This window comes from Streptomyces sp. NPDC033966, assembly GCF_055575955.1.
In genome coordinates this window covers 1-54,879 of sequence record NZ_JBVIRQ010000010.1, presented here as the reverse complement: position 1 = coordinate 54,879, position 54,879 = coordinate 1, and the positions used below count along the sequence as shown (strand labels likewise).

General features: G+C 71.8%; 57 protein-coding genes and 1 rRNA gene (1 of these 58 only partly in view). 22 read left to right on the top strand and 36 right to left on the bottom strand.

The genetic code is table 11. From position 1 onward, the window contains the following. The 6 genes from ccsB to hemL form a co-directional block, all read right to left on the bottom strand. Positions 1-624, bottom strand: the 5' portion of a protein-coding gene (gene ccsB, locus ACZ518_RS26565; protein WP_469115512.1) for a c-type cytochrome biogenesis protein CcsB. 468 nt of this gene lie to the left of the window's left edge; only the first 624 of its 1,092 coding nucleotides appear in the window; its start codon is at positions 622-624; its stop codon lies off the left edge, out of view. Next, positions 621-2,330, bottom strand: a complete 1,710-nt coding sequence (gene resB, locus ACZ518_RS26560; RefSeq protein WP_469115511.1) for a cytochrome c biogenesis protein ResB — start codon at positions 2,328-2,330, stop codon at positions 621-623. The genes ccsB and resB overlap by 4 nt, the downstream gene beginning before the upstream one ends. Before the next feature lie 13 nt (positions 2,331-2,343). Further along, positions 2,344-3,123 (bottom strand): cytochrome c biogenesis CcdA family protein, encoded by a 780-nt coding sequence (locus tag ACZ518_RS26555; RefSeq protein ID WP_469115510.1) that lies wholly within the window; start codon positions 3,121-3,123, stop codon positions 2,344-2,346. A gap of 4 nt (positions 3,124-3,127) precedes the next feature. Further along, positions 3,128-3,772, bottom strand: a complete 645-nt coding sequence (locus ACZ518_RS26550) for a TlpA family protein disulfide reductase (RefSeq protein ID WP_469115509.1) — start codon at positions 3,770-3,772, stop codon at positions 3,128-3,130. A gap of 136 nt (positions 3,773-3,908) precedes the next feature. Then, a complete protein-coding gene (locus ACZ518_RS26545; protein ID WP_469115508.1) occupies positions 3,909-4,583 on the bottom strand; it encodes a histidine phosphatase family protein in 675 nt (224 codons plus the stop codon). Next, positions 4,580-5,902 (bottom strand): glutamate-1-semialdehyde 2,1-aminomutase, encoded by a 1,323-nt coding sequence (gene hemL / locus ACZ518_RS26540; RefSeq protein ID WP_469115507.1) that lies wholly within the window; start codon positions 5,900-5,902, stop codon positions 4,580-4,582. Before hemL ends, ACZ518_RS26545 begins: the two co-directional genes overlap by 4 nt. A gap of 337 nt (positions 5,903-6,239) precedes the next feature. On the opposite strand from hemL, the gene ACZ518_RS26535 reads away from it, so the two are divergent. Then, a complete protein-coding gene (locus ACZ518_RS26535; RefSeq protein WP_007264729.1) occupies positions 6,240-6,677 on the top strand; it encodes a hypothetical protein in 438 nt (145 codons plus the stop codon). A 694-nt stretch (positions 6,678-7,371) separates the two neighbouring features. Beyond that, positions 7,372-9,135 (top strand): ice-binding family protein, encoded by a 1,764-nt coding sequence (locus tag ACZ518_RS26530; protein ID WP_469115506.1) that lies wholly within the window; start codon positions 7,372-7,374, stop codon positions 9,133-9,135. 128 nt (positions 9,136-9,263) lie between these two features. On the opposite strand, the gene ACZ518_RS26525 is transcribed toward ACZ518_RS26530, so the two are convergent. Both ACZ518_RS26525 and ACZ518_RS26520 read right to left on the bottom strand, forming a co-directional pair. After that, entirely contained in the window at positions 9,264-10,166 is a 903-nt protein-coding gene (locus ACZ518_RS26525) for a helix-turn-helix domain-containing protein (protein ID WP_469115505.1), read from the bottom strand. 221 nt (positions 10,167-10,387) lie between these two features. After that, positions 10,388-10,990 (bottom strand): DUF2867 domain-containing protein, encoded by a 603-nt coding sequence (locus ACZ518_RS26520; RefSeq protein ID WP_469115504.1) that lies wholly within the window; start codon positions 10,988-10,990, stop codon positions 10,388-10,390. A 95-nt stretch (positions 10,991-11,085) separates the two neighbouring features. On the opposite strand from ACZ518_RS26520, the gene ACZ518_RS26515 reads away from it, so the two are divergent. Then, on the top strand, positions 11,086-11,661 hold the full coding sequence (locus tag ACZ518_RS26515) for a TetR/AcrR family transcriptional regulator (protein ID WP_469115503.1): 576 nt from the start codon (positions 11,086-11,088) through the stop codon (positions 11,659-11,661). 53 nt (positions 11,662-11,714) lie between these two features. Here ACZ518_RS26515 and ACZ518_RS26510 read toward each other — a convergent pair whose 3' ends face one another. Beyond that, positions 11,715-12,617 carry an NADP-dependent oxidoreductase gene (locus tag ACZ518_RS26510; RefSeq protein ID WP_469115746.1) on the bottom strand — a complete coding sequence of 301 codons (903 nt, stop codon included), beginning with the start codon at positions 12,615-12,617 and terminating at the stop codon, positions 11,715-11,717. A 168-nt stretch (positions 12,618-12,785) separates the two neighbouring features. Between ACZ518_RS26510 and ACZ518_RS26505 the strand changes: the two genes are divergently transcribed. Continuing rightward, on the top strand, positions 12,786-13,202 hold the full coding sequence (locus ACZ518_RS26505) for a winged helix-turn-helix transcriptional regulator (RefSeq protein ID WP_469115502.1): 417 nt from the start codon (positions 12,786-12,788) through the stop codon (positions 13,200-13,202). A gap of 50 nt (positions 13,203-13,252) precedes the next feature. Beyond that, positions 13,253-13,990 carry a Mut7-C RNAse domain-containing protein gene (locus ACZ518_RS26500; protein WP_469115501.1) on the top strand — a complete coding sequence of 246 codons (738 nt, stop codon included), beginning with the start codon at positions 13,253-13,255 and terminating at the stop codon, positions 13,988-13,990. A gap of 11 nt (positions 13,991-14,001) precedes the next feature. Here the strand turns inward: ACZ518_RS26500 and ACZ518_RS26495 are convergent, their stop codons facing one another. Then, positions 14,002-14,484: a hypothetical protein gene (locus tag ACZ518_RS26495; protein WP_469115500.1), complete on the bottom strand. Its 483-nt coding sequence runs from the start codon at positions 14,482-14,484 to the stop codon at positions 14,002-14,004. 130 nt (positions 14,485-14,614) lie between these two features. On the opposite strand from ACZ518_RS26495, the gene ACZ518_RS26490 reads away from it, so the two are divergent. Then, positions 14,615-14,947, top strand: a complete 333-nt coding sequence (locus tag ACZ518_RS26490) for a YnfA family protein (protein WP_468167459.1) — start codon at positions 14,615-14,617, stop codon at positions 14,945-14,947. A 91-nt stretch (positions 14,948-15,038) separates the two neighbouring features. Further along, on the top strand, positions 15,039-15,806 hold the full coding sequence (locus tag ACZ518_RS26485; RefSeq protein WP_469115499.1) for an SDR family NAD(P)-dependent oxidoreductase: 768 nt from the start codon (positions 15,039-15,041) through the stop codon (positions 15,804-15,806). Between the two features lie 6 nt (positions 15,807-15,812). On the opposite strand, the gene ACZ518_RS26480 is transcribed toward ACZ518_RS26485, so the two are convergent. Beyond that, positions 15,813-16,487, bottom strand: a complete 675-nt coding sequence (locus ACZ518_RS26480) for a polysaccharide deacetylase family protein (protein WP_469115498.1) — start codon at positions 16,485-16,487, stop codon at positions 15,813-15,815. 162 nt (positions 16,488-16,649) lie between these two features. Here ACZ518_RS26480 and ACZ518_RS26475 point away from each other — a divergent pair, with 162 nt between their 5' ends. Together ACZ518_RS26475 and ACZ518_RS26470 are read left to right on the top strand one after the other, a co-directional pair. After that, positions 16,650-17,234 (top strand): Uma2 family endonuclease, encoded by a 585-nt coding sequence (locus tag ACZ518_RS26475; protein WP_469115497.1) that lies wholly within the window; start codon positions 16,650-16,652, stop codon positions 17,232-17,234. 177 nt (positions 17,235-17,411) lie between these two features. Beyond that, positions 17,412-18,236, top strand: coding sequence for a hypothetical protein (locus ACZ518_RS26470; protein WP_469115496.1), 825 nt, complete (start codon positions 17,412-17,414; stop codon positions 18,234-18,236). Positions 18,237-18,314: 78 nt separating this feature from the next. Here ACZ518_RS26470 and ACZ518_RS26465 read toward each other — a convergent pair whose 3' ends face one another. Further along, the gene (locus ACZ518_RS26465) at positions 18,315-19,508 is read right to left on the bottom strand and encodes an RtcB family protein (RefSeq protein ID WP_469115495.1); all 1,194 of its coding nucleotides are present in this window, start codon (positions 19,506-19,508) and stop codon (positions 18,315-18,317) included. Between the two features lie 207 nt (positions 19,509-19,715). On the opposite strand from ACZ518_RS26465, the gene ACZ518_RS26460 reads away from it, so the two are divergent. From ACZ518_RS26460 to ACZ518_RS26450, 3 genes are all read left to right on the top strand, one after another. Next, the gene (locus tag ACZ518_RS26460) at positions 19,716-20,597 is read left to right on the top strand and encodes a DUF3558 domain-containing protein (RefSeq protein ID WP_469115494.1); all 882 of its coding nucleotides are present in this window, start codon (positions 19,716-19,718) and stop codon (positions 20,595-20,597) included. 134 nt (positions 20,598-20,731) lie between these two features. Then, a complete protein-coding gene (locus ACZ518_RS26455; protein ID WP_469115493.1) occupies positions 20,732-21,520 on the top strand; it encodes a DUF3558 family protein in 789 nt (262 codons plus the stop codon). Positions 21,521-21,618: 98 nt separating this feature from the next. After that, complete coding sequence (locus tag ACZ518_RS26450; RefSeq protein WP_469115492.1) at positions 21,619-22,977, top strand: DUF2637 domain-containing protein; 1,359 nt, start codon at positions 21,619-21,621, stop codon at positions 22,975-22,977. Positions 22,978-23,042: 65 nt separating this feature from the next. Here the strand turns inward: ACZ518_RS26450 and lysS are convergent, their stop codons facing one another. Further along, complete coding sequence (lysS, locus tag ACZ518_RS26445) at positions 23,043-24,785, bottom strand: lysine--tRNA ligase (protein ID WP_469115491.1); 1,743 nt, start codon at positions 24,783-24,785, stop codon at positions 23,043-23,045. A 191-nt stretch (positions 24,786-24,976) separates the two neighbouring features. On the opposite strand from lysS, the gene argS reads away from it, so the two are divergent. The 3 genes from argS (at position 24,977) to ACZ518_RS26430 (ending at position 28,270) form a co-directional block, all read left to right on the top strand. Then, the gene (argS, locus tag ACZ518_RS26440) at positions 24,977-26,752 is read left to right on the top strand and encodes an arginine--tRNA ligase (protein ID WP_469115490.1); all 1,776 of its coding nucleotides are present in this window, start codon (positions 24,977-24,979) and stop codon (positions 26,750-26,752) included. A 141-nt stretch (positions 26,753-26,893) separates the two neighbouring features. Further along, positions 26,894-27,334: a DUF3995 domain-containing protein gene (locus ACZ518_RS26435; RefSeq protein ID WP_469115489.1), complete on the top strand. Its 441-nt coding sequence runs from the start codon at positions 26,894-26,896 to the stop codon at positions 27,332-27,334. Between the two features lie 138 nt (positions 27,335-27,472). After that, positions 27,473-28,270: a VOC family protein gene (locus ACZ518_RS26430; RefSeq protein ID WP_469115745.1), complete on the top strand. Its 798-nt coding sequence runs from the start codon at positions 27,473-27,475 to the stop codon at positions 28,268-28,270. 63 nt (positions 28,271-28,333) lie between these two features. Here the strand turns inward: ACZ518_RS26430 and ACZ518_RS26425 are convergent, their stop codons facing one another. Genes ACZ518_RS26425 through ACZ518_RS26405 form a run of 5 tightly spaced genes read right to left on the bottom strand, consistent with a single transcriptional unit; the run spans position 28,334 to position 32,090 of the window. Then, on the bottom strand, positions 28,334-28,588 hold the full coding sequence (locus tag ACZ518_RS26425; RefSeq protein WP_469115488.1) for a Txe/YoeB family addiction module toxin: 255 nt from the start codon (positions 28,586-28,588) through the stop codon (positions 28,334-28,336). Next, positions 28,585-28,860, bottom strand: coding sequence for a type II toxin-antitoxin system Phd/YefM family antitoxin (locus ACZ518_RS26420; RefSeq protein WP_469115487.1), 276 nt, complete (start codon positions 28,858-28,860; stop codon positions 28,585-28,587). The genes ACZ518_RS26425 and ACZ518_RS26420 overlap by 4 nt, the downstream gene beginning before the upstream one ends. Before the next feature lie 44 nt (positions 28,861-28,904). Next, positions 28,905-31,322 (bottom strand): ATP-binding protein, encoded by a 2,418-nt coding sequence (locus ACZ518_RS26415; protein ID WP_469115486.1) that lies wholly within the window; start codon positions 31,320-31,322, stop codon positions 28,905-28,907. Further along, positions 31,319-31,684, bottom strand: a complete 366-nt coding sequence (locus ACZ518_RS26410; protein ID WP_469115485.1) for a hypothetical protein — start codon at positions 31,682-31,684, stop codon at positions 31,319-31,321. The genes ACZ518_RS26415 and ACZ518_RS26410 overlap by 4 nt, the downstream gene beginning before the upstream one ends. 37 nt (positions 31,685-31,721) lie before the next feature. Continuing rightward, a complete protein-coding gene (locus ACZ518_RS26405) occupies positions 31,722-32,090 on the bottom strand; it encodes an ATP-binding protein (protein ID WP_469115484.1) in 369 nt (122 codons plus the stop codon). Positions 32,091-32,230: 140 nt separating this feature from the next. On the opposite strand from ACZ518_RS26405, the gene ACZ518_RS26400 reads away from it, so the two are divergent. Together ACZ518_RS26400 and ACZ518_RS26395 are read left to right on the top strand one after the other, a co-directional pair. Continuing rightward, a complete protein-coding gene (locus ACZ518_RS26400) occupies positions 32,231-33,055 on the top strand; it encodes a helix-turn-helix domain-containing protein (RefSeq protein WP_469115483.1) in 825 nt (274 codons plus the stop codon). Then, complete coding sequence (locus tag ACZ518_RS26395) at positions 33,052-33,231, top strand: DUF397 domain-containing protein (protein WP_469115482.1); 180 nt, start codon at positions 33,052-33,054, stop codon at positions 33,229-33,231. Before ACZ518_RS26400 ends, ACZ518_RS26395 begins: the two co-directional genes overlap by 4 nt. A 16-nt stretch (positions 33,232-33,247) precedes the next feature. Here ACZ518_RS26395 and ACZ518_RS26390 read toward each other — a convergent pair whose 3' ends face one another. Then, positions 33,248-33,520 (bottom strand): DUF1876 domain-containing protein, encoded by a 273-nt coding sequence (locus ACZ518_RS26390; protein WP_469115744.1) that lies wholly within the window; start codon positions 33,518-33,520, stop codon positions 33,248-33,250. A gap of 48 nt (positions 33,521-33,568) precedes the next feature. Next, positions 33,569-34,354: a TetR/AcrR family transcriptional regulator gene (locus ACZ518_RS26385; protein ID WP_469115481.1), complete on the bottom strand. Its 786-nt coding sequence runs from the start codon at positions 34,352-34,354 to the stop codon at positions 33,569-33,571. Positions 34,355-34,449: 95 nt separating this feature from the next. On the opposite strand from ACZ518_RS26385, the gene ACZ518_RS26380 reads away from it, so the two are divergent. Continuing rightward, a complete protein-coding gene (locus tag ACZ518_RS26380) occupies positions 34,450-35,370 on the top strand; it encodes an ATP-binding cassette domain-containing protein (protein ID WP_469115480.1) in 921 nt (306 codons plus the stop codon). Beyond that, a complete protein-coding gene (locus tag ACZ518_RS26375) occupies positions 35,367-36,116 on the top strand; it encodes an ABC transporter permease (RefSeq protein WP_469115479.1) in 750 nt (249 codons plus the stop codon). Before ACZ518_RS26380 ends, ACZ518_RS26375 begins: the two co-directional genes overlap by 4 nt. A 237-nt stretch (positions 36,117-36,353) precedes the next feature. On the opposite strand, the gene ACZ518_RS26370 is transcribed toward ACZ518_RS26375, so the two are convergent. The 7 genes from ACZ518_RS26370 to ACZ518_RS26340 all read right to left on the bottom strand — a co-directional run bounded on the left by ACZ518_RS26370 (position 36,354) and on the right by ACZ518_RS26340 (position 44,170). Then, entirely contained in the window at positions 36,354-36,944 is a 591-nt protein-coding gene (locus ACZ518_RS26370; RefSeq protein ID WP_469115478.1) for a TetR/AcrR family transcriptional regulator, read from the bottom strand. A 96-nt stretch (positions 36,945-37,040) separates the two neighbouring features. Further along, entirely contained in the window at positions 37,041-38,042 is a 1,002-nt protein-coding gene (gene hemB / locus ACZ518_RS26365; protein ID WP_469115477.1) for a porphobilinogen synthase, read from the bottom strand. Positions 38,043-38,398: 356 nt separating this feature from the next. Further along, positions 38,399-40,084 carry a bifunctional uroporphyrinogen-III C-methyltransferase/uroporphyrinogen-III synthase gene (locus tag ACZ518_RS26360; protein ID WP_469115476.1) on the bottom strand — a complete coding sequence of 562 codons (1,686 nt, stop codon included), beginning with the start codon at positions 40,082-40,084 and terminating at the stop codon, positions 38,399-38,401. Beyond that, on the bottom strand, positions 40,081-41,049 hold the full coding sequence (gene hemC, locus ACZ518_RS26355) for a hydroxymethylbilane synthase (protein ID WP_469115475.1): 969 nt from the start codon (positions 41,047-41,049) through the stop codon (positions 40,081-40,083). The genes ACZ518_RS26360 and hemC overlap by 4 nt, the downstream gene beginning before the upstream one ends. After that, positions 41,046-42,791 carry a glutamyl-tRNA reductase gene (locus ACZ518_RS26350; protein WP_469115474.1) on the bottom strand — a complete coding sequence of 582 codons (1,746 nt, stop codon included), beginning with the start codon at positions 42,789-42,791 and terminating at the stop codon, positions 41,046-41,048. The genes hemC and ACZ518_RS26350 overlap by 4 nt, the downstream gene beginning before the upstream one ends. Then, positions 42,788-43,618, bottom strand: coding sequence for a redox-sensing transcriptional repressor Rex (locus ACZ518_RS26345; RefSeq protein WP_469115473.1), 831 nt, complete (start codon positions 43,616-43,618; stop codon positions 42,788-42,790). The genes ACZ518_RS26350 and ACZ518_RS26345 overlap by 4 nt, the downstream gene beginning before the upstream one ends. A 273-nt stretch (positions 43,619-43,891) precedes the next feature. Continuing rightward, positions 43,892-44,170: a glutaredoxin family protein gene (locus ACZ518_RS26340; RefSeq protein ID WP_469115472.1), complete on the bottom strand. Its 279-nt coding sequence runs from the start codon at positions 44,168-44,170 to the stop codon at positions 43,892-43,894. A gap of 99 nt (positions 44,171-44,269) precedes the next feature. Here ACZ518_RS26340 and ACZ518_RS26335 point away from each other — a divergent pair, with 99 nt between their 5' ends. The 3 genes from ACZ518_RS26335 (at position 44,270) to ACZ518_RS26325 (ending at position 47,874) form a co-directional block, all read left to right on the top strand. Then, positions 44,270-45,289 carry an HAD family hydrolase gene (locus ACZ518_RS26335; RefSeq protein WP_469115471.1) on the top strand — a complete coding sequence of 340 codons (1,020 nt, stop codon included), beginning with the start codon at positions 44,270-44,272 and terminating at the stop codon, positions 45,287-45,289. Between the two features lie 340 nt (positions 45,290-45,629). Next, entirely contained in the window at positions 45,630-46,433 is an 804-nt protein-coding gene (locus tag ACZ518_RS26330) for an ECF subfamily RNA polymerase sigma factor, BldN family (protein WP_469115470.1), read from the top strand. 232 nt (positions 46,434-46,665) lie between these two features. After that, on the top strand, positions 46,666-47,874 hold the full coding sequence (locus tag ACZ518_RS26325) for a DUF5667 domain-containing protein (protein ID WP_469115469.1): 1,209 nt from the start codon (positions 46,666-46,668) through the stop codon (positions 47,872-47,874). 135 nt (positions 47,875-48,009) lie between these two features. Here the strand turns inward: ACZ518_RS26325 and ACZ518_RS26320 are convergent, their stop codons facing one another. The 9 genes from ACZ518_RS26320 to rrf form a co-directional block, all read right to left on the bottom strand. Then, on the bottom strand, positions 48,010-48,999 hold the full coding sequence (locus tag ACZ518_RS26320; protein WP_469115468.1) for a lysophospholipid acyltransferase family protein: 990 nt from the start codon (positions 48,997-48,999) through the stop codon (positions 48,010-48,012). Then, the gene (locus ACZ518_RS26315) at positions 48,999-50,060 is read right to left on the bottom strand and encodes an NAD-dependent epimerase/dehydratase family protein (RefSeq protein ID WP_469115467.1); all 1,062 of its coding nucleotides are present in this window, start codon (positions 50,058-50,060) and stop codon (positions 48,999-49,001) included. The genes ACZ518_RS26320 and ACZ518_RS26315 overlap by 1 nt, the downstream gene beginning before the upstream one ends. A 95-nt stretch (positions 50,061-50,155) precedes the next feature. Continuing rightward, positions 50,156-50,254 (bottom strand): 30S ribosomal protein bS22, encoded by a 99-nt coding sequence (locus ACZ518_RS26310; protein ID WP_003948845.1) that lies wholly within the window; start codon positions 50,252-50,254, stop codon positions 50,156-50,158. Between the two features lie 144 nt (positions 50,255-50,398). Beyond that, a complete protein-coding gene (locus ACZ518_RS26305) occupies positions 50,399-50,608 on the bottom strand; it encodes a helix-turn-helix domain-containing protein (protein ID WP_042803574.1) in 210 nt (69 codons plus the stop codon). A gap of 115 nt (positions 50,609-50,723) precedes the next feature. Next, complete coding sequence (locus tag ACZ518_RS26300; protein ID WP_469115466.1) at positions 50,724-51,554, bottom strand: phosphatase; 831 nt, start codon at positions 51,552-51,554, stop codon at positions 50,724-50,726. Between the two features lie 91 nt (positions 51,555-51,645). Then, positions 51,646-52,815 carry an acetoin utilization protein AcuC gene (locus ACZ518_RS26295; protein ID WP_469115465.1) on the bottom strand — a complete coding sequence of 390 codons (1,170 nt, stop codon included), beginning with the start codon at positions 52,813-52,815 and terminating at the stop codon, positions 51,646-51,648. Next, complete coding sequence (locus ACZ518_RS26290; protein ID WP_469115464.1) at positions 52,766-53,980, bottom strand: MFS transporter; 1,215 nt, start codon at positions 53,978-53,980, stop codon at positions 52,766-52,768. Before ACZ518_RS26290 ends, ACZ518_RS26295 begins: the two co-directional genes overlap by 50 nt. A 43-nt stretch (positions 53,981-54,023) precedes the next feature. Next, positions 54,024-54,677 (bottom strand): HAD family hydrolase, encoded by a 654-nt coding sequence (locus tag ACZ518_RS26285; protein ID WP_469115463.1) that lies wholly within the window; start codon positions 54,675-54,677, stop codon positions 54,024-54,026. Between the two features lie 132 nt (positions 54,678-54,809). Next, positions 54,810-54,879: ribosomal RNA gene (gene rrf, locus ACZ518_RS26280) — 5S ribosomal RNA — on the bottom strand; the annotation flags it as partial.

Here is a 54,879-nt window from a genome sequence, read left to right as displayed (position 1 = left end):
CAGCCAGTACGAGTGCAGGGCCGGGACCAGCTGGTCGCTGTCGGTGTACAGCCAGGTGGTGGCGATGCCGAGGTCCAGCAGGACCGTCGTGACCAGGATCAGGCCGAGCCAGCGGACGTTCTTCTTCAGCGCCAGGAGCAGCAGGTACGCGCCGACCGCGACCGTGGAGAAGGTCACCGAGAACTCGTACATGTTGCCCCAGGGGGCCCGCTCCACCGACATCGCGCGGGAGACCACGCCGGCCGCCTCGATGAGGAAGCCGAGCACGGTCAGCGAGACCGCGATCCGCCCGTACAGGTCACCCTGCTCGGTGCCGCCCGCCGCACCCGGGCCGTCCGGGACGTCCCGGGTGCCCGACGCGGAGCGGGTGACGACCTCCGGCTTGTCGAGGACGGCCGTTCCCCCGCCCTTCTGGCGGACCTGGACGGCGAGCGCCGCACCGGCCGCCGCCTTCGGCGCCGTCAGCGCGGCGGCCGTACGGCCCACCTTGCTGCGGCTGCCGAAGACCCACTCGGTGATGTGCGCGAGGAAGGCGAGCGTGTAGACCGCCATCGACGCGTACACCAGCTTGTTGCTGAGATCGGCGAGGCTCTCGTTCGTCGCCGCCGCGAGCAGCGTCGTCATGCGCGCTCCCCTTCTTCTTCCTCTGTGGTTACCACTTCGGCCGGGCTCGGCGCCCGTTCGTACAGGGCGGCGCAGAGCACCGACAGCTCCTCCGGCAGCTTCGCCGACTCGCTGCGGCCCAGGCCCGCCAGCTCGACGACGGTCAGACCGTCCTCGCCCCGGACCGCGCGGACCCAGATCCGGCGGCGCTGGATGAACAGGGAGGCGGCGAGGCCGCCGATGGCGACGAGCGCGCCGGCGAGGGCCAGCCCGTTGGCGGGCTGCTGGGTGACCGAGAAGGTCGCCCAGCGCTCGATGCCCTCGAACTTCACGGTGCCCGCGCCGTCGGGCAGGTTCATCGTCTCGCCCGGCAGCAGCCGCTGCTTGAAGAGCTGCCCCTCGGGGTTCTTGAACTCCTGCATCTTGGAGGTGTTCAGCTGGTACACGTTCTGCGGCAGGCCCGCGTCGACGCCGAGGCTGCCGTGGTAGGCGCTGAGGGCGAGGACGGGGAAGTCCAGGGCCGGGAACTGCGAGAGCATCGTGCCCTTGCCCTCGCCCGCGAAGGTCGGCACGAACATGGCGTTGAAGCCGAGCTGTTCCTTGTCGCCGTTCTTGTTGCGGTAGCCGTCCGGGACCTTGACGGCGCCCGAGGAGCTGAGGTTGGCGTCGAAGGGCAGCATCGGCACGGCGTCCTTGTAGACCACCTTGCCGGTGGGGTCGGTCACCGAGATGACCGGAGCGTAGCCGTGGCCCAGCAGGAAGATCTTGGAGCCGTCGATCTCCAGCGGCTTGTTGACCTCGATCTCGGCCTTCTTCGGCTCCCCGTGCGCGCCCTCGCTGTAGGTGACGTACGCCTTGAAGTCGCGCGGGGTGCCCTTCTGCGGGCCGGTCTTCTCGTAAGTCGCGTCGAACTTGTCCAGGGTGAACGAGAACGGCGGCAGGTCGTCGGAGGAGAAGAGGCTGCCGGACTTGAAGTCGTCGTACTGGGTGAGCGTGTTCGCGAAGCCCTTGCCGCGCAGGACGAGCTTGCCGCCCTCGGACTTGAGGAGCTGGCCGCACGCGAAGGCCACCAGCATCACGATCAGGGCGATGTGGAAGGCCAGGTTCCCGGCCTCGCGGAGGTAGCCCTTCTCGGCGGCGACGGCGTCGCCGACGGGCTCCGTACGGAAGCCCCGCTTGCGGAGCAGCACCTTCCCCTCGGCCAGCACCTCGGCCGGGGAGGCCTCCGTACGCCACGTCGCGTACGCCGGCAGCCGCTTCAGGTGGCGCGGCGCGCCGGGCGGACGGCCGCTGAGCTGGCCGACGAACTGCCAGGTGCGCGGGACGATGCAGCCGATCAGCGACACGAACAGCAGGATGTAGATCGCGGAGAACCACACCGAGCTGTAGACGTCGAAGAGCTGGAGCTTCTCGGCGACCGGCACCCAGAACTCGTGCTTCTGCTTCCAGTCGGCGACCTTCATCGGGTCCACCTGCGTCTGGGGGACGAGGGAGCCCGGGATGGAGCCGAGGGAGAGCAGGAACAGCAGGATCAGCGCCACGCGCATGGAGGTGAGCTGACGCCAGAACCAGCGGGCCCAGCCGACCACCCCGATCCCGACGGGGGCGGCCGCGCTGTCCTCGACGGGGGCGGTGGAGAGCTGCGCTCCGGCGGCGGCGTCGGCGGAATCGCCGTCCGTGGACGCCTCGTGCGACACCTCGGCGGGTGCCTTGTCGGTCGTACTCATGTCCGTGTAGTCCTCAGATCCCCACCGTGAAGCCTTGGGTCCAGCTCTGCATCTCGTTCACGATGCCGGCCCACATCCCCGTGACGAGCAGCAGGCCGGTCAGGATCAGCATGCCGCCGCCGATCCGCATCACCCATGCATAGTGCTTCTTCACCCAGCCGAAAGCACCGAGCGCCTTGCGGAAGGCGATCGCGGCGAGGATGAAGGGCAGGCCGAGGCCGAGGCAGTAGACGGCGGTCAGCAGCGCGCCGCGCCCGGCGGTGGCCTGGTCGATGGAGAGCGTGTTGACGGCGGCGAGGGTCGGGCCCATGCACGGCGTCCAGCCGACGCCGAAGAGCACGCCCAGCAGGGGCGCGCCGATCAGGCCCGCCGTCGGCTTCTTGTGGAAGCGGAACTCCCGCATGGTCAGGCCCGGGATCGCGCCCATGAAGAAGAGGCCGAGGACGATCACCAGGCCGCCCATCACCCGGGTGATGATCTCCTTGTTCTCGCCCTGGAAGACGTCGCCGAACTGCCCGAAGAGCGCGCCCGTCGAGACGAACACGGCGGTGAAGCCGAGGACGAACAGGCTCGCGCCGGCCAGCATCCGGCCGCGCCGGGCTTCGGCGAGGTCGGCGCCGCTGACACCGGTGACGTAGGAGAGGTAGCCGGGGACGAGCGGGAGCACGCACGGGGAGAAGAAGGAGATCAGCCCGGCGAACAGGGCGATCGGCAGGGCCAGCACCAGCGCGCCGTTCAGGACCGTGGTGTTCGCGCCGGTCGCCTCGGCGGCCAGCAGGAGGTGCGGGGTCACCAGGTCACTGCTCCGCGAGGAGCGGGTCGATCATCGAGCGCAGCTGCTCCTCGTTGACCGCGACGAGGGTGCGGGCGGCGATCTTGCCCTGCTTGTCGAGGACGATCGTCGAGGGGATGGACTGCGCGTTGAGCGTGCCCTTGGGGAAGCGGAGCATCAGCTTGCCGTCCGGGTCGTAGAGGCTCGGGTAGCCGATCCCGAAGTTCTGCTCGAAGGCGGCGGCGTTCTGCTTGCTGTTGTCGCGGGTGTTGATGCCGACGAACGCGACGTCCTTGCCGCCGTCGGCCAGGTCCTTGGAGACCTTCGCGAAGTACGGGGCCTCGGCGCGGCAGGGCGGGCACCAGGAGCCCCAGACGTTGAGGACGACGACCTTGCCCTTGAGGGTGGTCGTGTCGAGCGTCTTGCCCTCGACGGTCTCCCCGTCGAGCTTGGGGGCGTCGGCACGGTCAGCCCTGGCGACGGTGGAGATACCGCTGGGGCCGGTCACGTAGTTGCCGCCGGCGGACCCGGCCGACTTGCCGCCGCCGTCCGAATCGCCGCACGCGGACAGGGTCAGGGCGCTCGCGAGGGTGATCGCGGTCAGCAGGACGGCGCGGCCGCTGGTCGAGCGGCGGCTGGTTCGAGGTGAACGCGCGCGGCTAAGGCTCATGTGAAAAGTTTCGCATGACCGATTTGCGGATCTTCCGCACCCCCCGACGGGGTGTTAAGGCCCTGGTCAGGGACCGGCGGAAAGGTTCCGCCAGTCCCCGGGGGCGGGCCGAGGCCTGGCCGGGGGGCGCGGACCCCTAGGCCCCGAAGGCCTTCGACTTGCCCTTGACCGGCTTCGCCCCCGCGAGGAGGTGCACGGGAACGAGGTCCCGCGCCGGCTCGCTGTACCCGACCGACACCAGCTTGTCGTCCTGGTACGTGAACGACGTCAGCGAAGCGAGCGTGCACTGCCGCCGCCGCGGGTCGTGCCACAGCCGCCGCCGCTCCGCGAAGCTCCGTACGATCCAGATCGGCAGCTGGTGGCTGACGGCCACCGCCTCGTGCCCGCGCGCCGCGTCCCGCGCCGCCTCGATCGCGCTCATCATCCGCACGACCTGCTCGACGTACGGCTCGCCCCACGACGGCTTGAACGGGTTCGTCAGGTGCTTCCAGTTGCCCGGCTTGCGCAGCGCGCCGTCGCCGACGCCGAAGGTCTTGCCCTCGAAGACGTTGCCCGCCTCGATCAGCCGGCCGTCGGTGGCCAGCTCCAGGCCGTGCACCTTCGCGATCGGCGCGGCCGTCTCCTGCGCCCGCTCCAGCGGCGAGGCCACCACGTAGGTGACGTCCCGGTCCTGGAGGTGCTCGGCGACCCGGTCGGCCATCTGCCGGCCCAGCTCGGAGAGGTGGTAGCCGGCCCGGCGGCCGTACAGGACGCCCTCCGGGTTGTGCACCTCTCCGTGCCGCACCACGTGGACGACGGTGATGTCGCTCATGCCGTCGCCTCCGCGGCGGCGCGCGCGGCGGCCGGCAGCGCGGCCGCGATCCGCTCGACCGCCCGCTCGTCGTGGGCCGTGGACACGAACCACGACTCGAACGCCGACGGCGGCAGGTACACGCCCTGCGACAGCATCGAGTGGAAGAACGCGTTGAAGCGGAACCCTTCCTGCGTCTTCGCCTCGTCGTAGTTGCGGACCGGGTCCGCGGTGAAGAACACCGAGAACATGTTCGACGCCGTCTGGAGCCGGTGCGCCACGCCCTCCTTCGCCAGCGCCGCCGTCACCAGGCCCTGGATCTCCTTGGAGACCGCGTCGACCTTCTCGTACGCCGCCGCGTCCAGCAGCCGCAGCTGCGCGAGGCCGGCGGCGGTGGCGACCGGGTTACCGGAGAGCGTGCCCGCCTGGTAGACCGGGCCGGCCGGGGCCAGGTGCCCCATGACGTCCGCGCGGCCACCGAAGGCCGCCGCCGGGAAGCCGCCGCCCATGACCTTGCCGAAGGTCATCAGGTCGGGCTTGACCCCGTCCACCCCGTACCAGCCGGCGCGGGAGGTGCGGAAACCGGTCATCACCTCGTCGGAGATGTACAGCGCGCCGTTCTCGCGGCACAGGTCGGCGAGGCCCTGGTTGAAGCCCTCGGCCGGGGTGACGACGCCCATGTTGCCGGGCGCGGCCTCGGTGATCACACAGGCGATCTCGCCCGGGTGCGCGGCGAAGGCGGCCCGGACCGCTTCGAGGTCGTTGTACGGCAGCACGATCGTGTCGCCGGCCTGCGCGCCCGTGACACCGGGGGTGTCGGGCAGGGCGAAGGTGGCCAGCCCGGAACCGGCGGCGGCCAGCAGCGCGTCCACGTGACCGTGGTAGCAGCCGGCGAACTTGACGACCTTGGCGCGCCCGGTGAAGCCGCGGGCCAGCCGGATCGCCGACATGGTCGCCTCGGTGCCGGAGGACACCAGGCGCACCTGCTCGACGGGCTCGATACGGGCGACGATCTCCTCGGCGAGGGCGACCTCGCCCTCGCCGGGGGTGCCGAAGGAGGTGCCGCGGGCGACCGCCGCCTGCACCGCCTCGATCACCTGGGGGTGGGAGTGGCCGAGGATCATCGGCCCCCACGAGCAGACCAGGTCGACGTACTCACGCCCGTCGGCATCGGTCAGGTAGGGACCGGTACCGGACACCATGAACCGGGGCGTACCGCCCACGGCACGGAAGGCGCGCACGGGAGAGTTCACGCCGCCGGGGGTCACGAGGGACGCGCGCTCGAAGAGCGTCTGCGAAACTGGGGCTTCATACGGGTACGGGTAGCTCACACCAGCCATGGTCTCAGAGGCCGCGACAGACTTGCGGAGGGGCGTTTCACCGCGCCGCCGCGGGGGAGGTCACTGCCATGATGATCAGGCTGCGTGGCGGGGGCCGCGGGGCCGGGGCAGGCAATACGTGTCGGGTGGAGATATGCAACGCGGTGGTGGACCGGGCGAGGGTACCGACGGCCTCGACCCGCAGCGCGCCCGCGAAGCCCGCCGCCGCGGCAAGCACCGTCGGCGCGCGGCCGAGGCCGCCGATCCCGCACCGGTCCAGGGTCCGGGCCGGGCGTCCGGCACCGAGGACGAGGCGGACGACGCGGAAGACACCGGCGGCCTGCCCAAGGGCCGCGGCATGGGAGTGACGTACAAGTACTTCGGCGCCCCCGACGGCGCCACGGCCGCGCGGGTACCGCAGACGATGCGGCCGGAGGAGCTGGGCGGCGACGAGCTCGGCATGGGCGGCATGTTCACCAAGATCAAGCCGGAGACCATGGCCGCGATGGTCCTGACCGGCATCGAGGGCATACCCCTGCACAAGGTGCCCCCGCTGGAGCTCGTCGTCCTGCACCCCGACTACGCGGTGGTCAAGCTGCCCATGACGGTGGTGGACCCGCTGCGCGGGGTCGGCGAGGAGTCGGTCGGCGCGGCCGCCTTCATCTGGTCGACGGTCCCCGACCGGGGCGGCCCGCGCGACGCCTTCAACGTCTACCAGCTGCTGCACGAGTGGCAGGACTTCTCCCACCGCCTCCACGAGAACGGCCACCAGGCCTACTGCCTCGTCTGGCCCTGACCCGGGATCTCATCCACGGTGGGCGGCCTTCCGCGTGGGCGGCCCGCCCCGGACCGGAAGCCGCCCGTCAGGCGGTCGGGGCCACCCTTCTTGGGCAGCAGGCGGTCGTCGAGTGAGCGCAGCTCGCGCCGTCCGAGGCGGGCGGTGATGTGGTTGCGGACCGTGGCCTCGCACCGGAGAGCGGTCGTCGGGCCGGCGGAATTCGCGTCCAGCCATTTCTGCGCGTAGCCGGCGCGGCATCTCCTCGGTCGCGCTGAGGACGACGTACGGGCCGTGCCGCAGCTCGGCGTCGACCTCGGCGGCCCGGCTGCCGGCCGCCGCCCCGGTCCCGAAGTTCTCCTTGCGCTGCTGCCCGTCGAGGTAGCGGCGGCGGGCCTCTCGGACACGTCCGACGCGCTCCGCTCTGACGACCCAACAGATTTGCATGGCCGTTCAACGCACACGGGTTCCTGACGTCGCGTCACTCATGCAGACCATTTTTTCCGATTTGCGGTCTATTGCTGGGAAATATGCGTAAATACTCTCACGTGACGGCGCATCACATCTCTGGAAGGGACGGTCTGCGGCTCCCGCTCGGGGTGAGCCTTCGCACCGGCGCCGATAGGGGGCCTGCGGCCCTCAGCAGCCATCGTCGCGGGCGCTCGGGATCCTCCTACGGGGGACTGAGACCCGAAGCAACAAGAAAGGTCCTGCCATGGCATTGGACGCCATCCGGTCGGCTCCACCCGACACAAGCCCCCACCGCAAACTGCTCAAACGGGGGGCCTTCGCCCTGCTCCCCACAGCGCTCCTAGCGGCCACCCTGATCCCGACCGTCGCCCACGCCGCAGAAGCCCCCGTGCTGCTGGGGACCACCGCCAGTTACGGGGTCCTGGCCGGCTCTACGGTCACCAACACGAACGACACGGTCATCAACGGTGACCTGGGGCTCTATCCGGGCACGTCGGTGACCGGCTTCCCTCCCGGCATCGTCAACGGAGTGATTCGCGTCGCCCCCAACGCCGCCGCCGCTCAGGCGAAGTCCGACCTCGTCGTCGCCTACGACGACGCGGCGGGCCGGGGGCCCGGGACCGTGCTCGCATCGTCCGAGATCGGCGGACTGACGCTGGCGCCCGGCGTCTACACGGCCCCGTCGTTCATCCAGCTCACCGGGACGGTCACGCTCGACGGCAAGAACGACCCCAACTCCGTCTTCATCTTCCGGATCCCCTCGACCCTGACCACGGCTTCCTCAAGTGCCGTGGAGTTCATCAACGGAGCAAATGCCTGCAACGTGTTCTGGCAGGTGGGCAGCTCCGCCACCCTCGGCACGACCACCCAGTTCAAGGGCACCATCCTGGCCCTGCAGTCCATCACGCTGAACAACAGCGCCGTGATCGAAGGCCGCGCCCTGGCGCGTGAGGCCGCGGTCACGATGGACAACAACACCATTACGAGGCCGACCTGCGCCGCCGGCCCGCCCGGACCTTCCGGCCCGCCCGGACCTCCCGGCCCCACCGGCAGCCCCGGCCCCACCGGGTCTCCCGGCCCGACCGGCCCGGCCGGGCCGCCCGGACCGACGGGCTCGCCCGGTCCCACCGGCAGCCCCGGCGCACCCGGACCCGACGGCGCACCCGGACCCGACGGCGCACCCGGACCCTCCGGACCTGCCGGACCTGCCGGACCTGCCGGACCTGCCGGACCCACCGGTAGCCCCGGCGCACCCGGACCCGACGGTGCACCCGGACCCGACGGCGCACCCGGACCCGCCGGACCTGCCGGACCCACCGGTTCTGCCGGACCCGCCGGACCCGCCGGACCCACCGGTTCTGCCGGACCCGCCGGACCCGCCGGACCCACCGGTTCTGCCGGACCCACCGGACCCGCCGGACCCACCGGTTCTGCCGGACCCACCGGACCCGCCGGACCCACCGGACCCACCGGACCCGCAGGACCCAAGGGCCCTCGCGGCGACAAGGGCGAGAAGGGTGACTCTGGCGATCACGACCACGGCCATCACGGCCACCACGACGGCGGCGACGAGGGCGAACATGGTCGCGACGACTACGACCACGACCACGACGATGAGGGTGAGGGCGAGCAGGGTCACGGTCCCGACGACCACGACCAGGGCAAGCCCGGCCACGGTCCCGACGACCACGACCAGGGCAAGCCCGGCCACGGTCCCGACGACCACGACCAGGGCAAGCCCCCGTGGGCCGACTTCCTGCCGGGCGGCCTGGACGACGCCCTGGGCCACATGCTTCCCGGCCAGGCGGCCAAGAACGTCAACTTCGCCCACGTGAGCGCCGCCACGGCCCGGCAGCCGAAGCCGGCGTCGCCCGGCCTCGCCACTACCAGCACGAGCAGCGGGACCGGCGTCATGGCCGCTTCCGCAGCCGCCCTGGTATTCGTCGGAGGCTCGGCGGTCTTCGCGATGAAGAGAACCCGCCGAGGTACGGCTCGTCGACAGCACTAGCCGGCACGAGGCCGGTGTGACAGCCTCGCGCCTCTGACCGATCGGTCTCGACAGTGCCCGAAGCCGAGCCCCTGGACACGTCGTCCAGGGGCTCGGTCCTCTGTCTCAGGACGCGTACCGCACGACGCTCACGGCTTCGGCGGGGAGGGCGTGCGGGCGTCTCCCCAGGATTCCGTGGCGACATACAGCTTGATGGCTTCGTCGATGAAGTGACGGGTACTGTCCGGGCTCAGTGCCTGGGCCTGCAGGTGGGCATACATATCGCTGTAGATCCTGACGTCGGATCGTTTCTCCAAATAGAGATCGCTGGTGAACCTTTCCAAATACACCACGCTCACGTCGGTAGCGTCGGCGAACTCCAGCAGCGCGAACTGTCCGGAGACACCGGGATGCGCCCCCGCGTCGTGGGGGAGGACCTGCACGGTGATGTGCGGCTGGGCTCCGAGGTGGGTCAGATGCTCCAGTTGCTCGCGCATGACCTCGCGGCTGCCTACGAGGCGCCGCAGTGCCGACTCGTCCAGCACGGCCCATAAGCGCAGCGGATTCTCCGGGACGCCCAGTCGGCGCTGGCGCCGCAGCCGCACCTGGAGACGCATGGCGGCCTGTTCGGCGGTGGCCTGAGGGATCGTTCCTGCGATGACCGCCCGAGCGTAGGCGGGGGTCTGCAGCAGGCCGGGGATCACCAGGGGCTCGAAGCACCGGATCGCTGCGGCCTCGGCCTCCAGGCCGATGTAGGCGCCGTACGGGATATCGCCGTAGGAATTCCACCAGCCCTGCTGCCCCGATTCCCTGGCCAGCCGCATCAACTGGTCTACAATCCGCTGGTCCTGGACTCCGTACAGCCCGCAGAGATCGCGCACGTCTCGCGGCTTGATGAGGCGACGGCCGTTCTCCATGAGACTGATCTTGGGCTGGGAGATCAGCAGGCTCTCCGCCACCTGCGGCGTCGTCATGCCCTTCATCTCCCGGAGCCGACGGAGCTCCGATCCCAGTCTGCGCCTGCTGACGGTGGGATTGACATTGACACCCACGGGCCGTGTACCTCCGCTCGAAACCCTTGCGCTGGCAAGCAGATTGCCATGGCCAGGGCACGTGGATCCGCCTTGACCACGTGTCGTTCAATTGGTTCGCGCCGGGCGCAGAGCGGCCTGAATTTCGTAAATTCCCATCCATACGAATTGCAGACCGCGCAGCAACCGCGACGAGCCCCGTTCCGATGAATTTCTGCGCAATATGCCGCCCCCCGGGACCTTCAGGCCTCGCCGCGCGCGGCAGCGTTCTCCTGCCACGTGCGGCCGATCGCCTTGACCAGCGCCGGGTACACCCCGATGTACCGGAAGGGCTTGATCGCGGCCATGTACGCGGCGCCGAACAGGCCGTTGGGCTTGACCAGGACGGCCATCTGGCCGCGGTAGCCGCCGAGGCCGTCCGGGACCCAGCCGATGTGCATCACCCCGTGCACGGTCTTGTTGCCCATCTCCGCGGCCCACTCGTCGTGCGTCAGGTAGACGGAGGTGAAGGGGTGGCCCTCCAGGTCGGGCCCCCGCAGGCCCTCGGCGAGGTCGGCCGGCAGCCGCTTCCGCAGCGAGTCCACCCGGCCTCCGACGCCGCCGCCCGGCTCGTCCCAGCCCAGCAGCGCGCCGAGCTTCCAGCGGATGGCGAAGAGGATCCGGTACAGCGGGGAGGAGATGCCGGACGCCTCGCCCCGGCCCTCGGCGAACTGGGCCACCAGCCACGCGAGGTCGTCCGGGCCGCCCGGTGTCGGCAGTGCCCAGACGTCCTCCAGCTGGAAGTCACCGGCGATCTCGTGGATGCGCCAGGGCCGGGAGGTGTGGGCGGTGCTGGGGAGTTTCATGCGAGTGCCCCTCATCTATACGATGCCGTACAGATAAGGCTAGGCCTGTTTATACGGATGCGTATAGATCACCGGCGCGTGACGGGAGACACACCATGGCCACCGCCCGCACCCCCCGCGGCAAGTGGATCGAAGAGGGCCTGCGCGCCCTCGCCGCCGGCGGCCCGGAGGCCGTACGGATCGAAGGGCTCGCCCAGGCCCTCGGCGTCAGCAAGGGCGGCTTCTACGGGTACTTCCGCAACCGGGACGCGCTGCTGGAGGAGATGCTCGACACGTGGGAGCACGAGGTCGCGGACGCGGTGATCGAGCGGATCGAGAGCGGCGGCGGCGACGCGCGCGCCAGGCTGGACCGGCTGTTCACCTTCGTCGCCGAGTCGGCCGACGGCCCGGTGCGGGGCACCACCGTCGACCTGGCCGTCCGCGACTGGGCCCGCCGCGACCCGGCCGTCGCGGCGCGGCTGCGCCGCGTCGACAACCGCCGGATGGACTACCTGCGCGGGCTGTTCGGGGCGTTCTGCCCCGACCCGGACGACGTCGAGGTCCGCTGCCTGATGATGTTCTCGCTGCGGATCGGCGCACAGTTCATGGCCGTCGACCACGGCGGCCGCAGTCCCGCCGAGATGGCGGCACTCACCCGCCACTGGCTCCTGCGCCCGCCTTCCCCTTCTTGACGCGCCGCTCGCGCGGTGCGGCGCTGGGGCGCGTCAAGAAGGGGCGCGGCGCGTCAGGAACGGACGGCCAGGACCACGCGGCCCCGGGTGCCCGGGACGGCCAGGGCTTCGTGGGCCTTCGCGGCCTCCGCGAGGGGGAAGGAGTCCGCCACGCGGAGCGTCAGCGCGCCCGCGTCCACCAGGGCGGACAGCCGGCCCAGCAGCGCGCCGTCAGGGGCGACCTCCTGCTCCGCCACCCGGATCCCCCGCTCCGCGGCCGGCGCCGCACCCGGGATGAGGCCGACGTACGCGCCGCCGTCGCGGACGAAGGCCAGCGCCGGAGCGCCCAGCACCGCCGTGTCCAGCACCCCGTCCACCGGACCGGCCGGCGCCGAACCCCGGGCCGTGAACTCCGCCGCGCCGAGCGAGCGCACGAACTCCTCGTCCCCCGCGCCCGCCAGCGCCGTCACCACCAGCCCCGCCCGCGCCGCCAGCTGCACCGCGAGGCCGCCGACCACGCCGGCCGCGCCGGTGATCAGCACCGAGTCGCCCGGGGCGAGCCCCAGCAGGTCCACGGCCCGGGCCGCCGTCAGGCCGCTCAGCGGCAACACCGCCGCGGCCGCGTCGTCCACCGACTCCGGGGCCGCCGCCACCGCCGAGGCGTCGAGCACCGCGTACTCGGCGTGCGTGCCGAGCGGCTTCACCGGGCCGTAGTGCAGGCCGACCACCCGGCGGCCCTCCGTCCAGCCGTCCACGCCGGCGCCGACCGCGTCGATCTCGCCCGCCACGTCCCAGCCGAGCCCGAGCCGCTGCCCGGCCCCGCCGAAGACGCCCGCGCGGACGGCGCCGTCGACCGGGTTCACCCCGGCGGCCCGGACCCGGATCCGGACCTGGCCGGCCCCCGGCTCCGGAACCGCCACCTCGGCCAGTTCCACCCGCTCCGGCCCGCCGAAGGTGCTGACGACCGCCGCCCGCATGGTCCGGGCCTGGGTCTGGGTCTGGGTCTGCTGCTCGCTCATCGTTCTCTCCCCGTTGGTGTCGTTCGGCCCTTCGGCCGTTCCCGATGACCACTAACTTATGGAGAGGTACTCTCTTTTCGTAAGTACGCACTCCGGAGTGCGTACCCGACCCGGAAGTGGGCACCCATGGCCACCCGCACCGCCGCCGCCCTCCGCGAGGAGGCCCGCGCCGCCTACGACGCCTTCGTCAAGGAGTGCCCCACCAGCCAGCTCCTGGCCCGCATCAGCGACAAGTGGGTCGGCCTCGTCCTCAGCGCCCTCGGCCAGGCCGAGCACGGCTCCATGCGCTACAGCGAACTCGGCCGCAAGATCCCCGGCGTCAGCCAGAAGATGCTGACCCAGACCCTCCGTTCCCTCGAACGCGACGGCATCGTCACCCGCACCGTCACCGCGACCGTCCCCGTCCGCGTCGACTACCGCCTCACCGAACTCGGCGGCAGCCTCGGCTGTCTCCTCTCCTCCGTCAAACAGTGGGCCGAGAACCACTTCGACGAGGTCAGCGCCCACCGCGAGGCCTACGACGAGGCCGCCGCCACCGCCTGAACCCCCGAAATTCGGCCCGCCGCCCCGGCCCCCAATGGCATGCTGGGACCGTGAACGGTCCCGGCATCCACCTCACCCTCGCGCCCGAGCTGCGCCTCTTCGCCCCGCCCAGTCGGCGCGTCGACCGCGTACCGACCGCCACCGACGGCGCCTCCAGCCTCGGACACGTCGTCGAATCCGCCGGCGTCCCCCTCACCGAAGTGGGCCGGCTGCTCGTGGACGGGCAGGAGGTCACCGTCTCGTACGTGCCCCGAGCCGGCGAATCGGTCGAGGTGTTCGGCATCGAACGGCCCCAGCAGGTCACCGGCGCCCCGCTGCGCTTCCTCCTCGACGTCCACCTCGGCACCCTCGCCCGCCGGCTGCGCCTGCTCGGCGTCGACGCGGCCTACGAGAACGAGGACATCGGCGACCCCGCCCTCGCCACCCGCTCCGCCGCCGAGCAGCGCGTCCTGCTCTCCCGCGACCGCGGACTGCTGCGCCGCCGCGAGATCTTCGCCGGCGCGTACGTCTACAGCGACAACCCCGACGACCAACTGCGCGACGTCCTCGGACGGTTCGCCCCCGAGCTGGCGCCCTGGACCCGCTGCACCGCCTGCAACGGCCCGCTCCGGGAAGCGGACAAGGACAGCGTGGGCGACCGGCTGGAGCACGGCACGCAGCGCTCGTACGACGTCTTCGCCCAGTGCACCGACTGCGAGCGCGTCTACTGGCGCGGCGCCCACCACTCCCGCCTGGAGCGGATCGTCGGCGACGCCGTGGCCGAGTTCGGCAACGGCGCCACCGTCTGACCCCGTTCGGTTCAGAAGGCGTACGGGTCGCCCGTGTCCAACGCCAGTACCACGTGCTCGTTGTTGGCGTGGTTGCGGTCGGTCGCGCCCCCGTCCCACAGGGTGTCGATCCGCACCGCGACCTCCGCCGGCCGCTCCCGCAGCCCGAGCAGCAGCGCGATGTGGCGTCCCCGCCCGTGCCGCGGCAGTGTGCCCGTCTCGCACACCACCTCCCGCCGGCCCACCCGCGCGCACCCCTCGGACAGCGCGTGCCGGTCGGCGAGGTCCGCGGACAGCCGCACCCGCACGGTCGCGTTCGGCACCTCGGCCGGACCCTCGTTCTGCGGCACCATCCACACCTTCAGCTGCCCGTGTGCCAGCTGGACCCGTCCGTGGTAGGCCACGTCGGCCACGTCGGCCTCCTCGTCCGGCCCCGGCCGGGCACCCGCCGGCCCTGCCCCGCACAGCACCAGCAAGCCCGCCACCACCACACTGCGTACGGCACCACGGCGCACCGCCACCACCTCCTCGCGCGGACCGTAGCCACCCCGCCCACCCGTTGATCGGACCATCACACGAATGAGGGCGAGCCGTCCGCCATTCGCCCCGCGGCCCCGCCCCGCCCCCGTGCGTAGGCTTCGCGCCATGCTGATCGCCCGCTCCGCCGCCCTCTTCGCCCTCGCCGCCCTCCTGGAGATCGGGGGCGCCTGGCTGGTCTGGCAGGGCGTGCGGGAGCACAGGGGCTGGGCCTGGGCCGGCGCCGGGGTCATCGCCCTCGGCCTGTACGGATTCGTCGCCACCCTCCAGCCGCAGGGTGACTTCGCCCGCGTCCTCGCGGCCTACGGCGGGGTCTTCGTCGCCGGGTCCCTGCTGTGGGGCGTGGTCGCCGACGGCTACCGGCCCGACCGCTGGGACGTGGCCGGCGCGCTCGTCTGCCTCGCCGGGATGGCCGTGATCATGTACGCGCCGCGCCGCTGACCCGGCCTATGCTGACGGAGATTCGCCCGTACGAACGACCGAACCGGCGGGCGACCCCCGCGACCCCGCGACCCCACGAGGAGCCCCGCCCATGAGCACGCGCCCGGCCACCCGAACCGCCGTAGTCACCGGCGCGAGCAGCGGAATCGGCGCGGCCACCGCCCGGCAGCTCGCCGCCGCCGGCTACCACGTCGTCCTCACCGCCCGCCGCAAGGACCGCATCGAGGCGCTCGCCGCCGAGATCGCCGAAGCCGGCCACGAGGCCACCGCCCACGCCCTCGACGTCACCGACCGCCCCGCCGTCGACGCCTTCGCCGCCTCCCTGGAGCGCTGCGACGTACTCGTCAACAACGCCGGCGGAGCCATCGGCGCCGAGCCCGTCGCCACCGGCGACCCGGCCGACTGGCGCACGATGTACGAGGTCAACGTCATCGGCACCCTCAACCTCACCCAGGCGCTGCTGCCCGCCCTCATCGCCTCCGGCGACGGCACCGTCGTCGTGCTCTCCTCCACCGCCGGCCACTCCACCTACGAGGGCGGCGCGGGCTACGTCGCCGCCAAGAACGGCGCCCGCGTCCTGGCCGAGACCCTCCGCCTGGAGATCGTCGGCCAGCCCGTCCGCGTCATCGAGATCGCGCCCGGCATGGTCAAGACCGAGGAGTTCGCGAAGACCCGCTTCCGCGGCGACGCCGCCAAGGCCGAGAAGGTCTACGAGGGCGTCGCGGAGCCCCTCTCCGCCGACGACGTGGCCGACACGATCACCTGGGCGGTGACGCGCCCCAGCCACGTCAACATCGACCTGCTGGTGGTCCGCCCCCGCGCCCAGGCCTCGAACACGAAGGTCCACCGCGAGCTGTAGCCGCCGCTAGAGAACCAGCCCGGCGCTCTTCAGGTGCGGCATCAGGGCCGCGGGCTTCAGCCCGGCGGCCTTCGCCGCGTCCAGGGCCCGCTGGAGGTCCGCGGCCAGCGTCGGCGTGAAGTGCAGCAGCACGATGTCCCCCGCCTTCAGCTGCGGGGTGGGCGGGGTCTGGCCCCAGGTGGTGAAGTCGTGCGTCCAGGTGACCAGCGCCTTCACCCCGCAGGCCTTCGCCGCGAGCCGCACGTCGTCGTTGACCGCCCCGTACGGCGGGCGCAGCAGCTTCGGCGTCCGCCCGAAGGCCGCCTCCAGCTGCTCCCCGGCCCCGCACACCTCGGCGTCCTTCCCGGCGGCGTCGAGGGTGGTCAGGTCGGGGTGGTTGACGGTGTGGTTCTCGACGGTGGCCCGGCCCTGGTCGAGCAGGCCGGTGAAGTAGGCGGTGTCGTACGAGGTCGCCCCGGGGAGCAGGAACATCGACACCGGCACCCGCTTCTCGGACAGGATCCGGGCGGCCTCGGGGTCGTGGTTCCAGCCGTCGTCGATGGTGATGAAGACGACCTTCTCCTGAGTCGGCACGTGCGACACCACGGGCGGCAGCCCCACCCCGGCCTGGGCGGACCCGGCGGCCCCGAGGGCGAGCGACAACGACGCGAGCGCGGCGACAAGCACACGAGTTCTCCACATGGCGCACACCTTGGTCTAGACCATCTCCCGCCGTCAATCCCCCTCCCGCAAGCGGAAGTTGCACCCCCGCAAGCCCCTTCTGGTCCGTATGGGTGAATCCGTACGCATTGCCGACGGGCCCCGATACGCTCCGAAAGCATGGGTCACGAAAAGGAGGAAGCTATGGCCGTGATACAGCGCGAGATCACGATCGCGGACGCCGCCGATCGACTCTCCAAGGAGCTTCCCGGGCACCGAGTGGAGATCCTCCAGGGAAGGCTCACCGTGACACCACCCGCCGACGGGCCACACGCCGAGTCCTTGATGTGGCTCGGCGAGGAGTTCTTCACAGCCGGGGCACGGCAGGCCGGGATCAAATACCTGCAAGCCATCGGGCTCTGGCTGCCTTCGGGGCCTGACGACTACGCCATCCCGGACTTTTCGGTCCTGGACTCCGACTACCGCGACGCCCACATCTCGAAGAACTGCTACGCCCCCCACGTCTTCCGTCTGGTGGTAGAGGTGACCTCGTCCAACTGGTCCGACGACCTCGGCACCAAGGTCGACTGCTACGCCCAGGCCGGCATTCCCGTCTACCTGGTGGCCGACCGCCGCCACGACGAGGTCGTCCTCCACACCGACCCGCGGGGTGGCGAATACCGGTGTCGCAAGCATTTCAAGCGCGGCACGTCCGTCCCGCTCCCCGAGTCCATCGGCATCAGCCTCGAACTGTCCGTGGACCGCCTCCTCGACGGGGACGAAGCCTGACGCGGGCCGCCGAGAACCCGGGGGCGGCGGCTCCGCCGATCGGCGCCATTTGTGACGCCTATCTGATGATCAGACCTCGCGCCTCGCGTCGTACGGGCTCCGGCGGGCGAACCATGCGGGACAGAGGCCGCCAACGCCTCAAGGCCAGACCCCCGGTTCCCACGAGGAGCACCACACATGAGTCCTGAGACAAGGACACCGTCCCGCATGGGCCCGCTGCCCCGGCAGAGCAAGTGGCTCGCCGGCGGTGCGGTGGCCACGATGGCCATCGCGCTGCTCGGCCTCGCCACCCCCGCACAGGCTGACACCGGAGCGCCGACGTCGGCCACGGTCGCCGCGGTGGAGGCCGGCAGCGACTGCAAGGGCAAGGACAAGGAAAAGGACAACGACGACTACGAGCCCGAGGTCAAGGGTGGGGCCAGCCCCCGCAAGGACAAGTGCGAAGGGAAGGTCGGCCCGCCCGGACCTCCGGGAGCCCCCGGCGCACCCGGCCTGAACGGCCGCGACGGCCGTGACGGCCGCGACGGCCTGCCCGGCACCCCGGGCGCCCCCGGTGCTCCTGGCGCCCCCGGGGTCTGCGCCGGCATCTCCACCTCGTGGGACGAGGCAGAGGTCAAGTACAAGGCCGTCCTGTCCAACGGCATCGTGTACGCGGGTGTCTACGACTTCAACGCGCCGAACCCGGTCACCCCCGCCTACACCTGGTACAACCTCACCACCGGCTCCACGAACTTCCCGGCGAACCCCTGCGGTGTCACCATCGCCGAGACCTCCAACCGCGTCATCGTCGAGGTGCTCACCACCTCCGGAACCGTCTTCGAAACGGAATGCCGCGTGGACCGGGGCGAGCCGGACCGGCTCGTGTGCCCGAATCCGGTCGTCTGGAGCCCGGCAGTCCCCCAGCCGGGCACGCCCCCGCCGCCGCCCCTCAACAGGAACGCCCCGCTGGAGCCGAGCGCCGTCGGCCCGCAGACGGACAAGGGCCTCTCGAAGATCAGCTAGCGCCACCGCCCCGCAAGGGCGCCCCTGAGCAGAACACGCGTGCCGTGCCCGGATCCCTCCGGGCACGGCACGGTGCGTTCAGCCCTTCACGCAGACCACGGCCTTGAGCTTCGCCACGACCTGCACCAGGTCCGTCTGCTGGTCGATGACCTGCTCGATCGACTTGTACGCCCCCGGGATCTCGTCCACGACGCCCGAGTCCTTCCGGCACTCCACGCCCTGCGTCTGCTCCGCCAGGTCGCGTGCGGTGAACCGCTTCTTCGCCGCCGTCCGGCTCATCCTGCGGCCCGCGCCGTGCGAGGCGGAGTTGAAGGCCTTCTCGTTCCCGAGCCCCTTCACGATGTACGAGCCCGTGCCCATCGAGCCCGGGATGATCCCGTACTCGCCGCTGCCGGCGCGGATCGCGCCCTTGCGGGTGACCAGCAGGTCCATGCCGTCGTACCGCTCCTCCGCCACGTAGTTGTGGTGGCAGCTGATCTCCCGCTCGAAGGAGACCTTCGCCTTCCGGAACTCCTTGCGGACGACCTCCTTGAGCAGGCTCATCATCGCCGCGCGGTTGTACTTCGCGTACTCCTGCGCCCAGAAGAGGTCGCTGCGGTACGCGTCCATCTCCGGGGTCGCCGCGAGGAACACCGCGAGGTCCCGGTCGACGAGGTTCTGGTTGTGCGACAGCCCCCGCGCCACGCCGATGTGGTGCGCGGCGAGCTCGTTGCCGATGCCGCGGGAGCCGGAGTGCAGCATGAGCCACACAGCCCCCGAGATGTCGATTGAAACTTCAATGAAGTGATTCCCGGAGCCGAGGGTTCCGGTCTGCCTCAGCGCCCGGTCCCGCCGGAACTTGACCTCGTCCACGAGGTAGTCGAAGCGCTCCCACAGGTCCCCGAACCCCGCCTCCGAGAAGCCGTACAGCCGCGACGGGTCCACCGGCTCGCGGTGCATCCCCGCACCCACCGGAATCGCCTGCTCGATGCGCGAGCGCAGCTTCGAGAGGTCCCCCGGGAGGTCGTTCGCCGTCAGCGACGTCTTGACCGCCGACATGCCGCAGCCGATGTCGACGCCGACCGCCGCCGGACAGACCGCGTCCTTCATCGCGATGACCGAGCCGACCGTGGCGCCCTTGCCGTAGTGCACGTCCGGCATCACGGCCAGGCCCTTGATCCAGGGCAGCCCGGCCGTGTTCTGGAGCTGCCGCATCGCGCTGTCCTCGACCGACGCCGGATCGGTCCACATCCGGATCGGGACCTTCGCCCCGGGCACCTCTACATACGTCATAAGACAACAATCCCCTGAAATCCGCAGAAAAGTATGAATACGCGAAAAGCCGCGCTCATCACCCCAAAGCAGACAGGGAACCGGCGCCGGCACGTGCGTGTGCGATAGACATTGTGTCCATCCGTGCCCAAGTCGCGGCAACGGATTTTCCCGAGGGAGCCAGGGGAGCCAGTGGACGTGGACCCAATGCCGGTACACCGGATGCCGGTGCGTCGTCGCCGAGCCCTGCCGGGCATCGCGATGCTCACCGCGCTCGTGGCCGGAGCCGCCGGGCTCACCGGCTGCACCGACGGCAACGGCATCGGGACCAGCGACCCGAAGGGCGGCGGGAGCACGGCCGCGCCCGCGCAGCCCGGCAAGTACCGCAGCCTGCCGCAGCCCTGCAAGGCCGCCGATCCCAAGCGGCTCAAGGCCATGCTGCCGGCCGCCGACTCCCTCACCACCGAGCAGCGCGAACGGCTCTACGCCGGGACCGCGGACCCCTCCTACGACGGGGACCGGCACGTCGGCTGCCGTTGGAACGCGCAGACCCCCGAGGGGAACCTGCTGCTGTCCGTCACCTTCGAGCGCGTGGTCTCGTACGACCGCGCCACGACGAGCGACGACGACAAGGCCCGCCAGGTGTACGTGCGCCTGCTGACCGCCGCGAAGCTGCCCTTCCCCGGACCGACCGGCAGCCCGACGCCCGGTTCCGCACCGAGCGCCGGTAACAGTACGAATACGAGTACGAGCCCCAGCGCGCCCCCCGCCGCCACCCCCGGCGGCAGCACCGCACCCTCCCCGGCCGCCTCCGCTCCCGGTTCCGCTTCGCCGTCCGCGCCGCCCTCCCCGACCGCTCCGCCCGAGCTCGGCTCGCGCGTCCTGGAGGGGCTCGGCAGCGAGGCGTTCCTCGACGACAAGCTCAGCGCGGCCGGCGCCACCGCCGCCCAGGCGCGGACGGTGCGGATCGTGTTCCGCACCTCGAACGTCCTCGTCACCGTCGAGTACAGCGTCCAGCCGTCCGGACCGGGCTCGGTCCCGCCGAGTGCGGAAACGCAGGACAAGGCACGCCAGTTGGCGCAGGCCCTGGCCGAGCGTTTCAACGAGTGACAGCGCCGCCCCAAGGGGGCGCGCACGCCCTGCGTGACGGCGCGCACAGCAGGCGGGCGCCCGCTCGGGCTACCGTTGCTCGGGTCCAGCGCCCGCAACGCGCCCCGAAGAAGACCCCAACGTCTGAAGGAACCATGCACCGATCAGCCTCGCGCCTCACCCGCGTTCTCGCCTGCGCAGCCGTCCCGGTGATCCTCACCGTCGCCGGCTGCTCGTCCGACTCGGGCAAGTCCTCGGGTGGCAAGGACTCCGGCAAGAAGTCCGATTCCTCCTCGTCCGCCAAGCCGAGCGCGAAGTCCGCGGCCCCGCTGGAGAAGGTGGCCTTCGCGAAGCTGCCCGACCCGTGCAAGGCCGTGACCGGCAAGAGCATCGACTCGCTCGTGCCCGAGGCGAAGGAAAAGAACGGCACCGCGGCCAAGTCGAACGACCTGTCCAACCGCGCCAGCTGCTCCTGGAACGGCCTCAAGACGGACGGCGCGAAGGGCTCGCAGTACCGCTGGCTCTCCGTCTCCCTGGTCCGCTACGACTCGCACGCCTCGCTCGGCAGCGGCAACAAGCGCGCGGAGGAGCAGTACAACAAGCAGATCGAGCTGGCGAAGACCACCGAGGGCGCCCACGACGTCAAGGCCGAGCCGGCCGAGGGCGTCGGCGACGCGGCCACCTCCGTGGTCTTCGGCGTGAAGAAGGACGTCGACTTCGCCAACAACTCGATCGTGGTCCGCGCCCAGAACGTGGTCGTCACCGTCGACTACAACGGTGCCGCCTACGAGGGCGCCGGCGCCCCCGACCAGGACAAGCTGCTCCAGAACGCGATCACCGCGGCCAAGGAGACGGTGGCCGCGATCGGCGCCGCCAACACCGGTGAGGGCGCGGCTCCGTCGGATTCCGCTTCGGCTTCCGCTTCCCCGTCGGCGCAGTCGTAGCGACGATCCCTTCGACAAGAGGGGGCCTAGGGCACGGGTGACGCGCAGTCACCCGTACGCTGTGCCTGCCGTAGCTCGACAACGGGAGGGGACCGCGGGTGGCCGCGATGCAGCTGACTCGTACGCACCGGATACTCATCGGTGTCGTGGTCGCCGGGGCCGTGGTCATCGCGGCCATCGGTTTCGCGGGTTCGTACGCCGCGGTCCGCGCGCTGGCCCTGAAGAAAGGCTTCGGCAGCTTCTCGCTGGTGTTCCCGATCGGCATCGACGCGGGCATCTGCGTCCTGCTGGCGCTGGACCTGCTGCTGACGTGGATCCGCATCCCGTTCCCCCTGCTGCGCCAGACGGCGTGGCTGCTGACGGCGGCGACGATCGCGTTCAACGGCGCGGCGGCCTGGCCCGACCCGCTGGGCGTGGGCATGCACGCGGTCATCCCGGTGCTGTTCGTGGTGACCGTCGAGGCGGCCCGGCACGCCGTGGGCCGGATCGCGGACATCACCGCGGACCGGCACATGGAGGGCGTGCGGATCACCCGCTGGCTCCTCTCCCCCGTGCCCACCTTCAAGCTGTGGCGCCGGATGAAGCTGTGGGAGCTGCGCTCCTACGAGCAGGCCGTCGGCATGGAGCAGGACCGGCTGATCTACCAGGCGCGGCTCCAGGCCAGGTACGGGCGGGCGTGGCGGCGGAAGGCGCCGGTGGAGGCGCTGATGCCGCTGCGGCTGGCCCGGATCGGCGTGCCGCTGTCGCAGACGGCCCCCGAGGGGCTGGCGGCGGCGGGCATCGACCCGGTGCTGCTGCCCCCGGTGACGGCGGCGCCGGCCGCGGTCACCCCGGGCGGCCCGGCGGCCCCGGCCCTGCCGGCTGCTCCGGCCGGGGCGGCGGAGCCGCTCGTACCGGCCGCCGGTGCGGAGCCGGCCGACGCCGACCCCGACGCCGACGCAGACCCGCAGGCGCAGGCTCAGCCGCAGCCGCAGCCGCTGCCCCAGCCGCGCGCCCCGCAGCCCCGGCAGGCCGGCGCGGCCGCGCCCGCGCCCTTCGCGGTGGACCCGACGGCCATGCCGGCCGCGCACGACAGCGCCTGGTTCGCGGGGCCGCGGGCGCCGCAGGCCACGTACCAGGGCGACTACAACCCCCAGTACGTCGAGGGCCCGGAGCCGGCCCCGGTCATGGCCCCGGCCGGTCCGGAGGAACAGCAGCCGGAGCCGGAGCAGCTGGAGCCGGGGGAGCCGGAGCAGGACGGCGGCGCCGAGGAGGAGAAGTTCGCGGAGGCCGCGTACGAGGTCTTCCGGGCGTACATCGACAAGTACTCCCAGTTCCCGGAGCCGGACGAGCTGGACAAGCACCTGTCCGCCCGCCTCGGGGAGACGCACCCGCGCAGCGAGGCCGAGCTCAAGCGGCTGATGCCCGCGCTCAAGCAGCGCTACCAGCGCGACCTGGAGAGCGAGCACATCGCGTAGGCGGCACGGACATGAGGAAGGGCCCGCACCCCCGGGGGTGCGGGCCCTTCCTCATGTCCACAGGATCAGGCGGCGAGCAGCTTGCGCACCCGCTCCGCCCCGACCGCCAGCAGCAGCGTGGGCAGGCGCGGGCCGGTCTCCCGGGTGACGAGCAGGCGGTACAGCAGGGCGAAGAACTCGCGCTGGGCGACCTTCAGCTCGGGCGTCGGCTTGGCGTCGGGCTCCAGCCCGGCCATCACCTTCGGGACGCCGTAGACGAGGGTGGTGAGCCCGTCCAGCGACCAGTGCGAGTCGAGGCCCTCCAGCAGCAGCCGCAGGGACTCGCGTCCGGCCTCGTCCAGGGAGGACAGCAGCTCGGTGTCGGCGTCCTCGCGGACCAGGGTGCGCTGGTCGGCCGGGACCTGGGTGGTGATCCAGTTCTCCGCGCGGTCCAGGCGCGGCCGTACCTCGTCGAGGGAGGTCAGCGGCTGCGACGGGTCCAGGTCGGAGAGGATCCGCAGGGTCTGCTCGTCGTGCCCGGCAGTGATGTCGACGACCGACGCGAGGGTGCGGTACGGCATGGGACGCGGGGTCCGGGGCAGGTCGTGGGAGGCGACCCGTACGGCGCGGCTGTGCGCGGCCGCGTCGGCGGGCAGCACGGAGCCGTCCGCGACCTTGGCCTCCAGCTTGTCCCACTCGTCGTAGAGCCGCTGGATCTCCTGGTCGAAGGCGATCTTGAAGGACTGGTTCGGGCGGCGGCGGGCGTACAGCCAGCGCAGCAGCTGCGGCTCCATGATCTTCAGCGCGTCGGCCGGGGTCGGGACCCCGCCCTTGCTGGAGGACATCTTCGCCATGCCGCTGATGCCGACGAACGCGTACATCGGGCCGATCGGCTGCTCGCCGCCGAAGATGTGCACGATCTGGCCGCCGACCTGGAAGGACGAGCCGGGCGAGGAGTGGTCGACGCCGGAGGGCTCGAAGACCACGCCCTCGAAGGCCCAGCGCATCGGCCAGTCGACCTTCCAGACGAGCTTGCCGCGGTTGAACTCGCTGAGCTTGACCGTCTCGGTGTACTGGTCCTCGGTGCAGACGTAGGTCATCTCGGTCGTCTCGTCGTCGTACGAGGTGACCTTGGTGAAGTCCTTGCCGCACTCGCCGCAGTACGGCTTGTACGGGAAGTACTCCGCGCCCTCGGCGCTGCCGTCGTCCTCGGCGGCCGCGCCGGAGCCCTCGGCCGCTTCGAGCTCGGCCTCGTCGACCTGCTTCTGCTGGGGCTTCTTGCCGCCCGGCTTCTGCTTGGTGCGGTACTGGTCGAGGACGGCGTCGATGTCGCCGCGGTGCTTCATCGCGAACAGCACCTGCTCGCGGTAGGCGCCGGAGGTGTACTGCTCGGTCTGGCTGATGGGGTCGTACTCGACGCCCAGCTCGGCCAGGGAGGCGACCATGGCGGCCTTGAAGTGCTCGGCCCAGTTCGCGTACGGGGAACCCTCGGGCGCGGGCACGGCGGTCAGCGGGCGGCCGATGTGCTGGGCGTGGGACTCCTCGGTGACACCGGGGATGCCCTTGGGGACCTTCCGGTAGCGGTCGTAGTCGTCCCAGGAGATGAGGTGGCGGACCTCGTGGCCCCGGCGGCGGATCTCGTCCGCGACCAGGTGCGGGGTCATGACCTCGCGCAGGTTGCCCAGGTGGATCGGGCCGGACGGGGAGAGTCCGGACGCGACGACAATGGCTTTGCCGGGGGCTCGGCGCTCCGCCTCGGCGATGACCTCGTCCGCGAAACGGGAGACCCAGTCGGTCTCTGTGCTGCTGCTCTGCGCGCTCTGAGCCACGACACGTCCTTCTATCTCGAATGCTGGCTACGGCCATTCTCCCAGACGGAAGGGGCCACTCCGGGGTTGCTTCCGCCCACTGATACGCGCCCCCATATCCCGGGAAACGGGCAGCCTCCGCGTGGGATACTCGGCACTTGTCGGAACAACCAAGTGCACGCGCACGTGCAACCTCACAGGAACGGCAGCTCATGGCCTCGGTCCCTTCCCTCGCTTCTTCCGTCGAACAGCGCGTCTCGGACGCCCTCGCCTCCGCCCTGCCGGAGGCCGGTGCCGCCGACCCGCTGCTGCGACGAAGCGACCGGGCCGACTTCCAGGCCAACGGCATCCTGGCGCTCGCGAAGAAGGCCAAGGCCAACCCGCGCGAGCTGGCCGCGACCGTCCTCGAAGGCCTGGACAAGGGCGGTGTGATCAAGGACGTCGAGGTCTCCGGCCCCGGCTTCCTCAACATCACCGTCTCCGACGAGGCGATCATCAGGACGCTGGCCGCCCGCGCGGCCGACGACCGGCTCGGCGTGCCGCTGAGCGCGTCCGCCGGCACCTCGGTGATCGACTACGCGCAGCCGAACGTGGCCAAGGAGATGCACGTCGGCCACCTGCGGTCCGCCGTGATCGGCGCGGCGATGGTGGAGATCCTGGAGTTCACCGGCGAGAAGGTCATCCGCCGCCACCACATCGGCGACTGGGGCACCCAGTTCGGCATGCTCATCCAGTACCTGCTGGAGCACCCGCACGAGCTGGACCACAAGGCCGGGGACGCGGGCGAGGCCTCCGGCGAAGAGGCCATGTCCAACCTCAACCGCCTCTACAAGGCCTCGCGCGCCCTCTTCGACTCCGACGAGGAGTTCAAGACGCGCGCCCGGGCCCGGGTGGTGGACCTCCAGGCGGGCGACCCGGAGACCCTGGCGCTGTGGCAGCGGTTCGTCGACGAGTCGAAGATCTACTTCTACTCCGTCTTCAACAAGCTGGACATGGACATCCAGGACCCCGACGTCGTCGGCGAGTCCGGCTACAACGACATGCTGGCCGAGACCTGCAAGCTGCTGGAGGAGTCGGGCGTCGCCGTCCGCTCCAACGGCGCGCTGTGCGTGTTCTTCGACGAGTACAAGGGCCCGGACGGCAACCCGACCCCGCTGATCGTCCAGAAGTCCGACGGCGGCTTCGGCTACGCCGCCACCGACCTCTCCGCGATCCGCAACCGCGTCTCCGACCTGGCGGCCACCAGCCTGATCTACGTGGTGGACGCGCGGCAGTCGCTGCACTTCAAGATGGTCTTCGAGACGGCCCGCCGGGCCGGCTGGCTGAACGACGAGGTCAAGGCCGTGCAGCTGGCCTTCGGCACCGTCCTCGGCAAGGACGGCAAGCCGTTCAAGACCCGTGAGGGCGAGACGGTCCGGCTGGTCGACCTCCTGGACGAGGCGGTGGACCGGGCCACGGCCGTGGTCCGCGAGAAGGCCATGAAGGTGGGTCTGACGGAAGCGGAGATCGTCGAGAACGGCCAGTACGTGGGCATCGGCGCGGTGAAGTACGCCGACCTGTCGACGTCCGCGTCCCGCGACTACAAGTTCGACCTGGACCAGATGGTCTCGCTCAACGGCGACACCTCCGTCTACCTCCAGTACGCGTACGCCCGCATCCGGTCCATCCTGCGCAAGGCGGGCGACCGCAAGCCGGTCGCGCACCCGGAGCTGGAGCTGGCCCCGACCGAGCGCGCGCTCGGCCTGCACCTGGACGGGTTCGGCGCGCTGATCGCGGAGGCGGCGGAGGACTACGCCCCGCACAAGCTGGCCGCGTACCTGTACCAGCTCTCCTCGCTGTTCACGACGTTCTACGACCAGTGCCCGGTCATCAAGCCGGAGCCGGAGCTCGTCGTCGGCGAGAACCGCCTGTTCCTGTGCGACCTGACCGCCCGCACCCTGACCAAGGGCATGTCCCTCCTCGGCATCCGCACCCCCGAGAAGCTCTGACGTCCCGCCCGACGGCCCCCGGTGCACCCGCACCGGGGGCCGTCGCGTTTCCCGGCACGGGCGGAACTCACGGGGAACGTTCCCCCGGGGCCGGGCCTCTTCGGTGTGTCAGGGCACGGCACGACGGAGGGGATCACACACATGAACGGCATGGAGCGCACGGCGCGGCGCCGGGCCGCGATCGCGGTGGCGGGGCTGCTGGGGGCCGACGGCCTCGTCCACCTGTACTGGGCCACCGGCGCCACCTGGCCCGCCTCCGGGGAGCGGGCCCTGTCGCTGGCGGTACTCGGCACGGAGGTGTCCTTCGGGCCGCGCGTGGTCCTGCCGCTGGCGGCGCTGACGCTGGCCGCCGGGGCGGGGGTGCTCGCGCACGGGTACGGCCGCGGCGGCCGCCTGACGCGGGCCGTCACGGGCGCGGTGGCCGCGGGCCTGGCCGTACGCGGCGTCGCGGGCCTGGGCTGGGCCGCCGGGCTCCTCGACAGCCCGCCGGACAGCCCCTTCTACGCCCTCAACCTCGCGGTGTACACGCCGGCGTGCCTCGGCTTCGGATGGGCGGCGGGACGGCTTGCGCGGGAGCGCTGAGGGTCACCGCCACCGGGAGCGCGTGCAGGGAGCGCGTGCGCAGGGAGTCACCCGTACGGCCCGATTCCGGGCGCCGGGGCCGGGTAGGGGATGGCCCGTCCAGCCCCAGCACCACCGACGGAGGCATCCGTGCCCGACATGAACGGCCCCTACAAGCCCGGCACCCCGTGCTGGATCGACCTGATGGTCCCCGACCAGCAGGCGGCGCTCGACTTCTACTGCGACCTCTTCGGCTGGCAGGGCGAGGTCGGCCCGGCGGAGACGGGCGGGTACTCCGTCTGCACCCTCAAGGGGAAGCCGGTCGCCGGGATCATGAAGGCGATGAACCCGGACGGGACGGTGCCGGACCCGCTGCCCCCGACGGTGTGGACGACGTACCTGTCGACGGACAGCATCGACTCGACGCTCAAGTCCGTCACCGACGCGGGCGGCACGGTCATGATGGGCCCGATGGACGTCATGGACCTCGGCCGGATGGCCGTGATCTCCGACCCGACGGGCGCCGTCGTCGGCCTGTGGCAGCCCGGCACGTTCGACGGGGCGGGCATCGTCAACGAGCACGGCGCGCTGATCTGGAACGAGCTCACGACCCCCGACCTGGCGGCGGCGTCGGCGTTCTACTCGTCGATCCTGCCGGTGACGACGGCGCGTTCGGAGATGGAAGGCGCCGAGGGGTACGTCGAGTTCAAGGTCAACGACCGCGCGGTGGGCGGGATGATGGACATGAGCAAGATGCCGCCGGGCGTGCCGCCGCACTGGCAGCCGTACTTCCACGTGGACAGCGTGGACGACGTCCAGGCGGCGGCCGTGCGCGCGGGTGCGACGGTCCTGGCCCCGGCGTTCGACATGGTCGCGGGCCGCATGGCGGTGCTGGCCGACCCGCAGGGCGGGGCGTTCTCCGTCATCACGGCGTCGACGCCGGAGCAGCCGGCCTAGGTTCGTCCCCAGGCTGTGGATGCGCGCCACCCCTTCACGCGGGGCGGCGCGCATCTCGCGGGTTCAGTAGTGGTAACGGGCCTGAGCGACCTCGACGGCCCCGTCCCTGACCCGGTACACCAGCCGGTGCTCGTCGGTGGTCCGCCGAGACCACCACCCGGACAGGTTCTCCTTCAGCGGCTCCGGCTTGCCCGCCCCCTCGAACGGCGTGCGCTGGATCTCCGTGATCAGGCGGTTGATCCTCTTGAGGACCTTCGGGTCGGCCGTCGCCCAGTAGGTGTACTGGTCCCAGGCCCGCCCCGAGAAGACGACCTTCACGCAGCGGACCCTTCCTCGTCGTCCTCGCCGATCAGCTCCCTGGCCTGGCCGTGGCCGGCGTCCAGTTCCGCGATGGACTCCATGAGGATCTGCGCGTTGCGCGGGGAGCGCAGCAGGTAGACGGTCTCCTGCCAGGACCGGAAGTCCTCGGCGGACATGATCACCACGTCGCCGTGCTCCCGGGAGGTGACCTCTACGGGCACATGGTCCTCGTTGACCTGCCGGATCAGCGGGTAGAAACGCTGCCGGGCCTCGTTCGCCGAGATCGACACGAGCTCACCTCCCGGTACAGAGTCGTACGGAATTGCCGTACCAGTCAGCGAGCCTCCCGGCTGTCGCGAGTGCGGTCGGTGAGGCGCTGCCACCAGTGGCCGGGAGGTTCCGGCTGCCCCCGCAGTTCGGCGGCAGCCCCCCGTGCCGTCGCCTCCTGAGCGGTGTCGCCGATCGCCGCGTAGAGATCCGCGGCCCGCTCCAACGCCCCGGCGGCCTCGGCGGGACGGTCCAGGGCGTACAGCGCGAAGCCCAGGCCTGCGAGCGCGGCCGCCTCCTCCGCCCGGTGCCCGCAGGCCGCGAAGAGGAAGCCGGCGCGCTCGTGCCCCTCCCGCGCCTCTTCCCACCGCCCCCCACGACCCCGGATCAGCGCCAGGTTGTTGAGGATCTGCCCTTGCGGGTAGGGCTCCTCCGTCTCCTCGAAGATGACGAGGGCCTCTTCGTACCGCGCCTCGGCCTCCTGGTCCCGGTCCAGCGCCCGCAGGGCGTCGGCGAGGCGGTTCAGGGTGCCCGCCGCCTGCCTGCGGTTCCCGAACTCCCGCTGGGTGTTCAGGGCCCGCTCCCTGGCGGCCAGGGACTCCTCGTGCTGTCCGGTCAGCCAGAGCGCATCGGCCAGGGAGTTCAGCGCGGCTGCCTCACGGTGGAAGTCGCCGAGCCCGCCCATGACCGACACCGCCTGCCGGTGCAGGGAGACGGCCTCGTCCAGCCGCCCCATCTGCTCGAAGACCTCGGCCAGACTGGCCAGGACGGTGCCCTTCCCGTGGTGGATGCCGAGCTCGCGGAAGATCTTCAGCGCCTCCCTGAGACACCGCTCCGCCTCGGCCCACTGCTTCCTGCGCATGTGCACGGTGCCCAGCGTGTTCAGGGCCTTCCCCTCCCCCATCCTCAGGGAGTTCGCCCGGAACACCTCCAGCGCCCGGGTCAGCGATGCCGTCGCCTCGTCCAGCTGCTCGGCCCCTGCGTACGCGAGCCCGAGGTCGTACAGGCGCGCACCGATGTCCTCCGGGTGCCCCGTCGGCTCCGCGACCGCGAGCATCCACTGCGCCACCAGCACCGCGTCCTGCCGGTACCGGTAGATCTGGAGGTACGGAATCAGCGTCGTGCCGAGTTCCACGGCCGTCTGCGGCCGTCCCGCGTCCCCGGCGAAGCCCACGGCCGCGACCAGCATGGCCCGTTCCGCGTCCAGCCAGTCCAGCGCCTGCGCCACCGACGGCAGGCCCGGCCCCGGGGCCACGGGGGCCCCGTTCACACCCAGGGCCCGCGTCGCCTTCCCCACGTCCAGGACCAGGCTCCCCAGCAAGGCGTCCACCGCCTCGTCCCGGCCGTCCTGCGCCGCGCGCTCCTCGCCGCGCTCCCGCGCGTACAGCCGGACCAGGTCGTGCATCCGCCAGCGCCCCGAGCCGACCGGCTCCTCCGCCAGCAGGGAGGCGCGTACCAGGGCCGCCAGCTTCGGGCGCAGGCCGGCGGCCTCCTCGCCGGTGATCAGCGCCGCGTACACCGTGGCGCAGTCCGGGCCCGGGTTCACCGTCAGCAGGCGGAAGACACGGGCCTGGTCCTGCGGGAGCCGCCCGTACGAGAGGTCGAACGCCGCCCGGACCCCGTCGTCCAGCTCCGAGTCCAGCTTCGCCAGCCGGGTCCGCGCGTCGGCCAGCTGGGCCGCCAGATCCGTTACGGGGAGCCCCGGATCGCCCGCCAGCAGGGCCCCCGCGACCGTCAGGGCCAGCGGCAGGCGCCCGCACTGTTCCGCGACCTCCGCGAGGGCGTCCGGCTCCGCCGCCGGGCGGGGGTCCTGGGGCCAGGTGCGCAGCAACGTCCCCGTGAGGAGTTCGGCGGCGGGGCCGGGCGCCAGCTCGTCCAGGGGCACCACCCGCGCGACGAAGTCCCGGTGCAGGAGCCGGTGCCGGGAGGTGATCAGGAGCCGGTGCGCGGTCCCCGCCGGTACGAGGTCCCGTACCTGGGCCACCTCGCCCGCGTCGTCGGCGACGACCAGCACCCGCTGTCCGGCCTGCGCGTACTCCGCCAGCAGCCCCCGGTACAGCGCCGCCCGGCCGTCCTGGGACTCCGGCATGTCCGTGTCCCGGATCCCGAGGTGGCGCAGCATCTCCCGCACCGCGTCGGGACCCGCGACTCCGCCGCCGGGGGCGTAGCCGTGCAGGCGCAGGAAGAACACCCGGTCCCCGAACCAGCCCAGTTGCACCGCCCGGTGCGCCGTCGCCACGGCGAGCGCGCTCTTGCCGACCCCGGCGAGGCCGGCGACGACGGAGACGGTGGGCCCGCCGTCGGCGAGGAGGCCCATCAGTTCTTCGGCCGGCCCGTCCCGTCCGACGAGTACGGCGGGCGCCTCGGGCAGGCCGAGCCCGGCGCGGGGCGCGGGTCCGGCCCCGGGGGCGTAGGTGACCTGGTCACCGGCGATCTGGGTGATCCGGGCGTTCCCGGAGGCCCGGGCCCGCTGTTCGGCCGTCACGAGGACTGCTCCTCGGCCTCACCGCCGCCGCGCTGCTGGATGCGGGAGTCGCCGTCGGCGCGGGCCTGCTGGGTGACCTGGCCGGCGGGGCCGCCGCTCTGGGTGATCTGCGAGGTCCCGGAGGCACGGGCGCGCTGGCGTACGGAGTTCCCGCCGTCCCCGCCGGAGCCTCCGGCCCACCAGCCGCCGACGAGGGCGATCACGGCGGCCATGGCCCCGCCGAAGCCGGCGGCGACGGAGGCCCGGTCGGACTCCTTCTCGGGGAACCAGCCGAAGGGGTCCCAGAGCCCGAACCTGAAGGCGATCAGGAACCCGATCCCGGTGGCCACCACGACCACGACCCATCGCCACGGACGTGACATTGCTCCCCCTACGGCCATATCTTCCGATCAGCCGAAACTAGCAGTCGCCGGACCGGAATTCGGCCCATACGACCTTCCCGGGCGAGCGGGGAAGCACCCCCCACAGGTCGGCGACGGCCCCGACGATCCGCAGCCCGTTCCCGGGCGGCCGCCCGAGGATCCGCGACCGCCCGGGCCCGCTGTCGTGCACCTCGACACGTACGCAGCAGCCGAAGTTCAGGAGGCGCAGGCGGTAGGTGCGGCCGCGCGGGACGCCGTGGCGGAGGGCGTTGGTGGCCAGCTCGCTGACGCAGAGCACGATGTCCTCCCGGCGGGCGGGCCGGTCCCAGTTGGCGAGCGTGTCACGGGTGAACGCCCGTGCCGCAGCCACCGTTTGGTAGGACCTGGGGAACAACCGCTCACGCATCAGGCCGGGTTGAGCATTTAGGTTCACGGGACGATCGTGACCTGCCGTGACTAGCCTGTGACCCGGTGCCGACCCGTACTCCTTGATGAGTACGGGTCGGCACCGGGTAATTCACACGCAGAGGTGGGGAGTCCATCGCCATGCCACCGAAGAAGCGCCCACGCGCCAACGCGACGTCCCTGAAGATGATCGGGCGGCAGGTAGCAGCCGCTCGCGTCGCCAAGGGCCTGACCCAGAAGCAACTCGCCGCCCTGGTCCGTCTGGACGAGGAGACCATCGGGTCGATCGAACAGGGCCGCCGTCGGCTGATGCCGAACGTCGCCGAGCTGCTGGATTTCCACCTGGGCCTGCCGGGCCTGCTCACCGTCGCGGCCCATGAGATGCCGGACGCGGACGTGATCCCGCCATGGGCGGAGGAATTCCTGGAGCACGAGCGCGAGGCCGTCGCCGTCTCCTCGTACGAGAACCAGGTCGTTCCCGGCCTGCTCCAGACCGACGCCTACGCCGAAGCGGTCTTCCGTAGCTGCGTTCCGGTCCTGGGCGAGGAGGAAATCGCCGGTCGCACCGCGGTGCGCGTCGGGCGGCGGGAGATCCTCAAGCGCAAGGAGCCCGTCATGCTCAGCTTCGTGATCTGGGAGCCCGTACTCCTGCTGCGTCTAGGCGACCGGGAGGTCCACCGGGACCAGTTGAACCACCTCCGCGCCTGCTCGGAACTACCAGGGGTCTCCCTCCAGATCTACCCCCTGAAGCACTCTCGGCACCCGGCGCTCGACGGCCCCTTCGTACTCCTTGAAACCCCTGAACACCAGCGGCTCGCCTACATGGAAACCCAGCGCGGCAGCCACCTCACCTCCGAGCCAAATGAGGTGAGCAGCGTGGAACGCATCTATGCCATGCTGCGGACACAGGCCCTCAACCCCGATGAGACGAGGGCCGAGTTTGACCGCCTGCTAGGAGAGTCATGAGCACCGCACTGAAGTGGATCAAGTCCAGCTACAGCGGAAGCAATGGCGGCAACTGCGTAGAGGTCGCCACCACCCCCGCCACCGTCCACGTCCGGGACTCCAAGGTCCCGGACGGCAAGACCCTGACCCTCGCCCCCGCGAGCTGGGCGGCGCTGACCGGCTGGGTCGGCCGGTAGCACCGCCCAGACCGGATCAGCGTGTGATCGGGTACGACGTGCGTCCCGACGCCCCGTCGATCTCGTCGTGCGCCTTGGTCAGCAACTGCTCCTTCAGATCGTTGAGCGCGCGCGCCGCCGCGAGCTCCTCGCCCACCCTGGGCTGATTACCGTCACTGGGGTGACGGCTGGCGTAGCCGTGAGAGCGCAGCTCGCTCCCGTCCGGCAGCCGGACGAGGGCGGCGGCGCGGGTGCGCTGACTGTCCTCGTCGAACTTCACGTCGACGTGCCATCCGACGGCATCCTTCATGGCGATCACCTCCGTGGCCGCTGCTTTCCAGGGTGCACCCGTACGCGGCTACGCGCTCGGCGGGGCCTCACGCGCCTCGCGTTCCGTGATCAGGCGGGCCAGGCCGTCGAGGATGCGGTCCAGGCCGAAGCGGAACTGGAAGTCGGGTTCGCCAGCGCCGGTGAAGGCGTCCGAGGCCAGCAGCCGCGTCAGGGCCGGGTGGGTGTCGGGGGCGGTCAGCAGGCGCAGGGAGTTCACGTACCGGGCCATGACCTGGTCCGGGGGGACGCCGCCCTTGAGGATCGCGTCCATCATGTCGGCGGCCATGGTGGCCTCGTTGCGTACGAGCCCGCCGATCAGGATGATCGCGGAGAGCTTCTCGCCCTCCTCCAGGACCGTGCCGGCCATGGCGGCGAGGCCGCGTTCCATCCAGGCCAGCTGGTTCGGTGAGGCCGGCGGGGCCGTGAGCGGGATGCGCAGGATCCAGGGCTTCGTCATCAGCAGGGTGCGCTGGGCGTACGCCCAGTCCGACAGCAGCTCCCGCCAGCTCCACCCTTCCGCCTCGGGCGGGAGCGGCGGCGGGGTGCCGACGCCCGCCTCGGACATCAGGATGTACAGCTCTTCCTTCGCCGTGACGTAGCGGTAGAGGGACATCGTCGAGACGCCCAGTTCCTTGGCCACGCGGCCCATGGAGACGGCGTCCATGCCCTCGCCCGCGGCGAGGGCGACGGCCGCGTCGACGATCTTCGGCAGGGTGAGGCTGGGGCGCGGGCCCTTGCCGGGGCGTTCGCGCAGGCCCCAGGCCATTTGCAGGCTCAGCGGGAGGCCGGTTCCGTCCGCCGGTTCCTTCGCCATCGCCACCCCCTCCCCTCGTCCTTCGTTGACCCACATCCTAGTTCTGTGTATTACTTACACAGAAGCGCGTAACCCATACGCAGAAGGGATGAGCCGTGAACGACCACGCCCTGTACGCCCGCGCCCTGACCAAGTCCTACGGCGGCAACCGCGTCCTCGACGGCCTCGACCTGGCCGTCCCCCGGGGCTCCGTACTCGCCCTGCTCGGCCCCAACGGGGCGGGCAAGACCACCTCCGTCCGCATCCTCGCCACCCTCACCGCACCCGACTCCGGGACCGCGCGCGTCGCCGGGCACGACATCGCCGGCGCGCGGGCCCTCGTACGCGAACGGATCGCCCTCACCGGGCAGTTCGCCGCCCTGGACGACCTCCAGACCGGCACCGAGACCCTGCGCATGACCGGCCGGCTGACCGGGCTCTCCGCCCGCGACGCACGGACCCGCGCCGACGGGCTCCTGGAGCGCTTCGGCCTCACCGAGGCCGCCGGACGGCTCACCCGGACCTACTCCGGCGGGATGCGGCGGCGCCTGGACCTCGCCGCGAGCCTCGTCGGCAGGCCCGAGGTGCTCTTCCTGGACGAGCCCACCACCGGACTCGACCCGCGCAGCCGCCTCGAACTGTGGGACGTCGTACGGGAGATGCGCGCCGACGGCACCACCGTCCTGCTCACCACCCAGTACCTGGAGGAGGCCGACCGGCTCGCCGACCGGGTCACCGTCCTCGACGCCGGACGGATCACCGCCGAGGGCACCCCGGCCGAGCTGAAGGCGCGCGTCGCCGGGCACCGCCTCGACCTCACCCTGACCAGCCGGAGGGCCTACGAGGCGCTCGCCGCCCGCGCCGTGCACCACGCGCCCGACGAGCTGACGCTGGGCCTGGCCACCGACGGCTCCGCCGCCCAGGTGCGGGCCCTGCTCGACGAACTCGACCCCGACCGCACCGCCGTCGCCCGCTTCGCCCTGCGCAGCGCCACCCTCGACGACGTCTTCCTCGCCCTGACGGGAGCAGCCCGATGAGCAACGCCACCGCCCTCACCATGGCCGGACGCAGCCTGCGCATCAGCCGGCGCAGCCCGGACGCGCTGATCGCCGCCCTGATGCTGCCGGTGATGCTGATGCTGATCTTCGTCTACTTCTTCGGCGGGGCCATCGACACCGGCACGGAGTACGTCACGTACGTGGTCCCGGGGGCGATGCTGCTGTGCGCGGGCTTCGGCGCGGCGAGCACCGCCGTGAGCGTGGCCGACGACATGAAGAACGGCATCATCGACCGCTTCCGCTCCCTGGACGTCGGCGGGGTCCCGGTCCTGGCCGGGCACGTCGCCGCCTCGGTCGTACGGAACCTGCTCTCCACCACCCTGGTGCTGCTGGTCGCCCTCGCCATCGGCTTCCGGCCCTCGGGCGGGCCGCTCGCCCTGGCGGCCGCCGCCGGGCTGCTCGTCGCGTACATCACGGCGATCTCCTGGCTCGCGGCGGCGCTGGGGCTGCTCGCCAAGTCCCCCGAGGCGGCGGGCGGGTTCACCTTCCTGATGATGTTCCTGCCCTACCCCTCCAGCGCCTTCGTGCCGATCGGGACCATGCCGTCCTGGCTGCACGGCTTCGCCGGGCACCAGCCGCTGACCCCGGTCATCGAATCGCTGCGGGCCCTGCTGCTGGACCAGCCCGCCGGGAACACCCCGTGGACGGCCCTCGCCTGGTGCGCGGGGATCACCGCGCTGGCGCTCACCCTGGCGGTGACCCTGTTCCGGGTCCGGACCCGGTAGGGCGCAGGGGTGAGCGCCGGCCGGTCGGCGGGTCGGCCCGTGGCGGGGCCTCGGGCCCACGGTGGCCACCAGCCTCCCCGGGTCCTCCCCTGTGGGACCCGGAGGGGCGGCGGTCTCGTGGCGCAGCGACCGTGCGCCATGACACCGAGTCTGACGCTCCGGACCCTGAATATGGAAGTTTTTTCTAGAAAGATCTTCTATAACAAGCTGGGGTACCGCCGGATCGCGCCAGGCCCGTCACGGCTCCAGGGAACGCCAGACGACGTCCGGCAGGTACTTCACGGCCTGATCGAGGTCCATCTCGTACGTGCTGGCCAGCCACCGCTTGGCCGCCTCGCACGGCGGGCCCATCACCATCACCTCTGCCACCGGCCCCGGAATCGGCCGGATCTCACCCTTCGCCATCCGGGCCCCCATCCATGCCGCCATCGGCCCGAGCTTCGCCTCCTTGGCCGCCTGGATCTCGGCCGCGTGCCCGGCGAGGTAGCCGGAGTAGGCGGAGGCGTGCAGGAAGAGCGCGGCGTCCCGGTGCTCCCGGGTGAACTCCAAGTAGGCCCGCACCAGGGCCCGTACGCCGGTCCGGGCCGTGCGGCAGCGCAGCACGGCGGCCGTCATCGCGTCGAACAGCTCGCCCATGCAGCGGATGTACAGCGCGGCGGCCAGCCCGTCGAAGCTGCCGAAGTGGTGGTAGAGACTGCCGAGGCTGACCCCACTGGCCGCCGTCACGGCCTGCACGGTGAAACCCTGCTGGCCGGACTCGGCGTACACGCGCAGGGCGGCGGTCAGGAGCTGGTCGACCGTGGCCGCGCCACGCTGTTGCTTCACCATCCCGCCAGCCTAGGACACCGGGCAGGACTGGAACATTCTTCTAGAACGAAATGGGGGGTGCGGGCCCGCCGGGCCCGCACCCCCACCGGTCGCGGCTCAGCGCTCGGCGCGCAGCCAGCCCGCGACCTCGGTCGCCCAGTACGTCAGGATCGTGTCCGCGCCCGCCCGCTTGATGCCGAGCAGCGTCTCCATGATCGCCCGGTCGCGCTCGATCCAGCCCTTCTCCGCGGCCGCCTCGACCATCGCGTACTCGCCGCTGATCTGGTACGCCGCCACCGGCACGTCCACGGCCTCGGCGACCCGGTGCAGGATGTCCAGGTAGGGGCCGGCCGGCTTCACCATGACCATGTCGGCACCCTCCTCCAGGTCCAGCGCCAGCTCCCGCAGCGACTCGCGGGCGTTCGCCGGGTCCTGCTGGTAGGTCTTGCGGTCGCCCTGGAGGGAGGAGGCGACGGCCTCGCGGAAGGGCCCGTAGAAGGCGGAGGAGTACTTCGCCGTGTAGGCGAGGACCGCGACGTCCTCGTGGCCCGTCTCGTCCAGCGCGTCGCGGATCACGCCGACCTGGCCGTCCATCATCCCGCTCGGACCCACCACGTGGACGCCGGCGTCGGCCTGGACCTGCGCCATCTCCGCGTACCGCTCCAGCGTCGCGTCGTTGTCGACGCGGCCGTGCTCGTCGAGGACCCCGCAGTGGCCGTGGTCGGTGTACTCGTCCAGGCACAGGTCCGACATGATCACCAGGTCGTCGCCGACCTCGGCCTTCACGTCGCGGATCGCGACCTGGAGGATGCCGTCCGGCTCCGTGCCCGCCGTGCCCAGCGCGTCCTTGTTCTCGTCCGCCGGAACACCGAAGAGCATGATCCCCGCGACCCCCGCCTCGACCGCCTCCACGGCGGCCTTCCGCAGCGTGTCCCGGGTGTGCTGCACCACGCCCGGCATCGCCGAGATCGGGAGCGGCTCGCCGATGCCCTCCCGGACGAACGCCGGCAGGATCAGGTCCGAGGGGTGCAGCCGGTACTCCGCGACCATCCGCCGCATCGCCGGGGTGGTGCGCAGCCGGCGGGGCCGCGAGCCGGGGAAGGATCCGTACGCGCTCATCTTCTAGTCGCCTCTTCGAGCCTCGACAGCAGTCACCACCCAGCGTAGAGCCCGCCCCCGGCCCACCCGCGCACCCCCTGGGGCCAGTCGGCCGCAGCCGCCCGGGTACCGGGCTGCCGGACCGCGGCAGCCCCCCGGAAACGCCGAAGGGGCCCGGGGCGTGAACCGCGCCCGGGCCCCTCCAGCCACTAGGCCGTGTCTTTTGGATCAGGCCGGATCAGCCCGCGTCGCCTGGTGCCGTGCATCGCAAGGCCGAGGAGGGAGGCGACGCGGAGCGTCGTCGACCGACGAGAACGCGGCGAGGCGCGGTGCCAGGCGACGCGGGCCCGGCCTGATCCAAAAGACACGGCCTAACCTCACGTCGCGCGACGGCGCCGCGCGCCCGGCCGCCGCTCGCTCGGGCGGGCCACCGTCTCACCGGCCGCCTTGGCCGCCTCCCGGCGCGCCTCCCCGTACGCGGCCAGCGCCTCGGCCAGCTTGCCCACGCTCGGCTCCGGCGACAGCACGTCCACGCGCAGGCCGTGCTCCTCCGCCGTCTTGGCCGTCGCCGGCCCGATACAGGCGATGACGGTCACGTTGTGCGGCTTGCCGGCGATGCCGACCAGGTTCCGCACGGTGGACGACGACGTGAAGAGAACGGCGTCGAAACCACCGCCCTTGATCGCCTCACGGGTGTCCGCCGGCGGCGGCGACGCGCGCACGGTCCGGTACGCCGTGACGTCGTCGACCTCCCAGCCCAGCTCTATCAGCCCGGCCACCAGCGTCTCCGTGGCGATGTCGGCGCGCGGCAGGAAGACGCGGTCGATCGGGTCGAAGACCGGGTCGTACGGCGGCCAGTCCTCCAGCAGCCCGGCCGCCGACTGCTCACCGCTCGGCACCAGGTCCGGCTTCACGCCGAACTCCACCAGCGCGGCCGCGGTCTGCTCGCCGACCGCGGCGACCTTGATGCCCGCGAAGGCACGCGCGTCGAGCCCGTACTCCTCGAACTTCTCCCGCACCGCCTTCACGGCGTTCACCGAGGTGAAGGCGATCCACTCGTAGCGGCCCGTCACCAGGCCCTTCACGGCCCGCTCCATCTGCTGCGGGGTGCGCGGCGGCTCCACCGCGATGGTCGGTACCTCGTGCGGCACCGCGCCGTACGAACGCAGCTGGTCGGAGAGCGAAGCGGCCTGCTCCTTCGTACGCGGTACGAGGACCCGCCAGCCGAACAGCGGCTTCGACTCGAACCAGGCCAGCTCCTCGCGCCGCGCCGCGGCACCCTGCTCACCGACCACGGCTATGACCGGCCGCGCGCCCTCGGGCGAGGGGAGCACCTTGCCCTGCTTGAACACCTGGGCGATCGTGCCCAGGGTCGCGCTCCAGGTCCGCTGCCGGGTCGTCGTACCGCCCACGGTCACCGTCAGCGGGGTCTCCGGCTTGCGGCCCGCCGCCACCAGCTCGGCGGCCGCGCTCGCGACCGTCTCCAGCGTCGCCGAGACCACCACGCCGCAGTCGCTCGTGCCGACCTCGCTCCAGCAGCGCGCCGAGGCGTGCCGGGCGTCCACGAAGCGCACGTCCGCGCCCTGCTCCCCGCGCAGCGGAACACCCGCGTACGCGGGCACGCCGACGGCGGTCGCCACACCGGGCACCACCTCGAAGGGGATCCCCTGGTGGGCGCAGGCGAGCATCTCCTCGGCCGCGTTCCCCTCCAGTCCGGGGTCACCCGTCACCGCACGGACGACCCGCCTGCCGGAGCGCGCGGCCTCCATGACAAGATTGGCAACGTCCGCGGCGGTCGACGGAGTACGGATCGCCGGGACACCGGCGGCGGCTGACACTTCGTCAGCGACCGTCAGCTGCGGCGTGTCGACGCCCGCCCGCGCATGGGTCCGTACGACCTCTAGCACCTCGGGCTCCGCGATCAGTACGTCCGCGGCGGCGAGCGCCTCCACGGCGCGCAGCGTCAGCAGACCCGGGTCGCCCGGACCCGCACCGAGGAAGGTGACGAGCCCGGGAGCGGCTACGCCCGCGAAGGGGGAGGTGGTGGGGCTTGAGGGGTTCAAAGGGATCGCTCCCCCATCAGACCGGCCGCGCCCTTGGCCAGCATCTCGTCCGCGAGTTCGCGGCCGAGCGCCATGGCCTCGTCGTACGACTGGGGCACGGGACCGGTGGTGGACAGCTGCACCAGCGTCGAACCGTCGAGGGTCCCGACGACACCACGCAGGCGCATTTCATTGACAATCTGCCCGTCGGCCAGCAGGTCGGCGAGCGCGCCCACGGGTGCGCTGCACCCGGCCTCCAGGGCGGCGAGGAGCGCACGCTCCGCGGTCACGGCGGCCCGCGTGTGCGGGTCGTCGAGCCGGCCGAGCGCGGAGATGAGGTCCGCGTCGGAGGCGAGGCACTCCACGGCCAGGGCACCCTGGCCGGGGGCGGGCAGGACGTTGTCGACCGACAGCAGGTCGGTCGCCTCGTCGGCACGCCCGATCCGGTTCAGGCCGGCCGCGGCCAGCACGACCGCGTCGAGCTCGCCGGCGCGCACGAAGCCGATCCGGGTGTCGACGTTGCCGCGGATCGCGACGGTCTCGATGGACTTGCCCAGGCTGCGGGCGTACGCGTTCAGCTGCGCCATGCGGCGCGGCGAACCGGTACCCACCCGGGCCCCGTCGGGCAGCTGCTCGAAGGTCAGGCCGTCGCGGGCCACCAGCGCGTCGCGCGGGTCCTCGCGCTCCGGCATGGCCGCGATGACCAGCTCGTCCGGCTGCGCCGTCGGCAGGTCCTTCAGCGAGTGCACGGCGAAGTCGACCTCGCCGCGCACCAGCGCGTCGCGCAGCGCCGTGACGAACACGCCGGTGCCGCCGATCTGCGCGAGGTTCTCGCGGGACACGTCACCGTAGGTCGTGATCTCCACGAGCTCGACGGGCCGGCCGGTGATCGCCCGTACCGCCTCGGCGACGTGCCCGGACTGGGACATGGCCAGCTTGCTGCGCCGCGTGCCGAGCCTGAGGGGCTGGTCGGGACGTGTGTTCATGATGCCCGTCCTGGGTCGTCGTTCATCGGATCGGCCGCGTCCGCCCGGCTGACGGATGCCACCGTCTGAGGGTCGAGGTCGAAGAGTTCGCGCAGCGCCTCCGCGTACCCGGCACCGCCGGGCTCGCTCGCGAGCTGCTTGACGCGCACGGTCGGCGCGTGGAGGAGCTTGTCGACGACGCGGCGCACGGTCTGGGTGACCTCCGCGCGCTGCCGCTCGTCGAGATCGGGTACCCGCCCGTCGAGCCGTGCCACCTCCATGGCGACGACCTCGGCGGCCATCGCCCGCAGGGCGACGACGGTGGGCGTGATGTGCGCGGCCCGCTGCGCGGCGCCGAACGCGGCCACTTCCTCGGCCACTATCCCGCGCACGGCGTCGACGTCGGCGGCCATCGGCGCGTCGGCGGAGGCCTCGGCGAGGCTCTCGATGTCGACGAGCCGCACGCCCGGGATGCGGTGCACGGCGGCGTCGATGTCCCGGGGCATGGCCAGGTCCAGCAGCGCCAGCCGGACGGGAACGGCCCCGTCGGCCAGGCTCCGCGGCGCCCGCCGCGGCTGCCGCTGCGCGGCGGCCTCGCCCTGGTCGGCCCATGCCCCGTGCAGTTCGAGCGACCCGGCGTCGACCCCGGCGAGCGCCGACCGGCCGTCGCCAGCCGGACACCCGTCGCCCTCGGCGGCGACGGGCGCCGCGATCGTCCGCACGGCCCCGGCGTCGGCGATCCGCCGCCCCGCCTCCGCGACGGCGACGAGCCGCGCGACGACCTCGGCGTCGACGTTCTCCAGCCCCGCCGACGTCTGAGGCGCGGGGGTCTGGGGGCGGAGCCCCCAGGAGGGGGCCGGGGGCTCGCCCCCGGTTTCGGGAAGGGGCGGGGTGGGGGAGAGCCCCGCAGGGCCGCCCACCCCAGCGGCAGCGGCCACGGCGGCCGCGACATCGTCGCCCGTCAGCACCAGCCCGGTCGCCCCCGTACAGGAGACGACGACATCCACCCGCGCGAGCTCACCGGCGACGGCCGACATCGGAACGGCCCGCGCCGCGACACCAGTGCCCGAGGCAACCAAAATCTCCGCAAGACGCTCCGCCCGCTCCGCGGTCCGGTTCGCCACGACCACCTCGGCGACCCCGACCCGCGCCAGCGTCGCCGCCGCCAGCGAGGACATCGACCCGGCGCCGATCACCAGCGCGCGCTTACCGGCGGCCCACTCCCCCACCGGCAGGTGCACCGCGAGCTGCTCCAGCCCGAAGGTCACCAGCGACTGCCCGGCCCGGTCGATCCCGGTCTCCGAGTGCGCCCGCTTGCCGACGCGCAGCGCCTGCTGGAAGAGGTCGTTGATCAGCCGGCCCGCCGTGTGGAGCTCCTGCCCCAGCGCCAGCGCGTCCTTGATCTGGCCGAGGATCTGCCCCTCGCCCACGACCATCGAGTCCAGCCCGCACGCCACCGAGAACAGGTGGTGCACCGCCCGGTCCTCGTAGTGCACGTAGAGGTAGGGGGTGAGCTCCTCCAGCGCGACCCCGCTGTGCTGGGCGAGCAGCGTGGACAGCTCGGCGACACCGGCGTGGAACTTCTCCACGTCGGCGTAGAGCTCGATCCGGTTGCACGTGGCCAGCACGGTCGCCTCGGCCGCGGGCTCGGCGGCCAGGGTGTCGTGCAGCAGCTTGACCTTGGCGTCGGCGGACAGCGAGGCCCGCTCCAGCACGCTCACCGGCGCGCTGCGGTGGCTCAGGCCTACGACGAGCAGACTCATGCCGGCATCACCGCCGGCACGTCACCCTCGGGGCCGCCCTTGCGCGCGGCCGCGGCGGCCCGCCCGGCCGGCGGCTCGACGGCGGCGACGGGCGCGGCACCCGCCGCACTGTCCCCGCCCGGCTCGGAGTCCGCGTCCACGTCCGCAACCGCGCCGTCGGCCACCTCGCCCGCCTTGCGCTGCTCGTGGAACGCCAGGATCTGGAGCTCGATGGACAGGTCGACCTTGCGCACGTCCACGCCCTCGGGCACGGACAGCACGGTCGGCGCGAAGTTCAGGATGGAGGTGACACCGGCGGCGATCAGCCGCTCGCTGACCTGCTGGGCCGCGCCGGCGGGCGTGGCGATGACGCCGATCGAGACGCCGTTCTCCTCGATGATCTTCTCCAGATCATCGGTGTGCTGGACGGCCATGCCGGCGACCGGCTTGCCGGCCATCGCGGGGTCGGCGTCGATCAGCGCGGCCACCCGGAACCCGCGCGCGGAGAAACCGCCGTAGTTGGCCAGGGCGGCGCCGAGGTTGCCGATGCCGACGATGACGACCGGCCAGTCCTGGGTCAGGCCGAGTTCGCGGGAGATCTGGTAGACGAGGTACTCGACGTCGTAGCCGACGCCGCGCGTGCCGTAGGAACCGAGGTACGAGAAGTCCTTGCGCAGCTTCGCGGAGTTGACTCCGGCGGCGGCCGCGAGCTCCTCGGAGGACACCGTGGGTACCGATCGCTCGGAGAGCGCGGTGAGTGCGCGCAAGTACAGCGGAAGCCGGGCGACAGTGGCCTCGGGAATACCTCGGCTGCGGGTCGCCGGTCGGTGAGTTCGGCCAGTTGCCACGATGCTCCTGCGGGATGAGCGGGGCTGCAGGCGGCCTCTTGTCCCAGGACCGCCCCGTCGAATGCAGGCTATGTCTTTGTGAACGCGTGCACAAAGATTGTGTCCGCTTTGTCCGAGCAAAGTGACCGGGGTCACGCGGGCTGGGCAGATGGGGCCCGGACGAGGAACGGGCCGAACCCGTTCAAATCCCGAGGGGGGCAAAGCGGTACACACTCCTCATCGATACGCCCCCGAGTCCCCATAAATCGCCCACGATGGTAACGGGCGAAACGGTCAGGCTCCCAATGCCCGACGCAGCCGGTCAGGGTTCACCCGCCAGAAGGTGTGCTGTTCACCGTCCACCAGCACCACGGGGATCTGCTCCCAGTGCAGCCGGTAGAGCTCCTCGTCCTGCGAGATGTCCTTCTTCTCCCACTGTGCTCCGGTCTCGGCGCAGACCTTCTCGATCACTTCCTGGGCGTCATCGCACAGATGGCACCCCGGCTTCCCGATGAGCGTCACCAACCGCTCTCCGGGACGCTTCTTCTCCTTACGGCGCAGCAAAGGGCTCATGCCGCCATTGTCCCGCGCCGGGCCGGGGTGTCCGAAGAGTTAACCGCTCCGTTTCCCGGCGGTTCGGGAACTCCCGAACACAATGGCTATGCTCGCGTCATGGCCGCTCTGGGATGGCTCACCCCCCGTAGGCGCTCCGCGACGGCGCGGAGCGTGCTGGCAGGCGAGGCCTCGGCCGAAGCCGCCCGCAAGTCCGCACAGGCCGGTGCCCCACCCGCCCCCGAGGCGGCAGGCGCACCGGAGACCGCGCCTGCGCCCGCACCCGGGGAAGCCCTCGCCGCCGGAGCCGGGCCCGAGACCGAGGCCGCCGGGGCCGAGACCGCCGAGCCGGAGTTCCCGGTCCACGGCGACGACCTCGCCGCCGCCTTCTTCGACCTCGACAACACCGTCATGCAGGGCGCCGCGATCTTCCACTTCGGCCGCGGCCTCTACAAGCGCGAGTTCTTCCGCCGCCGCGAACTGGCCCGCTTCGCCTGGCAGCAGGCCTGGTTCCGGCTCGCCGGGGTCGAGGACCCCGAGCACATGCAGGACGCGCGCGACAGCGCCCTGTCCATCGTCAAGGGCCACAAGGTCTCCGAACTGATGGCCATCGGCGAGGAGATCTACGACGAGTACATGGCGGAGCGGATCTGGCCGGGCACCCGCGCCCTGGCCCAGGCCCACCTCGACGCCGGCCAGAAGGTGTGGCTGGTCACCGCGGCCCCCGTCGAGACCGCCACGATCATCGCCCGCCGCCTCGGCCTGACCGGCGCCCTGGGCACCGTCGCCGAGTCCGTGGACGGGGTCTACACCGGACGGCTGGTCGGCGAGCCGCTGCACGGCCCCGCGAAGGCGGAGGCGGTGCGCGCGCTGGCCTCCGCCGAGGACCTCGATCTCGAACGCTGCGCCGCGTACAGCGATTCGCACAACGACATCCCGATGCTGTCCCTGGTCGGACATCCGTACGCGATCAATCCCGACACAAAACTGCGCAAGCATGCCCGGGCCAACGACTGGCGGCTGCGCGACTATCGGACCGGCCGCAAGGCCGTGAAGGTCGGCGTCCCGGCCGCCGCCGGAGTCGGCGCGATCGCGGGCGGCGCGGCAGCCGCCATCGCCCTCCACCGGCGCCGCAAGTAGCAACGCCGGGCCCCCGCCCTCCCGCGGGCCGCCCGGCGGTCATTCGCTCCCCTCTACCCGCGCCGTCGGCGCGGCACTCCGGCCTGCCCGACTCGGTCGCGAGCCACCGTGGAAGCGTCCATTCCGTGCATCCAAGCGATCAGGAATCGATCACCAACCAGGCCTGAATATGCCCTGGACACGCAACAGAAGTGTCGGAACCGGTGATTTAGGCAACTGGGTGTAGCGCTGCCTGTACGAAGCGTTATTCTCCTCAAACGCATGCCACCGCCCATCCGTCCCCACGACGGGTGAACGGTCCCGCACTGCACGTGATGGAAGCTCTGCCTCTGGGAGTCCCGTGTACCCACCTGTCGGGGTTGACGCCTCGGGCCTGGCTACGCTGCGCGCGACGGTCCTCGACCACCTGCGCGGCTTCGTCCCCACCGCGTACGCCGTCCCCGCCTTCGCCGCCGCGGTCCCTGCCGGCTTCGGCCCGGCCGGCCCCTGTTACGCCCTGACGGACGGCGGGGCGACCGTGGGCAGACGCGGTCGCGCGGGCTCCGCCTCCGGCGGCACCAGCACGCCCACCGCCCGCCGCCCCACGGCGGACAGCGACCAGGCCCGCATGATGGACCTGGTCGAACGCGCCCAGGCCGGCGAGGCGGAGGCCTTCGGCCGCCTCTACGACCAGTACAGCGACACGGTGTACCGCTACATCTACTACCGCGTCGGCGGCAAGGCGACCGCGGAGGATCTCACCAGCGAGACCTTCCTGCGCGCGCTGCGCCGCATCTCCACCTTCACCTGGCAGGGCCGCGACTTCGGCGCCTGGCTGGTGACCATCGCACGGAACCTGGTGGCGGACCACTTCAAGTCCAGCCGCTTCCGCCTGGAGGTCACCACCGGCGAGATGCTCGACGCCAACGAGGTGGAGCGCAGCCCCGAGGACTCCGTCCTGGAGTCCCTCTCCAACGCGGCCCTGCTCGAAGCCGTGCGGAAACTGAACCCCCAACAGCAGGAGTGCGTCACCTTGCGCTTCCTCCAGGGCCTCTCGGTCGCCGAGACCGCCCGGGTGATGGGCAAGAACGAAGGGGCCATCAAGACGCTCCAGTACCGGGCGGTCCGCACCCTGGCCCGCCTGCTGCCGGACGACGCCCGCTGACCCGCTCCCCCACACGACACGACCCCACAACCGGTGACCCCTCGATGACGCTGTGGTCCGATCATCCTTCGTCCGTAACCCAAGTGCCGCGCCGCTCGTTGTGCGGAATGCAGGCTCCCTGTGGACAAGCCCTGCCCGAAGCCGCTCACCCGAAAGGGTGGATGTGCTCAAGGAAGGCAACCTTCCGGACACCTTGGGGAGTCGATCGTCATGACGAGAGGAGGTGCCGCCAGTGATCGCGAACGTGACTCCGCACCGGCGGGCGAACGCCTTCGCCCAGGCCCTGGAGGATCGGACCCCGTCCGCTCTTTCGGAACCGGACCCGGCGGCCGAGCAGTCCGAGGCACCTGCCGAATCCGCAGACCACGACCGGTTGTTGGCCCTGGCGAGCGTGCTCGGCGAAATGCCGCGCCCGGTGCTGGACCCCGAGGTCAAAGTGGTGCAACGAGCGCAGCTCGTCGCCGCCATGGAGGCCCTGGTGATGGAGGAGAGGGCCGGGGGCGGTGCCGCCGCGGACCCTCTGGTGCCCGAACAGCGGACCGGCCGCGGCGCCCACAGGGCGACCTCGCTCCGGAAATTGCGGCCCCGCTCCCGCTGGTCCAAGGGCATCGCAGCGGGGGGCCTCACCGTGGGTGTGGCCGCAGGGGCCTTCAGCGGAGTGGCCGCTGCCAGCACCGACGCCCTGCCCGGTGATCCCCTCTACCCGGTCAAGCTGGGCATGGAGGATCTGAAGCTGGGCATGGCCGACGAGGGCGCGGACCGGGGCGAGGTCTACCTCGACCGGGCCTCGAACCGCCTGTCGGAAGCGCGCCGGCTGATGGAACGCGGCCGTTCCGGACCCCTGGACCACGAGGTCCTCGGGGAGATCCGGCGGGCGCTGGCAGGCATGCAGCACGACGCGGCGGAGGGCCACCGGCTGCTCCAGGCGGCCTACAAGCGGGACGGCTCGCTCGGCCCGATCCAGACGCTGTCCTCGTTCTCCAACTCCCACCGCGACGCGTGGGGGCGGCTCCGGTCCAACCTGCCGCCGCAGCTGATGGACGTGGGCGACCAGGTGACCTCGGTCTTCCAGGCCATAGACGACGAGGTCGCGCCGCTCCAGGGCCTGCTGCCCAAGGCCCCGGAGCAGCAGCGCGGCGGCACCGGCGGCACCCCCGCCAGGCCGAGCACCCCGGCGACGGGCAAGCAGCAGCCCGCACCGGCACCGGACGCCCACGCCTCGGCGCAGGCCCCCACCGCCCCCAGCCCCTCCGGCAGCCAACCCCCGGCCCCCGGCAGCGGCCTCCTGGGCGGCACGGGCAACCTGCTCAACCCGCCGGCGCAGGGCCAGTCCGCCCCACCGCCCGCGACGACACCACAGCCCCAGCCGGACATCACCCTCCCGCCGCTCCTCCCGGGCCTCCTCCCGGGCCTGGGCATCCAAGCGGAGGACGCCGAGTAGGACGGCGAAGCGCCGGGCGGAGCTGGCTGGCCCAGCCCCGCCCGGCGCTCACGCACGCGCCCAGGGGTCCGGGGCTGAGCCCCGCGGGCACGGAGAGCAGCTCCGCGCCCGCGACCCCCGCACCCCGTCCGGCCGTCAGAAGAACACGGACCGCCGCTGCACCAGCAGCTTGTACAACGCGTGCTGGATCTGCTCACGCACCTGGTCCGTCAGGTTGAACATCAGCATCGGATCCTCCGCCGCCTCCGGCGCGTACCCGTCCGTCTGGATCGGCTCACCGAACTGGATCGTCCACTTCGTCGGCAACGGCACCGCCCCCAACGGCCCCAGCCAAGGAAACGTCGGCGTCACCGGGAAGTACGGCACCCCCAGCAGCCGCGCCAGCGTCTTCGCGTTGCCGATCATCGGGTAGATCTCCTCCGCCCCCACGATCGAGCACGGCACGATCGGCGTGCGCGCCCGCAGCGCCGTCGAGACGAAGCCGCCCCGCCCGAACCGCTGGAGCTTGTACCGGTCACCGAACGGCTTCCCTATCCCCTTGAAGCCCTCCGGCATCACCCCGACCAGCTCCCCGGCCTCCAGCAGCCGCTGCGCGTCCTCCGCGCACGCCAGGGTGTGGCCGGCCTTCCGGGCGATCTCGTTCACCACCGGCAGCATGAAGACCAGGTCCGCCGCCAGCAGCCGCAGGTGCCGCTGCGCCGGGTGGTGGTCGTGGACGGCCACCTGGAGCATCAGCCCGTCCAGCGGGAGCGTCCCCGAGTGGTTCGCCACGATCAGCGCGCCGCCCTCCTTCGGGATGTTCTCGACGCCCCTGACCTCCACCCGGAAGTACTTCTCGAACAGCGGCCGCATCAAGGACATCAGGACCTGGTCCGTGAGCTCCTTGTCGTAGCCGAACTCGTCGACCTCGTACTCGCCCGTGATCCGCCGCCGCAGGAACGCCAGCCCGCCCGCGATCCGCCGGTCCCAGCCGCCGTCACCGCCACCCCGCACGGGGGCCTCCACGACCGGCTCCGCCGGCTCCGGCGGCTCCGCGCGGTCCGGGACCGCCCGCACCTTGCGGGCCGCTCCGGCCCGCCGGCGCGGCCGGTCCTCGTCGAACGGGATGACCTTGGCGTCGGCCACTATCGCTCCACTCCCTCGTCAACCTCGGCAACGTCCAACAGCTCCGCGACCCGCCCCACGGCCCGCGCCACCCGCTCCGGCGGCAGCAGCCCGTTCCCCCGGCTCCGCGCGAAGTCCGCGAAGGTCTCGGCGGTCGTGTACATCGGCCGGAAGCCCAGCGTCTCCCGCATCTGCGTGGTCTCCACGACCCGCCCGTGCGTCAGCAGCCGGATCTGCTCCGGCGAGAAGTCCGTCGCCCCCACCGCCCGCAGCGCCTGACCCACCCACGTCACCGCCGGCAGCAGGAACGGCACCGTCGGCCGGCCCAGCCGCCGCGCGCACTGCGACAGCAGCAGCACCCCGTCCCCCGCGATGTTGAACGTCCCGCTGTTGAGCGTGCCCCGCTCCGGCTCCCCCGCCGCCAGCCGCAGCACGTCCACCACGTCGTCCTCGTGGACGAACTGCAGCCTCGGGTCGTAGCCCAGCACCGTCGGCATCACCGGCATCGAGAAGTACTCCGCCAGCGCGGAGTCCGCGAACGGCCCCAGGATGTTCGCGAAGCGCAGCACGCACACCGCCACGTCCGGCCGACGCCGCGCGAAGCCCCGTACGTATCCCTCGACCTCGGTGGCGTCCTTCGCGAAGCCACCCGCCGGCAGTGACTTCGGCTGCGTGGTCTCCGTGAAGACGGCCGGGTCCCGCGCCGTGCCCCCGTACACGCTGGTGCTCGACTTCACCACGAGCCGCCGTACCGTCGGGGACTTCTGGCAGGCCCCCAGGAGCTGCATCGTCCCGATGACGTTCGTTTCCTTGACGGTGCTGCGCCCGCCCGGCGCCCCGGCGACCGCGCCGCCGGTGACCGCGAGATGGACCACCGTGTCCACGGCGTGCTCCGCGAGCACCCGGGCGATGGCCGACTGTCTGATGTCCGTCCGCACGAACTCCGCCGAGCCGAGCCGGTGCGGCGGGCTCACCGCGTCGACCGCGATGACCCTTTCCACCTCCGGGTCGCGCTGGATGCGCCGCACGAAGCGGCCCCCCAGCTGCCGGGCTGCCCCGGTGACGAGCACGACCTTCCCCACGAGCTCAGCGCCTCCCTCGAAGAAGTACCCCGGCTGCACCGCAGCCCCTCCACCAGGATGGTGGAGGGGCTGCGGAGAACACGTACAGCTGCCGTTTACTTCTTGTTACGGCGCTGGACGCGGGTGCGCTTGAGCAGCTTGCGGTGCTTCTTCTTCGCCATCCGCTTGCGCCGCTTCTTGATAACAGAGCCCACGACTACCCTCGCTCACTTCTCTTCACTGGTGCGGGGCGTCTGGGCCCACACGACCTACGTCGGCCTAGCCTACCCGCCCAAACTCAGAGCTTGTAATCCGAGCCCTCCGCAGGAGTTACCAAGCCTCGGCAGGAGGCCTGCATCTCAGGCCGACTCCACCCCCACGAAGGACTCCTGGAGGTACTCGTGGACCGCGTTCTCGGGGACCCGGAAGGACCGGCCCACCCGGATTGCGGGCAGATGACGGTTGTGCACCAGCCGGTACACGGTCATCTTGGACACTCGCATCACCGAGGCGACCTCCGCCACGGTCAGGAACTGAACCTCACTGAGAGGCCTCTCGCCAGCAGCCATGACACCCACCTGACCTTCCGCGCATGACGGGCACCGGCTTCCCCTCCGGTTACTCCTCGTCGTCGCACGCTCACTCCCCAGAGTAGGGGCGGGTGATACGAGTGGGGAAGAGGAGCTACGGCCACTCCTGACGCCCCGACAGTCCGGCGCGGTGCAGCACGTGCCGGATGAGCGGACCGTAGTAGTCCGAGCGCACCCCGTCATCAAGCGGAACGGTCACCGCCACCCGCCCCTCGGCCTCCCCGACGAACAGCGCCGGATCATCCGTATCGCCCAGCCCGATCGCCTCCACACCCAGCTGACCTGCGCCGCAGACCCACCCGTGGTCACCCACGACCAGCGCCGGCAGCGGCCCCCCGGCTGCCGCCAGCGCCCCCAGCGCGATCCGAACCGGCAGCGGCGAATGGGAGTGTGCGCCGGTGGCACTCCCGGCGCCCCGCGCGCCGGAGTCCCGCACCAGCGCGACCCCCCGTACGTAATCGATCCGGTGCGGGCGTACGCCGAACCGGGTCGCCATGTCGACATGCACCCCCTGCGCCGGAGTGAGGACAACACATCCCGCCGCCGACAGCGCCTGCGCCAATGCGGCGTAGAAGGGCAGGAGCCGGTGCGGGTGACCCGTCCCGAACAGCACGGGCGACCGCGCCCCGGCCGCCGCCCCCAGCCGCTCCGCGAAGGCCTCCAGGGCCGCCATGGTCCGCTCCGGATCGATCACGTCCGGCCCCCTGACGTGCGCCGGGTCCGCCGACACCCCGCACTTGGCCGCCATCAGCCCCAGCAGCTCACCCACACCCCACCGGCGCTCCGGCTCCAACCCCAGTAACACCCGCGGGTCCCCCGCCGCGAACAGCCGGTAGCTGCGCAGGCTCTCCTCCCGCGTCGTGGCGACGGGCCCGGCCAACCGGGCGGCCAGCAGATGCGCACGCAACGCGCCGGTGCTCAACACCCTCCGATGCTGCCGCACCGGACCTGCCGGTTCACCAAATCCACGGAACCGCCCCACAGTTGGCGTAACCACACCAAGGGCTGACCCTGCGTCACACCAGCATCCCGCGCAGCGGGAACACCGCCCTCCGCGTCGCCAGAACGGCCTGATCCGTACGGTCCGCCGGGTCGTAGCCCGCGTCCCAGTCCCGCCATCCCGGAGTCCGCCCGTCCGTCATCCGGGCCGGCCCGCCCTGCCGCGTCCGCGCGTACGCCTCGTCCCGCCACGACTGCGGCACCATCGCCAGCGGATCCACCGGCCGGTGGGCCGCGATCCCCACCAGGTGCGTCCACGACCGCGGTACGACGTCCACCACCGCGTACCCGCCGCCGCCCAGCGCCAGCCACCGCCCGCCCGCGTACGCGTGCGCCAGCCCGTGACACGCCTCCTGCACCACCCGCTGCGCGTCCAGCGACACCGCCAGGTGCGCGAGCGGGTCCTCGAAGTGCGTGTCGGCCCCGTGCTGCGTCACCAGCACCTGCGGCCGGAAGTCCGCCAGCAGCTCCGGAACCGTCGCGTGGAAGGCCCGCAGCCACCCCTCGTCCCCGGTCCCGGCCGACAGCGCCACGTTCACCGCGCTCCCCTCGGCCGCCGGACCACCCGTCTCCTCCGGCCAGCCCGTCTGCGGGAACAGCGTCCGCGGGTGCTCGTGCAGCGAAACCGTCAGCACCCGGGGGTCGTCCCAAAACGCCGTCTGCACCCCGTCCCCGTGGTGCACGTCCACGTCCACGTACGCGACCCGCTCCGCGCCCAGCTCCAGCAGCCGCGCGATCGCCACCGCCGCGTCGTTGTACACGCAGAACCCGGCCGCCCCGCCCGGCATCGCGTGGTGCAGCCCGCCCGCGAAGTTCACCGCGTGCTCGGCCTCCCCCCGCCACAGGGCCTCCGCCGCCGCCACCGACTGCCCGGCGATCAGCGCGGACGCCTCGTGGATCCCGTGGAACGCCGGATCGTCGATGGTCCCCAGACCGTACGAACCGTCCGCCACCCCGGGGTCCGCCGACACCTCCCGCACCGCGGCCACGTAGTCCTCACGGTGGACCAGCCTCAGCGTCGAGTCCCCCGCCGCCGGAGCCGCCCGCACCTCCATCTCCCGGTCCAGCCCGAAGGCACGCACCAGGCCCATGGTCAGCGCCAGGCGCACCGGGTCCATCGGATGGCCCGGTCCGAAGTCATACCCCGTTACCGCCTCGTCCCACATCAACAACCCGCGCCCGCTCATGCGCGACACCGTATCGGGCCGCGCCGGAGCCGAAGGAACGGGCGTGGAACAACGTCACCAACACCAGCACCATCGGCACCACCATCGCGCCCCGGTAGTTCCAGGCGTCCCCGATCCCGCCCACCAGCGGCGAACCGATCAGGAAACCCACGTAGTTGAAGATGTTCAGCCGCGCCACCGCCGTGTCGGAAGCACCCGGGAACAACCGCCCGGCCGCCGCGAAGGTCTGCGGCACGATCACGCACAGCCCGATCCCCAGCAGCGTGAACCCCAGCATCCCCACCCAGGCCCCCGGCGCCACCGCCACCACCGCGAACCCGCCTGCCGCCACCACCGACCCGGCCCGCACCACGGCCGCCGCCCCGAACCGGCGCACCCCGAGGTCCCCGACCGCCCGCCCGGCCAGCGTCGTCACCATGTACACGTTGTAGGGGACCGTCGCCAGCTGCTCCGAACTCCCCAGCACGTCCTGGAGGTACTTGGCACTCCAGTTCGCCACCGTCGAATCCCCGATGTACGCGCAGGCCATCACCAGGCACAACGGCAGCAGCAGCTTCCCCCCGCCCGCGGGCCACCCCTGCTCGGCCTTCCCGCCCCCGGCCGCCGCGTCCACGTAGAACCGGCTCCCCGCGAACGCCAACGGCAGCAGCACCACCACGGCCGGCAGATAGCCCGAGAACAGCGACAGGTGCCAGTGCGCCCCCGCCCAGGCCGCCGAGGCCCCCAGGATCCCGCCGAGGCTGTACGAGGCGTGGAAACCCAGCATGATGGAACGCCCGTACGCCCGCTGCAGGCTCACCCCGAGCATGTTCATCGAGGCGTCCAGCGCGCCCACCGCCAGCCCGAACACGCCCAGGGCCACCGCCACCTGCCACATGCCGCTGCCGGCCCCCACCCCGAGCAGGGCCAGCAGCACGACGGGCTGCGCCCACCTCAGCACCACACCGGGCGCGACGCGCTTCACCAGGTGTTCGGTGGCGACGCTGGAGACCCCGGCGAGGACCGGCACGGCGGCGAGGAAGGCGGGCAGCAGCCCGTCGGATATCCCGTACCGGTCCTGAATGGCCGGGATCCGCGTCACCAGCAGGGCGAACGCGACACCCTGCACGAAGAAGCTGAACCCGAGCGCCCCGCGCCCGCGGCGAAGCCGTACGTCAACCGTCATGGCGGCACAGCGTAAGCCTCGCGGCTACCGGTGGGTAGAGAGCTCACACACCCAATCCGAGCAGGGCGGACAGCTCCTTCATCTCCCCGAAGCAGGCGGTGGCCCCGGCGAGCCTGTCGGCGGGCAGCATGGAGGTGAAGCCGAGGACGTCCATCCCGGCGGCCCGGGCGGCCTCCACCCCGAGCGGGCTGTCCTCGACCACCACGCAGCGCGAGGGGTGGACGCCCATCATGTCGGCGGCGTGCAGGAACAGGTCCGGCGCCGGCTTGCCCCGGCCGACGTCCTCCACGCTGAAGATCCACTCCTCCTCGAACCACTCGTCCATCCCGGACACCCGGTGCCCGACGCGGATCCGCTCGTGGCTGGAGGACGAGGTCACGCAGTAGGGCAGGCCGATCGCGGACAGCTCCCCGAGCACGTCGGCCACCCCGGGCACGGGCCGCAGTTCCCGCTCGAACGCGACGACGGTCCGCTCGTGCAGGACCCGCTCGAAGTCCGCCGGCAGCCGCTGACCGGTCCGCTCCTGGACGAGGTCGTGCACCCGGTGCACCGCGGACCCCAGGTAGTCCCGGAGGGATTCCTCGTACGTGGTGGGGTGCCCGAGCTCCGTCAGGTACTCGGAGAGGATCGTGTTGGCGAGCGGCTCACTGTCCACGAGGACGCCGTCGTTGTCGAAGATGACCAGCTCATAGCCCATCGGCCCACCATACGAGCAGTCACCTCACGTTGACGGGAACCGCGTGCCGGTAAACGGCTGAACGCGCCCGAACGGGCCCGTAAACGCAGAAAAGCCCCGCACCATAAGGTGCGGGGCTTTCCCACAATGATTGTTCGGCGGCGTCCTACTCTCCCACAGGGTCCCCCCTGCAGTACCATCGGCGCTGAAAGGCTTAGCTTCC

Coding starts and splice junctions, on each gene's coding strand:
- ACZ518_RS26505 (WP_469115502.1), top strand. CDS start 12,786: ATGGCCACCCGCACCGCCGCCGCCCTCCGCGAGGAGGCCCGCGCCGCC.
- ACZ518_RS26465 (WP_469115495.1), bottom strand. CDS start 19,508: ATGACGTATGTAGAGGTGCCCGGGGCGAAGGTCCCGATCCGGATGTGG.
- ACZ518_RS26490 (WP_468167459.1), top strand. CDS start 14,615: ATGCTGATCGCCCGCTCCGCCGCCCTCTTCGCCCTCGCCGCCCTCCTG.
- ACZ518_RS26375 (WP_469115479.1), top strand. CDS start 35,367: ATGAGCAACGCCACCGCCCTCACCATGGCCGGACGCAGCCTGCGCATC.
- ACZ518_RS26520 (WP_469115504.1), bottom strand. CDS start 10,990: ATGAAACTCCCCAGCACCGCCCACACCTCCCGGCCCTGGCGCATCCAC.
- resB (WP_469115511.1), bottom strand. CDS start 2,330: ATGAGTACGACCGACAAGGCACCCGCCGAGGTGTCGCACGAGGCGTCC.
- ACZ518_RS26370 (WP_469115478.1), bottom strand. CDS start 36,944: ATGGTGAAGCAACAGCGTGGCGCGGCCACGGTCGACCAGCTCCTGACC.
- ACZ518_RS26405 (WP_469115484.1), bottom strand. CDS start 32,090: ATGCGTGAGCGGTTGTTCCCCAGGTCCTACCAAACGGTGGCTGCGGCA.
- ACZ518_RS26400 (WP_469115483.1), top strand. CDS start 32,231: ATGCCACCGAAGAAGCGCCCACGCGCCAACGCGACGTCCCTGAAGATG.
- ACZ518_RS26295 (WP_469115465.1), bottom strand. CDS start 52,815: ATGAGCGGGCGCGGGTTGTTGATGTGGGACGAGGCGGTAACGGGGTAT.
- ACZ518_RS26430 (WP_469115745.1), top strand. CDS start 27,473: ATGAACGGCCCCTACAAGCCCGGCACCCCGTGCTGGATCGACCTGATG.
- ACZ518_RS26515 (WP_469115503.1), top strand. CDS start 11,086: ATGGCCACCGCCCGCACCCCCCGCGGCAAGTGGATCGAAGAGGGCCTG.
- hemB (WP_469115477.1), bottom strand. CDS start 38,042: ATGAGCGCGTACGGATCCTTCCCCGGCTCGCGGCCCCGCCGGCTGCGC.
- argS (WP_469115490.1), top strand. CDS start 24,977: ATGGCCTCGGTCCCTTCCCTCGCTTCTTCCGTCGAACAGCGCGTCTCG.
- ACZ518_RS26410 (WP_469115485.1), bottom strand. CDS start 31,684: ATGTCACGTCCGTGGCGATGGGTCGTGGTCGTGGTGGCCACCGGGATC.
- ACZ518_RS26335 (WP_469115471.1), top strand. CDS start 44,270: ATGGCCGCTCTGGGATGGCTCACCCCCCGTAGGCGCTCCGCGACGGCG.
- hemL (WP_469115507.1), bottom strand. CDS start 5,902: ATGGCTGGTGTGAGCTACCCGTACCCGTATGAAGCCCCAGTTTCGCAG.
- ACZ518_RS26480 (WP_469115498.1), bottom strand. CDS start 16,487: ATGTGGAGAACTCGTGTGCTTGTCGCCGCGCTCGCGTCGTTGTCGCTC.
- ACZ518_RS26395 (WP_469115482.1), top strand. CDS start 33,052: ATGAGCACCGCACTGAAGTGGATCAAGTCCAGCTACAGCGGAAGCAAT.
- ACZ518_RS26545 (WP_469115508.1), bottom strand. CDS start 4,583: ATGAGCGACATCACCGTCGTCCACGTGGTGCGGCACGGAGAGGTGCAC.
- ACZ518_RS26305 (WP_042803574.1), bottom strand. CDS start 50,608: ATGGCTGCTGGCGAGAGGCCTCTCAGTGAGGTTCAGTTCCTGACCGTG.
- ACZ518_RS26485 (WP_469115499.1), top strand. CDS start 15,039: ATGAGCACGCGCCCGGCCACCCGAACCGCCGTAGTCACCGGCGCGAGC.
- ACZ518_RS26475 (WP_469115497.1), top strand. CDS start 16,650: ATGGCCGTGATACAGCGCGAGATCACGATCGCGGACGCCGCCGATCGA.
- ACZ518_RS26535 (WP_007264729.1), top strand. CDS start 6,240: ATGGGAGTGACGTACAAGTACTTCGGCGCCCCCGACGGCGCCACGGCC.
- ACZ518_RS26390 (WP_469115744.1), bottom strand. CDS start 33,520: ATGAAGGATGCCGTCGGATGGCACGTCGACGTGAAGTTCGACGAGGAC.
- ACZ518_RS26470 (WP_469115496.1), top strand. CDS start 17,412: ATGAGTCCTGAGACAAGGACACCGTCCCGCATGGGCCCGCTGCCCCGG.
- ACZ518_RS26350 (WP_469115474.1), bottom strand. CDS start 42,791: ATGAGTCTGCTCGTCGTAGGCCTGAGCCACCGCAGCGCGCCGGTGAGC.
- hemC (WP_469115475.1), bottom strand. CDS start 41,049: ATGAACACACGTCCCGACCAGCCCCTCAGGCTCGGCACGCGGCGCAGC.
- ACZ518_RS26530 (WP_469115506.1), top strand. CDS start 7,372: ATGGCATTGGACGCCATCCGGTCGGCTCCACCCGACACAAGCCCCCAC.
- ACZ518_RS26435 (WP_469115489.1), top strand. CDS start 26,894: ATGAACGGCATGGAGCGCACGGCGCGGCGCCGGGCCGCGATCGCGGTG.
- ACZ518_RS26285 (WP_469115463.1), bottom strand. CDS start 54,677: ATGGGCTATGAGCTGGTCATCTTCGACAACGACGGCGTCCTCGTGGAC.
- ACZ518_RS26385 (WP_469115481.1), bottom strand. CDS start 34,354: ATGGCGAAGGAACCGGCGGACGGAACCGGCCTCCCGCTGAGCCTGCAA.
- ACZ518_RS26290 (WP_469115464.1), bottom strand. CDS start 53,980: ATGACGGTTGACGTACGGCTTCGCCGCGGGCGCGGGGCGCTCGGGTTC.
- ACZ518_RS26455 (WP_469115493.1), top strand. CDS start 20,732: ATGCACCGATCAGCCTCGCGCCTCACCCGCGTTCTCGCCTGCGCAGCC.
- ACZ518_RS26550 (WP_469115509.1), bottom strand. CDS start 3,772: ATGAGCCTTAGCCGCGCGCGTTCACCTCGAACCAGCCGCCGCTCGACC.
- ACZ518_RS26340 (WP_469115472.1), bottom strand. CDS start 44,170: ATGAGCCCTTTGCTGCGCCGTAAGGAGAAGAAGCGTCCCGGAGAGCGG.
- ACZ518_RS26510 (WP_469115746.1), bottom strand. CDS start 12,617: ATGCGGGCGGCGGTCGTCAGCACCTTCGGCGGGCCGGAGCGGGTGGAA.